Below are 56,745 nucleotides of genomic sequence, written 5' to 3' on the forward strand. Positions count from 1 at the left end.
CGAGAAGCCGGTCTACTAGACCCGCGTACCGCAGAGGGGCCGGCTCCGGAGGAACGGGGCCGGCCCTTCTCGCGTACCAGGGCGTCAGGAGCAGGTGCGGCCGTCGGCCGGGACCTTTCCGTCCAGGAAGTAGGCGTCGGCCAGGGCGGTCACACAGGCGCTCCCGCCGTACGAGCCGTGTCCCTCGCCCTTGTTGGTCACCATGACGCCGACCCCCTCGCCCAGCTCGTCCGCCATCCGCCGCGCGCCCTCGTACGGGGTCGCCGGGTCGCCGGTCGTGCCGATGACGAGGATCGGATCGGCGCCGGGAGCGCTCGCCTCAGGGGTGTCGCGTTCTCCCTCGACCGGCCAGCCCGCACACCAGCCGGCCGTGTCCCACGCCAGGAACGGGCCGAAGACGGGTGACAGCTTCCGGAATTCGGGGAGCAGTGCCCGGGCTTCGGCGGCCGTCGGTCTCGCCTTCGCGTCGGCGCAGGAGATCGCCCGCTGGGAGTGGGCCTGGTCGTCGTAGTGCCCGTCCCCGTCCCGGCCGTTGTACGTGTCGGCCAGCGCCAGCAGCCGGTCGCCCCGGCCCGTCTTCTCCGCCTCGTCGAGCGCGGCCGTCAGGGTGGGCCAGCCGCTCCTGGAGTAGAGGGGTTTCACGATGCCGAGCACGGCCAGCGATTCGTTGAGCTCGCGGCCGGAGGCCGTCGGCAGCGGATCGCCGTCGATCCGCTCCAGCAGCCGCGCCATGCGCCGTGTGCCCGCGCCGGGGTCCTGCCCGCGGTCCCGCAGGTAGTTCTCCAGGGCCCGCTGGAAGCCCTTCGCCTGGTTGCGCGCGTGGCCGACCGAGTCGGCCGTGGGGTCGACCACGGCGTCCAGCACCACCCTCCCGACCTTGTCCGGGAAGAGGTGGGCATACGTACCGCCGAGCTCCGTGCCGTAGGAGACGCCGAAGTACGACAGCTTCCGGTCGCCGAGGGCCACCCGGATCGCTTCCATGTCCCGGGCGGCGTTCGAGGTGCCCACGTGGGGGAGCACCGTGCCGGACAGGCGTGCGCAGCCGGCGCCGAAGGCCGTGCCGTCGGCGACGAACGCGGCCTCCTCCGCCGCCGTGTCCGGGGTCATGTCCACCTCGCGGTAGGCGGTCTCCTGCTCCTCGTCGCTGCGGCAGTGGACCCCCGCACTGGCCGCGACGCCGCGCGGGTCGAAGCCCACCAGGTCGTAGCGGGTGTTGAGCTGCCTGTACGAACCCGCGGCGCGCGGCAGGATGCCGACGCCGGAGCCGCCGGGGCCGCCGAAGTTGAAGAGCATCGACCCGAGCCGCTCGCCCTTCCTCGTGGCCGGCTTGCGGATCAGCGCGATGCCGATCGTCCTGCCTTCCGGCTCTGCGTGGTCCAGGGGCACGTCGAGGGTGGCGCAGCGCCATGCGGGGCCCGGCGCGCTGCCGCCCTCCGGAGCCGCGCAGCGCTTCCACTCCAGCGGACGGGACGTGCCCGGCGTCTTCGTGTGCCCCGGTGACTCCTGGCGCTCCGGGTCCTGGCGCTCCCGCGACGAGCCGTTCGGTGACTGCGACTGCGGCTGCGCCGGGCCGCCGTCGCATCCCGCGAGGACCGCCGTCAGCAGCAGGGCGGCCGTGGTCGCCGCGGTGACCGAGCGGCCACGTCCGCGTACGCGCATGCGCGCTTCCTCCCCTGAGCCCCCGGGCCGGGCACCCGGAGCGGTCCGGGCGTCACCGATGTCCGGCCGTCCAACGAGCGGTCACCCGCAGACCGTTCCCGACTTCGGCACTTTCCCCTCCAGCAGATAGCCGTCCACGGCCTTCTGCACACAGGTGCTGCCGCTGTTGTACGCGCCGTGCCCCTCGCCCTTGTAGGTGAGCTCGACGCCGACGCCCTTGCCGAGTTCCGCGGCCATGGCCTTCGCCCCGGCGTACGGGGTCGCCGGGTCCCCGGTGTTGCCGATGACCAGGATCGGGGCCGAGCCGGGCGCACTGACGTCCGGGGAGTCCCACGCGCCCTCGACGGGCCAGCCGGTGCAGGCCATCAGCCCCCAGCCGAGGTAGTCACCGAAGACGGGGGAGGCCTCGCGGAACCGGGGAAGCGCCTGCCGTGTCTGCTCCAGGGTGAACCGCTGCTCGGAGTCGGCGCAGTTGACGGCGGTGTTGGCGGCGTTCGAGTTGTCGTAGGAACCGTCCTCGGAGCGGCCGTTCAGCGAGTCGGCGAGCGCGAGCAGCAGCCCGCCGTTGTCTCCGTCCGCCTCGTCGAGCCCCTGTTCGAGCAGCGGCCAGGTCTCCTGGGAGTAGAGGGCCGACGCGATGCCCGTGGTGGCCTGGGTCTGGGTCAGCTCCCGCTCGCCGAGCCCCGGGACGGGCTTCTTCTCCAGGTCGGCGAGGAGACGGGCGATCCAGTCCTGGACCTCCTTCGAGGTGGCTCCGGGGAGCTTGCAGTCGTCCCGCTCCGCACAGTCGGCGGTGAAGTTGTCCAGGGCGAGCTGGAAGCCTTCCGCCTGTCCGATCGAGGACTCCAGGGAGTCCTCCGTCGGATCGACGACGGCGTCCAGGACGGCCCTTCCGACGTTCTTCGGGTAGAGATGGGCGTAGACGCCGCCCAGTTCGGTGCCGTACGAGATCCCGAAGTAGTACAGCTTGTCGTCCCCGAGCACCTGGCGCAGCAGGTTCATGTCCCGGGCCGCGTTCGTCGTGCCGACGTAGGGCAGTTCGTCCCCGGAGTTCTTCTCGCAGTCCGCGATGTATGACTTGAGGTCCTCGACGAACTCCTTCTCCTCCTCGGCGTCGTCCGGGGTGCCGTCCTGCTCGTAGCGCGCGTCGAGTGCCGCGTCGTCCGAGCACTCCACGCCTTCGCTGCGGCCGACCCCGCGCGGGTCGAAGCTCACCAGGTCGTAGCGGGTGCGCAGGGCGTCGTAGTCGGTGCCGAAGGACGGAAGCGTGGCGACGCCGGAGGCGCCGGGGCCGCCGAAGTTGAAGATCAGCGAGCCGATCCGCCGGTCCTTGTCCTTGGCGGCGGCGCGGATGAGGGCGAGTTCGATGGTCCGGCCGTCCGGGTCCCCCCAGTCGAGGGGCGCGTCCATGAAGGAGCACTCCCAGGCGGCCCCGCCCGGCAGCGGGGAGGGAGCCGTGCCGCTGCCCTGGGCCGTGCTGGGCGCCGGGCAGGGCTGCCAGTCGAGCTTCTGGGAGGCGAGCTCCCGGGGCGTCGCCGTGGGGGCCGCGGTCGCGGCCACCGTGGGCCTCGCCTCCGTACCTCCGTCGTCGCCGTCGTCCGAACAGGCCGCCAGCGGCAGGAGCACGGTGGCGGTGGCGGCGAGGGCAGCGGCACGCAGGGCGGGGGAAGTCCTCATGCCCCCATCGTGCGGCGGGGCGTGGGGCGGCGCGCGGGGCGTGGGCCAAGCGAGTGGCCCTGCCTCGCGCGGATGTTCTAGAGCTCGCCCTTCCGGGTCAGCTGGTTGAAGCAGAGCCATCCGGGAAGCACCGGCAGCCACAGGGTCATGACGCGGTACAGCAGCACCGCGGGCGCCGCGACCTCCTTCGGCAGGCCGACCGCGATCAGACCCAGGGTCAGCGCACCCTCGACCGCGCCCATGCCGCCCGGGGTCGGCGCGGCCGAGCCCAGGGCGTTGCCCGCGAGGAAGACGACGGCGATGCTCGCGTAGCTGAGCTGGGGGACGTCGGGACCGCTGAACGCGCGGATCGACGCGTCCAGGCACAGCACGAACAGTCCGGTCAGCAGCAGCATCCCGCCGATGCCCGTGACGAGCTTCTGCGGGCGCTGCACGACGTCGAGCATGCGCGGTACGACGCCGGCGAACAGTGACCGCACCCGGGTGACGACGAACTTCCGGAGGAACGGGATCGCGGTCACGACCAGCACGAGCACGGCGACCGTGAGCAGGCCGGCGATGACCGTCCTCGACGGGGTGAGGGAGTCCGGGGTCTTCTCCGTGCCCGTCAGGTAACCGAAGAGAGCGAGGAGGAGGATGTGGCAGCCGAGACCGAACAACTGGGACGCGCCGACGCTGGCGACGGCGAGCCCCGGGCGTACCCCGGCGCGTTGCAGGAAGCGCGTGTTCAGTGCCACGCCGCCGACCGCGGCCGGTGCCACGATCTTCACGAACGACCCCGCCACCTGTGCCAGCACGGTCTTCCCGAACGGCACCCGCTCGGGCACGAAGCCCAGAAGGCTCATGGCCGCGGCGACGTAGCTCAGAGCCGAGAAGCCCAGGGCCGCCGCCACCCAGCCCCATTCGGCCTGCTCCACGACCGTGCCGAAGTCGGCCTCGGTGACCTGCGAGATCAGGAAGTAGGCGGCGATCGCACCCGCGATGAAGCTGAAGAGAGTACGTGGCTTGATGCGCTCCAGCCGTACCGGCTCGACCGGCGCCTGCGGCCTGATCAGCAGCACCTGCCGGCGGATCTGGGCCAGCATGTCCTCCTCGCGGGCCTCTTCCAGGGCGTCGTCCATCGCCCGCTTCTCGGCCTGCTTCTCCGTACGGAGCGACTTGCGGGCGGCCTTGCGGTCGCCGGCCGCGGAGGCGTCGTGCTCCTCGGCCTTCGCCTGCTTCGCCGCCTGCGAAGCCTCCAGCACCGCCTCACGCTCGCGCTGCGAACGCTCCCGGGCGAGCCTGCGCAGCGTCGCCCGGGTGGAGCGGCTCAGCGCGATCGGCTGCAGCAGCGGCAGACAGTCGGCGACGGCGTCGGGCCCGAGCACGGCCAGGGCCCCGGCGACGGCCCGCTCGGCACCCACGCGCAGACCCGTGGTGGTGAGCAGCTGGGCGACGTCCATGCGCAGGATCAGGTCACCCGCGGCGATCTCGCCACCGCGCAGATCGGTGACGAACACCGTGCCGGAACGATCCACCAGGATCGCGTCACCGGTCAGCCTGCGGTGCGCGATGCGCCGCGACTGGAGTGCCCGCACCTGCCGCCAGGCGCCCCGGACCAGCTCGTCGGTGATCTCCTCGTCCTCCATGGCGTCCAGCGAGCGCCCGCCGATGTGCTCGTACACGAGCATCACCGCGTCCGGGCCCAGCTCGGACGTGGCGATCAGCTTGGGAGCGTTGGCCCCGGCGGCGATCGCCGCGTACGCCAGGAGCGCCTCCTGCTCCAGGGCCTGGCGCAGCGACTGGATGGAGCGGCGCTGGGTGATGGTGCGCAGGGTGAGCCTGCGCCACACCCGGTAGAAGAAGCCCTGGGCCTGCTGTTCACGGTCGACGACCGTCACGTCCAGCGGTGGCCCGTCCTCCAGGGTGACCAGATAGCGGCGGCCCCGGTCGCTCTGCTCGACGCTCTCCGGAGCCTCCTCGGTGCGCATCGCGGCGACCGGCCGGAAGCCGACGTGCCGCAGACCGGCCATCAGGTGCTGGCCGGTCGGGCGTACGTTCGGTGAGCCGACGGTGTACAGGGTGCCGTACGCCACCGTCCAGCCGATCAGCACGGTGAGGACGATCGAGAACGGTGTGGTGTAGCCCCCGACCAGCATCGCGAAGGCGTCCAGGAGCAGCACCACCCACAGCACGACCCGCCACCGGGGTCTGCGGGCCATCCCGACGGCCGTCATGTAGGCGATGACGGGTGCGAGATAGCCGTGCACGGGGTCGGTGAGCGCGTCCCCGGGCTGCGGCTGGGTCAGCGCGTCCCGGATGGTGCCGGAGGCCGATCTGGCGACCCAGAGGTCGGTGGCCAGGGTCACCCCGTGGGCCAGCACCGCGGCGAGCACACCGTCCGCGATCCGCAGACCGTCGCGCTTCACGAGGCGCTCGATCGCGAAGGCGACCGGCACCAGGAGCACGGCGATGCTGGAGACCAGACCCGCGAGCTTGATCAGCAGGTCGGGCGCCTGGTCGGTGCCCTTGGAGATGTCGTCCTCGAGGCCGGTGGTGGTGCCCTGGGCGAAGGCGGCGATGGAGAACAGCAGCGCGATCGCGAGGACGCCGACGAGGAGCCGCAGCAGGTCCGAAGGGCGGTGCACCCGGGCGGGCAGCAGCGGCTCGTCGCCCGAGACACGATCGCTCAGCGCGGCGTCCGCGGACGCGAGGGTCGAGCCCGCGAGGGGCTTGCCGTCCTGCTCGGGGGCCTCCCCCGCCTCCGACGCGTCCGGACGCGGCTCGGCGTCAGAGGCGTCCGCCGCCTTCGGTGGCTGCACGCCCTGCTCCTTCGCCTCTGATGAATCTTCGTGTTCTCGTATCACCGGTCACCGCCCGCATGATGGTGGCACGGCCTGCGGACAGAGGGGGGCATCAGGGTGCACGGCACAGGCGCGATGCGCAACATACGCGGCTTCGCCCCGTCTTGCACGCTGTGTGACCAGGACGACACCGGGCACTCCCGGCTGTCGGTGGCGTACGGCAGGATGTGACGGATGAGCGAAGACCGGACGAGCGGTGACCGGCCCGGCGCCCCGCCCGCCACTCCCGTGACCGACGAGCTGCCCGTCTACGCGGAGCGGGTCCTGGACGTGGCCGACCTGATCCCCCCGGGCCGCGTCATGACGTACGGGGACATCGCGGAGTGGCTCGGCGACGGCGGGCCGAGACAGGTCGGACGGGTGATGGCGCTGTACGGATCCGCCGTGCCCTGGTGGCGTGTGGTGCGGTCGGACGGGGCGCTGCTGCCGGGCCACGAACTGCGGGCGCTGGACCACTACCGCGAGGAGGGCACCCCGCTGCGCGAAGCCGCGAACGGGGCGGACGGGCACCTTCCGCGCCTCGACATGAGGCGGGCCAGGTGGGACGGCGCGACCGGTGCTCCGGACGCGGGCGACAAAGCTCACATCTGACAGCTTCCGCCATCCTGCCCCGACGGGACAGGCGCCGGGCCGGTGAAGGGGAGGGACCCGGCCGCCGGGGCGCACATGTGACGGGGGACGCGGTCCATCACCCGGTTTCCGTCCTGCCGCTGGCGTAGCGTCGTCCACACGCGGCACGCTCCGCTCCCTCATCCGTTTCCGTCACCGTCCGGCTGTCGTCATGAGGCCGTCACGGCAGCCGCACCAGCAGACCGAGTACACCCACCAGGACCGGCGATCCACGTGAGCTCCTCCTCCACCACCCGGCACAGCCCGCACCGTCAGGCACGGCGGCGGGCTCCGGGCGCGTACCGGCTGGTGCGTACGCCACCGGGATCCGCGGACCCCCCTCTCCTGGACGCGGCGCAGCGCGCGGTGGTTGATCACCGCGACGGTCCGCTGCTGGTCCTCGCGGGGCCGGGCACGGGCAAGACCACGACGCTGGTCGAATCGGTCGCACGGCGCGTGGCCGACGGGACCGACCCGGCCCGCATCCTCGTCCTCACCTTCAGCCGCAAGGCGGCCGTCGAACTGCGCGACCGGATGGCGGCCCGGCTCGGCGGCACCCGGGGCCCGCAGGCCACCACCTTCCACTCGTACTGCTACGCCCTGGTCCGCGCCCACCAGGACGCTGACCTGTTCGCCGAGCCGCTGCGCCTGCTCTCCGGCCCCGAACAGGACGTCACCGTGCGCGAGCTCCTCGCCGGCCAGCTCGGCCTGGAACGGGCGGGGCTGGCCCATGTCCGCTGGCCCGACGAGCTGCGGGCCTGCCTGACCACCCGCGGCTTCGCCGACGAGGTGCGCGCGGTGCTGGCCCGGAGCCGCGAGCTCGGCCTGGGACCCGACGCGCTGGCCGCCTTCGCGCGCCGCACCGGCCGCCCCGACTGGAGCGCCGCCGCCGAGTTCCTCGCCGAGTACCTGGACGTCCTCGACGCCCAGGGCGTCCTGGACTACGCGGAACTCGTCCACCGGGCGGTCCTGCTGACCGAGCGGCCCGAGGTGGCCGCCGTGCTGGCCCGGAGCTACGACGCCGTACTCGTGGACGAGTACCAGGACACCGACCCCGCCCAGGTACGGCTGCTGCACGCGCTGGCCGGAAACCCGGGGAGCGGCGCACCGGGGACGGGGGGCGGCCGGACACTCATCGCCTTCGGCGACCCCGACCAGTCGATCTACGCCTTCCGCGGCGCCGACGTGAACGGCATCCTCGACTTCCCCGACACCTTCCGCCGCGCCGACGGGGCGCCCGCCCCGGTCGGTGTCCTCACGACCTCGCGCCGCTCCGGCGCGCGGCTGCTCGCGGCCACCCGGCTGCTCACCCGCCGGATGCCGCTCACCCGGCTGCCCTCGGACAAGGTCCGCGCCCACCGCGAGCTGTCCGCCGTGCGCGACGGCGGCCGGGTCGAGGCGTACACCTACCCGACGGCCTCCACGGAGCTGGAGAACATCGCCGACCTGCTCCGGCGCGCGCACCTGGAGGAGGGTGTGGCGTGGAGGGACATGGCGGTCCTCGTGCGCGCCGGCGGACGTTCGATCCCGGCCGTGCGCCGGGCGCTCACCTCGGCAGGGGTCCCCCTGGAGGTGGACGGCGACGATCTGCCGCTGCGTCACGAGCCCGCGGTCGCCCCGCTGCTCACCGCCCTGCGAACGGTCGCCACCGCGGCCCTGCGCGGTGCCGCGCCCGACCACCGGGACGGGCCGGCCGCCGACGGCGAGGGGGCACAGGGGCGGGTCGCCGCCGAGGGTGAGCGGCCAGAGGGCCGGGAAGCCGCCGACGGCGAGGGGCCAGAGGACCGGGATGCCGCCGCCGAGGGCGGGGGAGTGCAAGGCTGGATCGACACCGAGACCGCCCTCGCTCTCCTCGGCTCGCCCCTCGGTTCCATGGACGCCGCCGACCTGCGCCGGCTCGGCCGGGCGCTGCGCGACGAGGAGCGGGCCGCCGGGCAGCGGGTGCCCCCGCCTTCCGGTGAACTGCTGGCCCAGGCACTCGCCGAGCCCGAACGCCTGGTCACGCACGACCCCGCGTACGCCCGCGGAGCCCAGCGCCTCGGCGCGCTCCTGCGCAAGGCGCGCGAACTCCTGGAGGGCGGCGGCACCGCCGAGGAGGCCCTGTGGACCCTGTGGAGCGGCACCCCCTGGCCCGGCCGGCTGGAGCGGGCCGCGCTGCGCGGCGGCGCGGCCGGCCGCAACGCCGACCGTGACCTCGACGCGGTGTGTGCCCTCTTCGAGACCGCCGCACGGGCCGAGGAACGCACCGGCGGGCGCGGCGCGCTCAACTTCCTGGAGGAGATCGACGCCCAGGACATCGCCGCCGACACCCTGTCCCGGCGTGCCGTACGCCCCGACGCCGTACGCCTGATGACCGCGCACCGCTCCAAGGGCCTGGAATGGCGCCTGGTGGTCGTCGCCGGAGTGCAGGAAGGGCTCTGGCCCGACCTGCGCCGGCGCGGATCGCTCCTGGAGGCGGACCGGATCGGGCGCGACGGTCTCGCCGAGCCGCTCACCCCGGGGGCCATCCTCGCGGAGGAACGCCGCCTCTTCTACGTCGCGGCGACCCGCGCCCGTGAGCGCCTGGTGGTCACCGCCGTGAAGGCTCCGGCGGACGACGGCGACCAGCCGTCCCGCTTCCTCACCGAGCTCGGGGAGGAGCCCCGGGACGTCACCGGCCGGCCCCGCCGGCCGCTCGCGGTCGCCTCACTCGTCGCCGAGCTCCGCGCCACGACCGTCGACCCGGCCGCCTCCGAGGCCCTGCGCGACGCTGCCGCGCACCGCCTCGCCCGGCTCGCCGCGCTCACCGACGACGAGGGCCAGCCGCTGGTCCCCGCCGCCCATCCGCATCGCTGGTGGGGGCTGAACGAGCCGACCCTCTCCGAGGTGCCGCTGCGCGACCGGGACCGCCCCGTCGCGCTTTCCGGGAGCGCGCTCGACCAGCTCGCCAACACCTGCGCCCTCCAGTGGTTCCTGGGCCGGGAGGTGAAGGCCGACGCCCCGGCGACGGCCGCCCAGGGCTTCGGCAACGTGGTCCACGTACTGGCCGACGAGGTGGCGTCCGGGCGAACCGCCGCGGACCTGGACGTCCTGATGGAGCGCCTGGACTCCGTCTGGGACGGCCTGGTCTTCGACGCCCCGTGGAAGTCGCAGCAGGAGAAGGAGACGGCGCGCGCCGCCCTGGAGCGTTTCCTGCGCTGGCACGTCATGGACCGCGCCGGGCGCACCCCCGCCGCCAGCGAGCACGACTTCGACGTCACCCTCGAAGCCGGCGAGTACGCCGTGCGCATCCGTGGCTCCATGGACCGGGTCGAGCAGGACGCCGAGGGCCGGGCGTACGTCGTCGACTTCAAGACCGGCAAGGGGGCGCCGACGAAGGACGAGGTGGCCTCCCACCCCCAGCTCGCCGTCTACCAGCTGGCGGTCAGGGAGGGCGCCGTCGACGAGGTCTTCGACGGCCGCCGCCCGGAAGCCGGGGGAGCCGAGCTCGTCCAGCTGCGCCAGCCCGCCCCGAAGAAGGAGGGCGGCGACGCCCTTCCCAAGGTGCAGGCCCAGGAACCCCTCTCCGGGGAATGGGTCTCCGACCTGCTGGCGACGGCGGCGGGACGTGTCCTGGACGAGCGCTTCACCCCCACCGCCGGCCAGCACTGCACCCACTGCGCCTTCAAGGCGTCGTGCAGCGCACAGCCCGAAGGCGGTCAGATCATCGAATGAGCGCACCGACGGATTCCGGGCGGGAGGGCGTTGTCGGTGCCTCCGGTTAGCCTCTCTGGAGTGTCCTCCCGCATCACCGATCCCGAGCAGCTCAAGGACCTCCTCGGGATCCCCTTCACCCCGGAGCAGACGGCCTGCATCACCGCGCCGCCCGCCCCGCAGGTGATCGTGGCCGGAGCGGGCTCGGGCAAGACCACGGTGATGGCCGCCCGGGTGGTGTGGCTGGTGGGGACCGGACAGGTCGCCCCGGAGCAGGTACTCGGCCTGACCTTCACGAACAAGGCCGCCGGGGAGCTCGCCGAGCGAGTGCGCAAGGCCCTCGTCGCGGCCGGGGTCACCGACCCGGACGTCATCGACCCCGACGACCCGCCGGGCGAGCCGAGCATCTCCACCTACCACGCCTTCGCCGGCCGGCTCCTCACCGACCACGGCCTGCGGATCGGCCTCGAACCCACCAGCCGCCTCCTCGCCGACGCCACGCGCTACCAGCTCGCAGCCCGGGTGCTGCGCGAGGCGCCCGGCCCCTACCCCGCGCTGACCAGGTCCTTCCCCACCCTCGTCAGCGACCTGCTGGCCCTGGACGCCGAACTCGCCGAGCACCTCACAGGCCCCGAGCAGCTCCTCGACTACGACACCGCTCTCCTCCGCGCCCTGGAGACGGCCCGGCTGACCAACGCCGAGCTGCGCAAGATCCCCGAGACGGCCCAGGCCCGCCGCGAACTCCTCGGACTGGCCCGGCGCTACCGCGAGGCCAAGCGCAGCCGTGACCTCCTCGACTTCGGCGACCAGATCGCTCTCTCCGCCGAGCTCGCCCTCACCCGGCCCGAGGTCGGCGCGATCCTCCGCGAGGAGTACCGGGTCGTCCTGCTCGACGAGTACCAGGACACCTCCGTGGCCCAGCGGCTGCTGCTGGCCTCGCTCTTCGGCGGGGGCGGGGACGGCGGCACGGCGGGCCACGCCGTCACCGCGGTCGGCGACCCCTGCCAGGCGATCTACGGCTGGCGCGGAGCCTCCGTGGCCAACCTCGACGACTTCCCGCACCACTTCCCGCACGCCGACGGCACCCCCGCCACCCGCTACTCCCTCAGCGAGAACCGCCGCAGCGGCGGCCGGCTGCTCCACCTCGCCAACGGTCTCGCCGAGCCCCTGCGCGCCATGCACGAAGGGGTCGAGGCACTGCGACCCGCCCCCGGGGCCGAGCGGGACGGCACGGTGCGCTGCGCCCTCCTGCGCACGCATTCCGAGGAGATCCAGTGGCTCGGTGACTCCCTCACCCACCTCGTGCGGACCGGAACACCACCCGGGGAGATCGCCGTCCTGTGCAGGACCGCGGGCGACTTCCCCCGGATCCAGGCGGCGCTCGTCGAGCGGGACGTCCCCGTGGAGGTCGTCGGCCTCTCAGGGCTGCTGCACCTGCCCGAGGTGGCCGACCTCGTCGCCGTCTGCGAGGTGCTCCAGGACCCCGGCGCCAACGCCTCGCTGGTCCGGCTCCTCACCGGCCCGCGCTGGCGCATCGGGCCGCGCGACCTCGCCCTCCTGGGGCGCCGCGCTCGTCTCCTCGTCCACCGTTCCTCGCCCGGGGACGACGGCACGGACCCGGACCGCCGCCTGGCCGAGGCCGTCGAGGGCGTCGATCCCGCCGAGGTGATCTCGCTCGCCGACGCCCTCGACACGTTCCTGGAGGCCGGCGGCGCCGAGGACGACCAGCTGCCGTTCTCCGCCGAGGCGCGCGTCCGCTTCGCCCGTCTCGCCACCGAACTGCGCGATCTGCGCCGCTCACTGGCCGACCCCCTCATGGACGTACTGCACCGGGTCCTCGCGACCACCGGCCTGGAGGTGGAGCTCTCCGCGTCGCCGCACGCCCTGGCCGCCCGCCGCCGGGAGACCCTGAACAACTTCCTGGACGTCGCGGCCGGCTTCGCCGCGGTGGACGGGAGCGCGACCCTCCTCGCCTTCCTGGGTTTCCTGCGGACCGCCGCGCAGTACGAGAAGGGCCTGGACAACGCCCTGCCCGGCGGCGAGAACACGGTGAAGGTCCTCACCGCCCACAAGTCCAAGGGCCTGGAGTGGGACGTCGTCGCCGTACCGGGACTGGTCACCGGTCAGTTCCCCAGCACGCGTGCCCGGGAGGCGTGGACCTCGCAGCCGCAGGTCCTGCCGCACGCCCTGCGCGGGGACGCGCCCACGCTTCCGGCCCTCGACACGTTCGACGCCAGGGGCCTGAAGGCGTTCAAGGAGGAGATGAAGGAGCACCAGCACACCGAGGAACTCCGCCTCGGGTACGTCACCTTCACCCGCCCCCGCAGCCTGCTCCTTGGCTCCGGCCACTGGTGGGGCCCTTCCCAGAAGAAGCCCCGGGGGCCGTCCGCCTTCCTGGACGCGCTGTACGAGCACTGCGCGGCAGGACACGGTGAGATCGAGGTCTGGGCGGACGAGCCCGATGAGGACGAGGAGAACCCGGAGCTCCGGCGGAAGGACGCCGACCAGCCGTGGCCGCTCCCGCTGGACGGCACCGCGATGGCCCGCCGCCGAGCCGCCCGGGACACGGTCCTGGCCCACCTGGAGGCGCTGGCGGCCACTCCCGTTCCCGACACGTACGAAGAGCCGGTCCACGCACCCGGTCCGCCCTCGTACGACGAGCCTCCGCACGAGGACGAGCCGCCGTACGGCGAGGAGCCCCCCTACGAGGAGGAGCCGCCGTACGGCGAGGAGCCTCCGCACGAGGACGAGCGGCCGTACGGCGAGGAGCCGCCGAACGAGGACGCCGGAGCTCCGTACCCGTCCCCGGGCGGCCGTCGGCGGTTCCCGGGACCCGGGGCGGTTCCGCCCGTCGAGGCACCGTCCGTGGGGCCGGCACCCGCCGAGCCGCACGCGCCCCTCTCCGCCCGAGCACCGCACGTGCCCGGCGCGCGCGCCCCCCTGGACGCGGGTCTCACCCCGGAGGAGTCCCGCACCCTCGCCTCCTGGGACCGCGATCTCGACGCCCTCGCCGGTGAGCTGCGCCGTGCCCGCGCCACCGTGCGGGACGTCGTCGTACCGGCCACGCTCTCCGCCACCCAGCTGCTGCACCTCGCCGACGACCCGGAGGGCTTCGCGCGGGAGCTCGCCCGGCCCATGCCCAGGCCCCCACAGCCCGCCGCGCGCCGGGGCACCCGCTTCCACGCCTGGGTGGAGTCCCGGTTCGAGGAACTGCCGCTGCCGATGCTCGGCCCCGACGAACTCCCCGGGGGCGACGAGAGCGACGCGGAGATCGCCGACGAACGCGACCTCGCCGAGCTCAAGGAAGCCTTCGAGCGCACCGCGTACGCCCGGCGCACTCCGTACCGCGTCGAGACCCCGTTCCAGATCGCTCTCGGGGGCCGGGTGATCCGGGGCCGGATCGACGCGGTGTACCGCACGGGTGACACGTACGAGATCGTCGACTGGAAGACCTCCCGGCACCGCACGGCCGATCCGCTGCAGCTCGCCGTCTACCGCCTGGCCTGGGCCGAGCTGCACGGCCTGCCGCTGGACGCGGTGACCGCGACCTTCCTGTACGTACGCACAGGGGAGACCGTCCACCCCGCCGGGCTGCCGGGGCGGGAGGAGCTGGAGAGGCTCCTGCTGGACGAGCCACCTCCGTGAGGCCGATAGGCTCATGAGCATGAGCGACACCCCGGACAGCGCCGTCCGCACGTACACGGAGCAGCACCGCACGACCTTCCTCGACGACCTCGCCGAGTGGCTGCGCATCCCGTCCGTGTCCGCTCAGCCCGAGCACGAGAAGGACGTACGGCGCAGTGCCGAATGGCTGTCCGCCAAGCTGTCCGAGACCGGGTTCCCCGTCACCGAGATCTGGGAGACACCCGGCGCCCCGGCGGTCTTCGCCGAGTGGCCGTCGGACGACGCCGACGCACCCGTCGTGCTCGTCTACGGTCACCACGACGTGCAGCCGGCGGCCCGTGAGGACGGCTGGAGCACCGACCCGTTCGAACCGGTGATCCGCGACGGCCGGATGTACGGGCGGGGTGCCGCCGACGACAAGGGCCAGGTGTTCTTCCACACACTCGGTGTCCGCGCCCACCTCGCCGCGACGGGCCGCACCACCCCCGCCGTGCACCTCAAGCTCCTCGTCGAGGGCGAGGAGGAGTCCGGCTCACCCCACTTCCGGGCGCTGGCCGAGGAGCACGCGGACCGCCTCGCCGCGGACGTCGTGATCGTCTCCGACACCGGCATGTGGGACGAGAACACCCCCACCGTCTGCACCGGCATGCGCGGCCTCGCCGAATGCGAGATCGAGCTGCACGGGCCGTCCCAGGACATCCACTCCGGGTCCTTCGGCGGTGCCGTCCCGAACCCGGCGACCGCACTCGCCCGCCTGGTCGCCGCTCTCCACGACGAGGACGGCAGGGTCGCCGTCCCCGGCTTCTACGACGGGGTCGCCGAGCTCACCGAGACGGAGCGGGCTCTCTTCGCGCAACTGCCCTTCGACGAGGCCACCTGGCTGCGCACGGCCGCCTCGCAGGCCACCGCGGGCGAGGCCGGCTACTCCACCCTCGAACGCGTCTGGGCCCGCCCCACCGCGGAGGTCAACGGCATCGGCGGTGGCTACCAGGGCGCCGGCAGCAAGACCGTCATCCCCTCGTCCGCGTCGGTGAAGCTGAGCTTCCGGCTGGTCGCGGGCCAGGACCCGGAACGTGTGCAGGAAGCGGTCCGCGCCTGGGCCGAGGCACGGATCCCGGCCGGTGTCCGCCACCGGATCACCTTCGCCCCGGCCACCCGCCCCTGCCTGACACCGCTGGACCACCCCGCCCTGCAGGCGGTGGCCCGTGCCATGGGCCGCGCCTTCGGGACCAGGATCCTCTTCACCCGTGAGGGAGGTTCGGGCCCGGCCGCCGACCTTCAGGACGTGCTCGGGGCGCCCGTCCTCTTCCTGGGCATCTCCGTGCCGTCCGACGGCTGGCACGGACCCGACGAGAAGGTCGAACTGGACCTCCTCCTCAATGGCGTGGAGACCGCCGCCCATCTGTGGGGCGAGCTGGCCACCGCGCTCCGCTGAATCTCTGAACGCCCGATCCACCCCCGGGGGAGTAGGAAGCACCTGTGAGCACCTTCGACAACGCCACCGCAGACCGTCCGATCGGTCTCACCGCGCCCAGCGGTATCGACCGCGCAGCGCACCACCGGCTCGACGAGGCCTGGCTCGCCGCTGCCTGGAGCCACCCGACGACCAGGGTTTTCGTCGTCTCCGGAGGCCAGGCACTCATCGACGACACCCCCGACGGCGGCACCGAGCTCGTCATGACGCCCTCCTTCGAGGCGCCGCTGACCGAGACCCACCGCTACTTCCTGGGCACGGACGCGGACGGCGTCCGCTATTTCGCGCTGCAGAAGGACTCCCTGCCGGGCCGCATGGACCAGTCCGCGCGCGCCGCCGGGCTGCGCGAGGCGGGCATGCTTCTCGGCCCGCGAGACGCCGGACTGATGGTGCACGCCGTCGCCCTGGAGAACTGGCAGCGGCTGCACCGCTTCTGCTCGCGCTGCGGCGAGCGCACCGTGATCGCCGCGGCAGGCCACATCCGCCGCTGCCAGGCCTGCGGGGCGGAGCACTACCCCCGGACCGACCCCGCGGTGATCATGCTCGTCACCGACGACCAGGACCGTGCGCTGCTGGGCCGCCAGGTCCACTGGCCCGAGGGCCGCTTCTCGACGCTCGCCGGTTTCGTGGAGCCGGGGGAGTCGATCGAGCAGTCCGTGGCGCGTGAGGTGTTCGAGGAGGCGGGGGTGACCGTGGGCGAGGTCGAGTACGTCGCCAGCCAGCCCTGGCCGTTCCCCTCCAGCCTGATGCTGGGCTTCATGGCCCGGGCCACGTCCTCGGAGATCAACGTGGACGGCGAGGAGATCGAGGAGGCCCGCTGGTTCTCCCGCGAGGAGCTGACGAAGGCCTTCGAGTCGGGCGAGGTGCTCCCCCCGTTCGGCGTCTCCATCGCCGCCCGGCTGATCGAGCTCTGGTACGGCAAGCCGCTCCCCAGGCCGGGCAGCACCGCCTGAGAACCACGCCGGACACGCGAGTACCCGGCTACGGCGACGAGGAGGGGCATCGGCTCCTCGCCGCCGCCGGACGCCCGTGCCGTCACCTCCGCACGCGGGTGCCGCCGCCGGACGAGGGTGCCGACGTGCGGCCCTCAGCGCAGGTGACGTGCGGTTCTCAGCTCAGGTCGAGCAGCATCACGTCATGGAGTTCCCCGCTCCCGCCCCACGGCCGTGCCTCGCCGATCCTGCGGTATCCCCAGGCGCGGTAGGCGGCCGACGCCGCCGCGCTGCCCGGGTGGACGTTCAGCAGCACCCGCTCGGCCGTGAGGCCGTCGAGCAGAGTCTCGTGCAGACGCCGTGCGACACCCTGCCCGCGCCACACTCGGCGAACCGCGAGCTCCAGGAACCCGAAGGTGCGCTGCCCGTCCTCGCGCCGTACGTCGTCGGGCACGGGCACGGTCAGTTCGTCCCACCAGCCCGTGTCGGCGCCGAGGGTGTGGCCGTACGCCATGCCGACCGGCTCGCCGTCCCCGGTACGGGCGGAGGCCGCGCGGAAGGTGGGTCTGCGGACCTGGACGGGGAAGCGGCGGAAGGCCGCGGCGACATCGTCCTCGGTCTCGTCGTAGGGATGCTCGGCGAACGCCTCGGCGTAGATCAGCCTGAACGCGTCCTCGGCCCGCGCTGCGGCCGGCCCGTCCATGAGTTCCGTCGCGACGGTCCCGTGCCACGTCATCCGTGCCCCCTGCGAACAGTCGCGCGCCACGCTCGCCGCTCCCGCGGGTCGCCGAACCTCCCGGATCCTATCCACCGTGCGGCGGGACCCGGGGCACGCGCGTACCCGGTCGTGCGAGCGGCAGCGGGCACGCGCGTATCGAGTGCCGAGTGCCGAGTGCCGAGTGCCGGGTGCCGGGTGCCGGGTGCCAGGTGCCGGGCACGCGTGCGTACCCCCGGAGACGCAGAACCCCTGGCCGGCTCCAGGCCGGTCAGGGGTCGTGTGCCGCGAGGACGCGGCGGGATGGCGCGTGGCAGGGATTCAGACGCCGAGCGCCTGCTTCACCTGGGCGAGGCTGGGGTTGGTCATCACGACCTCGGCGCCACCGCCGGAGGGGACCACCTGGACAGTGGGAACCGTCTGGTTTCCGCCATTCGCCTTCTCGACGAACGCCGCAGAAGCCGGGTCCTGCTCGATGTTGACCTCGGTGTACGCGATGCCTTCGCGGTCCATCTGGCCCTTGAGCCGGCGGCAGTAGCCGCACCATGTGGTGCTGTACATCGTCACAGTGCCCGGCATGTCGTCGGTGCTCCCTTGTCTCGTACGTCTCACTGGGAAGTCGGGACAGTACGCGCACGTACCTTCCCGCACTGGGCCAACGCACGCGGGCCGAGAGCCATTCCCGCCCGCTGCCACCGGTACGACAAACGCCGGGCCCTGTGGACAACCGCCGCACCGGCCCCGCGCGACCTGGCAGCATGGCGGGGTGACAGCAGCAACGCATTCCACCCTCTTCCCACAGGTCCCCGACTCCGCGGACGCCGTGCTCGACGGGCTCGACCCGGAGCAGCGCGAGGTCGCGCTGGCCCTCGGAGGACCCGTGTGCGTGCTGGCCGGAGCCGGGACGGGCAAGACGCGGGCGATCACGCACCGCATCGCCTACGGGGTGCGTGCCGGGATCCTCCAGCCGACGACCGTGCTCGCCGTCACCTTCACCAACCGTGCCGCCGGCGAGATGCGGGGGCGGCTCCGCCAGCTCGGCGCGACGGGTGTGCAGGCCCGCACGTTCCACTCCGCCGCGCTGCGTCAGCTCCAGTACTTCTGGCCGAAAGCAGTCGGTGGCGAGCTCCCGCGGCTGGTGGAGCGCAAGGTCCAGCTGGTCGCCGAGGCCGCGGCCCGCTGCGGGATCCGGCTGGACCGCAACGAACTGCGGGACGCCACGAGCGAGATCGAGTGGGCCAAGGTCACGCAGACCGTCCCGGCCGACTATCCGGCCGCCGTCGCGAAGACGCAGCGCGACGCCCCACGCGACCCGGCCGAGCTCTCGCAGATCTACGCGATGTACGAGCAGCTGAAGCGGGACAGGGCGGTGATCGACTTCGAGGACGTGCTGCTGCTCACCGTCGGCATCCTCCAGGACCGTCACGACATCGCCGACCACGTGCGCCGTCAGTACCAGCACTTCGTCGTCGACGAGTACCAGGACGTCAGCCCGCTCCAGCAGCGGCTCCTCGATCTCTGGCTCGGGGACCGGGACGACCTCTGTGTCGTCGGCGACGCCGGCCAGACGATCTACTCCTTCACCGGCGCCACCCCCGACCACCTGCTGAACTTCCGCACGCGTCATCCGAACGCGACGGTGGTCAAGCTGGTGCGGGACTACCGCTCGACGCCTCAGGTCGTCCATCTGGCCAACGGCCTGCTGAGCCAGGCCAGGGGCAAGGCGGCCGAGCACCGGCTGGAGCTGGTCTCCCAGCGGGACAAGGGCCCCGAGCCCGTCTACACGGAGTACCCGGACGAGCCCGCGGAGGCCGAGGGCACCGCGCGCCGCATCCGCGATCTGATCGCCGCCGGCGTCCCGGCCGGAGAGATCGCCGTGCTCTACCGGGTCAACTCCCAGTCCGAGGTCTACGAGCAGGCGCTCGCGGACGCCGGTGTGCCCTACCAGCTGCGCGGGGCCGAGCGCTTCTTCGACCGTCCCGAGGTGCGGGAGGCGGGGGTCGCCCTGCGCGGCGCTGCCCGCGCGGGCGGCAACGACTCACTGCTCGACGGTGCCGACGACCTGCCCTCCGAGGTGCGGGCCGTGCTCTCCACCAAGGGGTGGAGCTCCAAGCCGCCGGCGGGTTCCGGGGCGGTGCGGGACCGCTGGGAGTCGCTCGCCGCACTCGTCCGGCTGGCCGAGGACTTCGAACAGGCCCGGCCGGGCGCCACCCTCTCGGATCTCGTGGCGGAGCTCGACGAGCGGGCCGCAGCCCAGCACGCACCCACCGTCCAGGGCGTCACCCTGGCGTCGCTGCACTCGGCCAAGGGCCTGGAATGGGACGCGACGTTCGTCGTCGGTCTCACCGAGGGCATGATGCCGATCGCCTACGCCAAGACCGACGAGCAGGTCGAGGAGGAGCGCCGCCTGCTGTACGTCGGGGTCACCCGCGCCCGCTTCCACCTCTCCCTGTCCTGGGCGCTGTCCCGGTCGCCGGGCGGGCGCGGGGGCCGTCGCCCGACCCGGTTCCTGAACGGCCTGCGGCCCGGCTCCGCGGCGCCGGGCGCACGGGCCGGCGCCGGAGGGGGCGGCGGCATCGACCGTGGTTCCCGTACAGGGGCCGGGCAGGGAGCCCCGGGTGCGGAGGCGCCGGCCCGGCAGGGGCGGCGAGGGCCCGTGCGGTGCCGCGTCTGCGGCAGGACGCTCACCGACGCCGGTGAGATGAAGCTGATGCGCTGCGAGGACTGCCCGTCGGACATGGACGAGGCGCTCTACGAGAGGCTGCGCGAGTGGCGTGCCGACACGGCGAAGCGGATCAGCCAGCCCGCCTACTGCGTCTTCACGGACAAGACCTTGATGGCCATCGCGGAGGCGGCGCCGGACAGTGAGGGCGAGCTCGTCGTCATCGCCGGTGTCGGCAACCGGAAGCTGACCAGGTTCGGCACCGATGTGCTGGCCATTTGCGCAGGCCGGGCCCCTGGTGCGGAGCCCCGGGAGGACGACGGCGGGGTGTGAGAAAAACTCGTCCAGAAAATAGTTTGCGCGCGCAGCAGTCATCACCATAGGTTCTTAACCACGGGAACAGCGACTTCTCTGAAGCCCTGACTCCGTGCTGTACTTATCCGAATACCGCAGGATCGGCCCCGGCCGGTCCCCTGAGACGCCGAGAGGAGGCGATTGTCGTGATCAGCATCATCAACACCATCAAAATGACCGATCCGTCGGTCGTCTCCACCTGCTCGCTCGGCCTCACCCGTTCTTCCGCGCTCTCGCTCCGTGGCATCAGTGCGTCCGGCGTCTCCGCCGCCCGCCCGCTGTCCCTGGCGATCCTGCCCGTGCGGGAGCGCAATGAGCGACCGACCGAGGCACCGGAAGCAGCAGTAGCGAAGGGACAGGCCTCGGCCTATGCCTTTGCGGCGGCCGGTGCCGGAGCCAAGAAGCAGACGACGCAGCACCACACGATGTGGGCCTTCCGTGGGCCTGAACCCTGGAGTGATCCAGCCTGATGTGAATCAGGCCGGCGCCTTCAGGGCCGCGGAACCCCACTCGGGATCCGCGGCCCTTTTGTTTTGTCCGAACGGATGAGACGAGACGAAGGAGCCTCGGGACAGCAGGACCTGGTACCAGCCGCCAACCGGCCAACAGGCCGGCACGACCAGACGAGGACAACGCCACCGTGCAACTCGAGACGCACGCCCCGTCCGTACCGCCTTCCGACACGATCTCCCCGCCCGGCCTCACGGAGGACTCCACCTTGATCCCCCTCACCGCGCTCACCGCGCTCGACGACGCCATCGAGAACCTCGGCGTACCCGTCCCCTGCCGCTCCTACGACCCGGAGGTCTTCTTCGCCGAGTCGCCGGCGGACGTCGAGTACGCCAAGTCCCTCTGCCGGACCTGTCCGCTCGTCGAGGCCTGCCTCGCCGGAGCCAAAGAGCGTCGCGAGCCGTGGGGCGTCTGGGGTGGCGAACTGTTCGTCCAGGGCGTCGTCGTCGCCCGCAAGCGTCCTCGTGGCCGTCCGCGCAAGAACCCGGTCGCGGCGTGACCGCCGGCCTGGGGGTCATGTCCCCCACACGAACGAAGCGCATCGGAACCATCGACCGTCCCCACACCCATGACCCCCGAAATCAGGCACCAATGACCACCCCCACGAGGGAGCCCGTCGGCTCCGCCACCCCTGACGTCACCATCATCGGCGCGAACGACTCGCGTCAGAACAGGACCCGCGAGATGCAACTCATCCCAGAAGCCCTGGCACGTGCGCATATGCACGAGCGCCTGAGGGAAGCCGAGCAGGGACGCCAGGCCGTGCGCCTGGTTGCCGCCCGGCGGATGCAGCGCCGTGCGGAGCGCGCCTCGATGCGCGCCCGCCGGGCGCTCGCCATGGCTGTCATGCACTGACAGCCGCACCGTAGTACGACGTGACACGGCTGCCGGGCGACCGCTCCGCCCCTACAGGCAGCCACCTCCCCTTCCGCGGGGCCGGCCCGAACAGGCCGGCCCCGCGGTGCGTTTCACCACGCCCCACCCGGACCACGGCGTTATCGTCGCGTGGTGGACGAGGAGATCCGTCAGCCCGCCGGGCCTGCCGCCGACCGTGTGCGCTGCGCTCGCTGCGGCACCACCGCGGACAGCGACGGTCCGCCGCCGACCTGGCTCTGCTCCGTGGAGAACGGCACGCGCCAGTACTTCTGCGAGGCGTGCTCGCGCGCCCACATCAGGGCGATCGAGAGCCGGCTCGACTCCGACTGGTGGTGACACGCGGGCCCGGCCGTGGTGACGTGCGGGCCCGGGACCCGTCGGTACCCGGTTCTGCACCGGGAGCGGCGGAGCCTGGCTCCGCGCTCGGGCTGCCGCGCCTGCTCACGCCTCCACGGCCGTACTCTCCTCGGCGCCGTCCTCGGAGTCGTCCTCCCCGTCGGGTGCGTACGCCAGGAACCCCGGCAGCCAGGACTCCAGTTCGTCCCGGAGCCGGACGGTCGCGCCCAGTTGGCACAGGACGCCGATCGTGCTGAGCGTGACGCGATGTATCAGCAGATACGACGGAGGAAGGTTCAGCTGCTTGCCCAACTGGTGCGCGGGGGAGCGCGGATCGGCTATCCGGGCGGCCTGGCTGCGCAACCAGGAGCGGGTGAAGGTGAACTCCTCGACCTGGGCCGGCTCGATGATCGGGAGGAGGTATCCGAGCACGGCGTCCGCTTCGAGCTCGATCGACTCCTTGACGAAGCCGTCCTCGCGGAGCATCGCGTAGACGCCGTCCGCGTCGCCCTCCAGCGCCATCCGCAGAGCATCGCCGATGGTCTGCGGCAGCCCACCGGGGAGCCGGTCGACCGTGCCGAAGTCCAGCACCCCCAGGCGCCATTGCTCAGCATCCTCGCCGAGCTCGCCGGCTGCCGCACGGTCCTCGCCCGCACTGTTCTCGTCCGTACCGCCCAGGTCCGTGCCGCAGGCGTCGGCCTCACCGATGGCCGCGTCCGCCGGAGGCAGAAGCCGGAAGTTCCCCGGGTGCGGGTCCGCGTGCAGCAGGCCGGTGCGGGCGGGGCCCGAGAACAGGAAGCGCGCCAGCAACTGTCCCGCCCGGTCACGTTGTTCCGGCGTGCCCTCGGCGATGACCACCGACAGAGGTATGCCCTCGATCCACTCCGTCACCAGCACCTGTTCGCTCTGGTGCACCACTCCGGGGATCACCACATCCGGATCGTTCTCGAACTCCGCCGCGTGTTCCCGCTGGGCCCGCGCCTCCAGTTCGTAGTCCAGCTCCTCGGAGACCCTGTTCCGCAGCTCGGTGATGAGCGGCTTGATGTCCATCCCCGGCACCAGCGGGCCGAACAGCCGCGCGAAGCGGCTGAGCTGGGTGAGATCGGAGAGAAGTGCTTCACCCGCTCCCGGATACTGCACCTTCACCGCCACATCCCGTCCGTCGTGCCACACGGCCCGATGAACCTGCCCGATCGAGGCCGCCGCCGAAGGGCGGTCCTCGAACTCGGTGAACAGCTCTCGCCAGTCCTCGCCCAGCCGCTCGGCGAGCACTCCGTGCACCGTCTGCGTCGGCATCGGCGGCGCTGCTTCCTGCAGCTTGGTCAACGCCGCCCGGTAGGGGCCTGCCACGTCCTCGGGGAGCGCGGACTCGAAGACGGACAGCGCCTGCCCCAGCTTCATCGCGCCCCCCTTCAACTCTCCCAGGACCTTGAAGAGCTGATCGGCCGTCCGCTGCTGTACCTCCCGGGCCACGATCTCCGCGGACTTCCCGCCGATCCGCTTGCCCAGGCCCCACGTCGCACGGCCGGCGAAGCCGAGCGGCAGAGCTGCCAGCTTCGCGGTACGGGTGACCGCCTTCCGGGGAAGATCAGACATGTGCCCCTCCAGTTCCCAGACTGCCGTGCCGCGTGAGTACCGGGTCCCCGCCGTCGGCGACGGTCACCCCGCCATTGTGTCCTGCGCAGCGCCGGCCGCGGAGGTGAGCTCCCCCTCAGTGTGCCCGGCGGCACCGCAGGCGCAGTCGGGGTGTGGCTCCAGCCGATCCGACCGCCAGTCGAGCAGCGGCATGGCGGCCTCCCACCGCGCCCCGGTGCTGGCCGGCAGCTCACCGTCGAGAAAGGACAGCGCGTGAGCGGCCGCGAGACCGGCGACCGCGGTCGCCAGCGCCAGGTCACAGGCCTGCACGCCATGACGCCGCCCTGACTTCCACTGCGCCATCATGCGCGGCCACTGCGGGTCCGATTCCGCTCGGTGCAATGCCAGGCAGCCCGCACAGCCGGTGCCTCCGGGCAGCACCAACGGTCCGACCACTCCTGTGGCTTCGATCACCCCGGCATAGAGATGCGGCGTCCCCGACGTGATCCACGGCGCCGCCGTACCGGGATCGGGGGCGTACACCGACAGGCCGTCCCTGGGCGCCACGACGACGAGGGACAGCGCGGGCTCGCCACCCGCCCGCACGGCGTCCGGTCCTCCCGCCCGCGCGGGGCCGCCGACCGCGGACCGGCGGACCAGCTGACGGGCGGCCGTGTCCCTGCGTTCCCCGACCGATGAGGCCGGGAGCCCGCCCGGCGCGACGTCACCCGGCTCGGTGCGGCCCCCGTCGAGCACCTCGACATGCCCCACCCCCGAGCCGGACAGCAGGGCGGCGATCGCCGCACCCACCCTGCCCGCGCCCCGCACCTGGACCCGCATCGCGCGCCGCGCCGCCAGGGTGCGCAGCCCGCCGCCGGGCGCCGGGTGGACGACGGACAGGGCAGCCGCGTCCGGGCGCTGACGATCGAGGGTCTCGGCCCGACGGCGTAAGGCGTCGGCCTCCGGCCCGCCCGCGTCCGGATCATCCAGCAGACCCGCCTCCGTGAGCCGCGACACGAGAATGTCCACATGACGGTCCGACAGATCGAGAGCCCTGGCCTCTTCGCGGAGCAGAGGCAGTCCACGTGTTCCGTCGAGCAGTTCCAGAAAGCTTCCCGTGGCGATATCCATCGGGCCGAGCGTTACCGCGTGGGCGGGCGTCACACCGAATTGCACGGTGTTCCGTCCACGCCAGGCCCGGCGCAGTGCCGGCTTCAGCATCGGATGCATGACTTCTCCAGGGTTCGGTGTCGGGATCCGTTGCCAGAATGCAACGTGGCGGCGAAACGGAGCCGAAAGTTATCCACAGGCTGGGGCATTAGTCGTTCAAATGGCGCGACCCGAGAAGTGGATCAACATTGAACAGCGGCGGAGGCGGGACTTCCCCCGTCGGCAACGGGTAACGTCGTTCCGTGCCCGCCGACCTCTCTCCCGGTCTCGCCGGGGAGACCCCCGCGCGCAGCGCCGACCGCCAGCCGCGCCGCGCAGCCGCCCAGCAGCCCCGCGCATCGCTGTCGAGCGCGGTCGAGGTCCGCAGGAGTTCCCGGCGCAGGAGAACGGTCTCCGCGTACCGGGAGGGCGACCGCACCATCGTGCTCATCCCGGCCCGGATGTCGGAAGCCGAGGAGCAGCGCTGGGTCGGCGTGATGCTCGACAAGCTCGCCGCTCAGGAGAGCAAGCGCGTCATCGGCGACAGTGAGCTCGCCGAACGTGCCGAGCGGCTCTCCGGCCAGTATCTGGAGGGCCGGGCGCGCCCCGCCTCGGTGCGCTGGGTCACCAATCAGAACACCCGCTGGGGCTCATGCACCCCGGCCGAGGGCAGCATCCGCCTCTCGCACCGGCTGCAGGGCATGCCGGAGTACGTCGTCGACTACGTACTCCTCCACGAGCTGGCCCACCTGCTGGTTCCCGGGCACGGTCCGCGCTTCTGGCGACTGCTGGAGTCGTACGCGCGTACCGAGCGTGCCCGCGGCTATCTCGAAGGAGTCGTGGCGGCCGGCCGGCTCCCGCATCTGCCCGCCGCACGCGAGGAGTGACCTCGCCGATTCTGTACCGGGTCTGTACCGGCTTGGCTCGAAGTCGCGGTTTGCGGTTAGCCTGACGCGACGCATTCACCTTCGGGATGGGGGACGGTCGTTACGCATGGCCAGGGAATTTCAGCGCGGCCACAAGGCCAAGATCAGTGATCTCACGTCAGGGACGGATCTGTACGTAGGTGTGCAGATCGCGGGCCCAGGCCTGACGTTCGACATCAGCTGCTTCGGTCTCGATGTCAATGAGCAGCTCTCGGACGACCGGTATTTCATCTTCTTCAACCAGCCCAAATCGCCCGAGGAGTCCATTCAGCTTCTCGGCGCCCAGGCCGGTGACACCGAGTCCTTCCGCGTCACCCTCGACCGTATTCCCGCGAACATCCACAAGCTGTCCTTCACCGCCACGCTCGACGGTGCCGGACAGATGTCGCAGGCGGGCCCCGGATATATCCGGATCGTCGCCGGCGGAGAAGAAGTGGTGAGGTACGCCTTCACCGGTTCGGAGTTCACGACCGAGCGCGCCGTCATGCTCGGAGACTTCTACCTGAAGGACGTCTGGCGGTTCGCCGCCGTCGGCCAGGGCTTCGACGGCGGACTCGACGCGCTGCTCCGGAACTTCGGCGGGGAGGTCGCCGAGGAGGCTCCGGCCCCCGAGCCGCAGGGCGCCGCCCCCGGGTTCGCCCCGCCCGCCCAGGCCACCGCACCTCCCACGTTCGGAGCGCCTGCCGCCCCCCAGGCACCACAGCCCGCCCCGGCATTCGGAGCCCCCGCGGCCCCGGCTCCCGCTCCGCAGCCGATCCATGCCGCCCCCACCATCGCGGCCCCTGTCACGCCGCCGGCGCCCGCTCCGTACGGACAGCCGCCCCAGCAGCCCCAGTTCGGGCAGGTCCCGGGCCAGGTCGCGCCACCGCAGGCCGCGCCGTACGGGCAGCAGCCACCGCAGGCCCCGCCGTTCGGTCAGCAGTCACCGTCCGCACCTCCGTTCGGTCAGCAGCCCCCCGCGCCGTTCGGGCAGCAGCCCCCCGGCACGCAGCAGGGAGTGCCCCAGGGCGTTCCGCCGGGTGGCCCAGGGCTGCAGGCGGCCCTGCAGCCCTACAAGGAGGCACCGACCGGGCAGCGCTGGACCTCGCAGAACCAGCAGCTCATGCGCGTCGACCTGACGATGGGCGGCACGCCGGTCCTGGCCCGCCAGGGCAGCATGGTGATGTACCAGGGCAAGGTCGACTTCGGGTACAAGGGTGCCGGTTTCTCGGGCCGCATGGTCGGCAACGCGACGGGCCAGGAGATGCAGCTGATGCGCTGCACCGGCCGCGGGCAGGTCTTCCTGGCCGAGGAAGGCTCGCATCTGCACCCCATCGAGCTGCAGGGCGACGGGATCTGCGTCTCCGCGGAGAGCGTCCTCGCCTTCGACGAGTCCCTGCAGTACGAGGTCCGCAGGATCGAGGGGCACGGCATCCCCGGCGGCGCCCTGTTCACCATGCAGTTCCAGGGCACCGGCACCGTCGTCATCAAGACCCACGGCGTCCCGGTGGTTCTGCCGGTCACCCCGACCACCTTCGCGGACTGCAACGCCGTCGTGGCCTGGTCGTCCGCGTCCCAGGTGATCCTCTCCAGCCAGGTCCGGCTGCGCCGCAACGCGTACCCGGGTCACAGCGGGGAGACCGTCAATCTCCAGTTCCGGGGAGCGCCCGGGAACTTCATCGTCGTCCAGCCGTACGAGGTCTGAGGGAGCCCGTCATGAATCAGCAACTCGCGGGCTTCGCCCCGACCCCCGTCACGGCCCGCATGGAGAACCACGGCCGCACGATGCTCAAGGTCGCCATGGCCAGTGGCCAGGACCTCTACGCGCGGACCGGCTCGATGGTCGCCTACGAGGGCTTCATCCAGTACGAACCCAACCCGCCCGCCGTCCGCCAGATCGCCTCCCAGTGGATCTCCGGCGAGGGCGCTCCTCTGATGAAGTGCGCGGGGGACGGGCTGCTCTACCTCGCCGACTACGGCGCCGACGTGGTCGTCATCAACCTCGACAACGACGCCCTCTCGGTCAACGGCACCAACCTTCTGGCCTTCGACGGTCACCTCTCCTGGGGTGTGGAGCGGGTCAAGGGGCTGGCCAAGTTCGCCGGCCAGGGCCTGTGGAACGTCGGCATCCAGGGCACGGGATGGGTCGCCATCACCTCGCGCGGCACGCCGATCGTCGTCGACTGCGGCCGGGGCGAGGACGAGACGTACGTCGACCCCGACGCCCTCGTCGCCTGGTCCCCGAACCTCAAGGTGAAGGGCAAGCGCAGTTTCAAGGCGAGCTCGCTCATCGGGCGGGGCAGCGGGGAGGCCTTCCAGATGGCCTTCTCCGGCCAGGGCATCGTCGTCGTCCAGCCGAGCGAGGACAGTACGGACCGCCTGCGGATCCGGCACTGAGCGGGGGAGAACACATCATGCAGAGTCCGCTTTTCAGCTACACCGAACAGCAGTCGCAGGACCGCTACACCGTCCAGAACCCGCAGCTCCTGCGGGTCTCGCTGGCCGGTCACGACGACGTCCTCGCCCGCAAGGGCGCCATGGTCGCCTACCAGGGACTCATGGAGTTCGACGGGGAGTACCAGTCGCAGGGCCAGCGCCGTGCGCGCAGGAACACGGGTGAGGGCCTCGACCTCATGCGCTGCTCGGGCCAGGGCACGGTCTATCTGGCCAACCTCGCCCAGTACATCCACCTGGTCGATGTCGACCACGAGGGCATGACGGTGGACAGCGCCTACGTCCTCGCCCTGGACTCCTCGCTGCACACCGAGGTCATCGCGGTGGACAGCCAGTACGGGATCTCCGGCACCGGCAAGTACCAGCTCAACATCACCGGGAACGGCAAGGTCGCGCTCATGACCTCCGGCCAGCCGCTGATGATGCAGGTCACTCCGGACAAGTACGTCAACGCCGACGCCGACGCGATCGTGGCCTGGTCGAGCGGGCTCAGGGTGCAGATGCAGGCCCAGACCCACTCGTCGGGAGTCGTGCGCCGCCGCGGGAACACCGGGGAAGGCTGGGAGCTGAGCTTCCTGGGCCAGGGATTCGCCCTCGTCCAGCCGAGCGAGGTGCTGCCTCCGCAGAACGCCCAGATCGGCCAGGGCGCCGCCGCCCAGTTCGGTGTGGGCCAGCAAGGCGCCCGCAGCCAGAACCAGAACAACGCCTGGAACTGAGCCGTCCGCACGCGGCAGAGGCGAACACACGTGACGAGGGGCGGGCCCCGCGGGTACACACCCGTGGAACCCGCCCCTGTGCTGTTCTAGGTGATCTGCTCCAGTCGCGCGAGGGTGCTCTCCAGCAACCGCGACACCGAGGCGTCCGCGGTGTCCGCCACCTCGTCGTAGGGGAACCAGCGCAGATCCAGGGACTCGTCGCTGATCCGCTCCGTCGCCCCGGCCGATGCCACGGCCGCGTACTGCACGTCGAGGTGCCAGTGGCAGGGCGCCGGGATGGGATGCCGGTCCAGCCGGACCGGGCCACCGGGCAGCAGGGTGAGCCCGGTGATCCCGGACTCCTCCGTGGCCTCGCGCAGGGCCGCCCCGGCCAGGGTGGTGTCCTCGGGCTCGCAGTGCCCGCCCATCTGCAGCCACATCCGGAGCTTCCGGTGCAGGGTCAGCAGGACCCGCCCGCGCTCCGGATCCACCACCAGGGCGCTGGCCGTCAGATGACCGGCTCCGCACGCCTTCCACATGCCGTCGGGATGAGCCGCCAGATGGTCCAGATAGGCCAGCCGCAGCTCAGACTGCTGTGCGTCGGCGGCGGTGAGGCCGTGGGCCTTGAGTACGGAGACCGCGTCGTCGTGGAGGCTCACCGGCCGGAGTCGTCCTTGCCGTCGTCGTTCGTCCCGTCCCCGGGCTCGTCCTCGCTCCGCTCCTCGGCGGCAGGCTTCTGCGTGCCCTTCGCCGCCTCGCCCAGCATCTTGTCCAGCTCCGAGAAGTCGAGCTGCTCGTGATGGACGAAGCCGTCCGGGTCGTCCAGGTCCCGGGCGGTCGGCAGCATGTCCGGGTGCTCCCAGAGATCGTCACGGCCGTCGACGCCTCGGGCGTCCGTGAGCGAGGCCCACAGCCGGGACGCGTCCCGCAGGCGGCGCGGACGCAGCTGGAGCCCGATCAGGGTGGCGAAGGTCTGCTCCGCGGGGCCGCCGGTCGCCCGGCGCCGGCGCATCGTCTCGCGCAGTGCGTCCGCCGAGGTCAGCCGGGACTTCGCAGCCTCGTGCACCACCGCGTCGACCCAGCCCTCGACGAGGGCGAGAGCGGTCTCCAGACGGGCCAGCGAGGCCTTCTGCTCCGGAGTGTCCTCCGGCTGGAACATGCCCTGCTGGAGTGCGTCCTGCAACTGCTCGGGCTGCGACGGGTCGAACTGACCCACCACGTCCTCGAGCTTGCTGGTGTCGACCTTGATGCCGCGCGCATAGGCCTCGACAGCGCCGAAGAGATGCGAGCGCAGCCACGGGACGTGGGCGAAGAGCCGCTGGTGGGCGGCCTCGCGCAGCGCGAGGTACAGCCTCACCTCGTCCTGCGGCACGCTCAGGTCCTTCCCGAACCGCTCGACGTTCAGCGGAAGCAGCGCGGCCTTGCCGGCCGGGCCCAGCGGGAGGCCGATGTCGGTCGAGCCGACGACCTCGCCGGCGAGGACGCCCACGGCCTGCCCGATCTGCTGGCCGAACATGGCACCGCCCATCGAGCGCATCATGCCGATCAGCGGGCCCGCCATGGCCTGCATCTCCTCCGGCAGGACGTCGCCCATCGCCAGGCCGACGCGCTCGGCCACCGGGTCCACCAGCTGCTGCCAGGCGGGCAGCGAGGCCTCGACCCATTCGGCGCGGCTCCACGCGACCGTCGAGACGGAACCGGAGGGCAGCGACGTCACCCCGTCCAGCCACAGGTCGGCGAGACGCAGCGCCTCGTCGACGGACGACCGCTCCGCGGGACCGACGCTCGCGTCCTTGCTGCCGTCCGTGGTGCCCTGCGACACCGTCTGGCGGGCGATCTGCTTCGCCATGTCCCAGTTGACCGGGCCGCCCTCGTAACTCAGCATCTGGCCGAGCTGCTGGAAGGCCGCGCCCAGGTCGTTCGGATTCATGGAGCCGAACATCGCGGCGAACGGGTTGTCCCCGCCCATGCCGGGCCCGAAGCCGAACGGGTTCGCCGGCCCGCCCGAGCCCTGCCCACCACCGGTGGGGTCCTTCTTCTTGCCTTCGTCGCCGTCTTCCGGCTCCTCCGGCGGAAGGCCGAATCCGAATGGGGTGTCACTCACGGGTTTCCTCGGCTCGTAGGGCCGCCGGCTCGAACCGACGGCGACTGCCCGACATCACCATCCAGCGTAGACACCCGAGCCCGCTCGGGGCCTCAGTGCTCCGCCGGCTCCCGGCCTGCGGCAGGATGGACGCCACCTGGTACGCACGCGTCATTCGGGTACGTACTGAAGACAACCGCTGGAGACGCCCGGTGAGTTCCCCAGATCCGCAGGTTCGCGCAGCGCGAAACCTGGCCGACCCCTCGCCCGAAAGCAAGCCCACGAAAAATCTTTCCCGAAGTCGCGGCCCCGTCGTCGCGGTCACCGGCGCCGCCACCGGCGTCGGTGAACTGCTCACCGCCCATCTCGCCGCTTCCGAAGAGATCAAGCAGGTCATCGCGATCGACGAGCGCCGGGGAGATGTCTCCGAGGCGACCTGGCACATCCTTGACGTACGGGACCCCGCCATCGCCGAGAAGCTCCGTGGCGCGGACGTCGTCGTGCACATGGCACTCGATCTCGACCTGGAGACCGACCCCGCCGCCCGTACCGCGTACAACGTGCGCGGTACCCAGACCGTGCTGACGGCCGCCGCGGCCGTGGGCGTCCACCGGGTCGTGCTCTGCACCTCGGCCATGGTCTACGGCGCGCTGCCCGACAACGACATCCCGCTGGCCGAGGACGCCGAGCTCCGGGCCACCGCCGAGGCCACCGGCGTCGGTGACCTGCTGGAGATCGAGAGACTCGGCCGCCGTGCGCCCCGCGCGCACCCCGGCCTCAACGTCACGGTGGTACGCCCCACGGTCCTGGTCGGCGGCACGGACACGGCCCTCACCCGGTACTTCGAGTCCCCGAGGCTCCTGGTCGTCGCCGGATCACGCCCGGCCTGGCAGTTCTGTCACGTCGACGACCTGGTGACCGCCCTGGAGTACGCGGCGCTCGAGAAGATCGACGGCGAGTTCGCGGTCGGCTGCGACGGCTGGCTGGAACAGGAGGAGGTGGAGGAGCTCTCCGGCGTGCGCCGCATGGAGCTGCCGTCCGCCGTCGCCCTCGGCGCCGCGGCCCGGCTGCACCGGATCGGCCTCACGCCGTCCCCGGCGGGCGACCTCGCCTACACGATGCACCCCTGGGTGGTCAGCGTGAGCCGGCTGCACGACGCCGGATGGCGTCCTCGCTGGACCAACGAGGAGGTCCTCGCCGCACTGCTCGAAGAGGTGGAGGGCCGGCACACCGTCGCCGGCCGTCGACTCGGACGCAAGGACGCCACCGCGGCGGGCGCCGCAGGAGCGACGGTCGCACTGCTCGGCACGGCGGCACTGGTCAGACGGGCCCGCAAGGCACGCCGCCGCTTCTAGCCGGACCGTTCCCGTCCGCCGTCCCCCTGGTAGGAGGCTCCAAGCCGACCGGCGCGCCACCGGTCGAAACCGCTATTCCGCGATGCGGGTGCCGTGCGGCACGATGGCACCATGGCACGCACCCACGATCACCCCGGCGAGCAGGCAGCCCAGGACCCCATCCGGCTCCTGGACATCCGTGACACGCCGCTCTCCGTCGACGAGGTCTTCCGCGCGGTCGGGGACGACGCCGCGGGAGGCACGGCGCTCTTCGTCGGCACGGTCCGCGACCACGACGGCGGACAGGACGTCGGCGCGCTCGGATACTCCTGCCACCCGACGGCGGGGGACGAGCTCCGCAGGGTGGCCGAGAAGGTCGTGGCCGAGTTCCCGGTGCGTGCGCTGGCCGCCGTCCACCGGGTGGGTGAACTGGGTGTGGGCGATCTGGCGGTGGTCGTCGCCGTCTCCTGCGCCCATCGGGGTGAGGCCTTCGAGGCGTGCCGCAAGCTGATCGACGACCTCAAGCACGAGGTCCCGATCTGGAAGCACCAGCGCTTCTCCGACGGCACGGAGGAGTGGGTCGGCGCCTGCTGAGCGCAAACCGCCCCAGGGGGCATCAGCCCCGATTTGCGTAACCGCACCCCTGCCATGAGCGTTGGTCCTGCAGGTGGTTAATCTTCTGATCGTCAGTTGCGGTCGCTCATGGGGTAGGGAGGTCGTGATGGCAGCACTCGCCTGGCTCTTGATTCCGCTCATAGCTGCTCTTGGCGCGGCGATATGGGGCGGGTGGGCAGCCCGCAACCGAACGACCGGTGACGTCACCGAACTCGCCGGCTACGCCAGGTTCCGTGAGGCGATGGAGAAATCGCATTCCGGTTCCGAGGCCGTCTGACACTCCGGCAGTCGTACGCATCTGCCGATCCGGCACCGCGTCCGCTCTCCGTACGCGCGAGTACACCGCGAGGCGAGCGACCCGGCGGCGCCCTTCAGATCCCCCCGGGACACCCCAGATCCTCCCCCTCGTACGGACCGGCCCCGACGGTGCACTGACAGGCCCTTCCCGTACTGTCGTTCCATGCCACGCCGCACCGCGACGATGCTCGCCTCGACCCTCATCCTGATCGCGCTGCTCTGCGCAGGCGTGCTGATCCCCGTGCCGTATTCGGAGATGTCTCCGGGCCCGACCGTGAACACCCTCGGTGACGCGCGAGGCGAGCCCGTCCTCCACATCAGTGGCCACAAGACGTACCCGACGTCCGGGAACCTCAACATGACGACGGTCCGCGTCACCGGCGCCGACTACGACATGAACATCGTCGAGGCGGTCTACGGCTGGCTCGCCCACGACAGCGTGGTCGTGCCGCACGACACCCTCTACCCGGACGGCAAGACCGAGGAGGAGTCCACCCAGGAGAACGCCGAGGAGTTCAGCCAGTCCCAGGAGAGCGCCAAGGTCGCGGCCCTGGAAGAGCTGAAGATCCCGGTCACCTCCCGTGTGGTCGTCTCCACGGTCGTCAAGGACAGCGCCGCCGAGGGTGTGCTGCACGCAGGCGATGTGATCAAGGCGGTCGACGGAACGGCTGTCGAGCAGCCCGAGGACGTCGCGAAGCTCGTCACGAAGCACGAGCCCGGCGAGGACGTCGTCTTCACGGTCGTTCCGGCCAAGGCCGCGGCTGCCGCGGAGAAGGCGGGCAAGGAGCCCCAGGGCTCGCGCGACGTCACCCTCACCACCCGGAAGGCGCCGGCTGACCCGTCCAGCCCCTCCGAGGACCGGGCGATCGTCGGTATCCAGGCGGGAACGGACCACACGTTCCCCTTCGAGATCGACATCAAGCTCGCCGACGTCGGGGGCCCGAGCGCGGGACTGATGTTCTCGCTCGGCATCATCGACAAGCTGACTCCCGGCAAGCTGACGGGCGGGAAGTTCATCGCCGGGACAGGGACCATCGACGACGAGGGCACCGTCGGGCCCATCGGCGGGATCAACATGAAACTCGTCGGCGCGCGGGACGCCGGTGCCCGGTACTTCCTGACGCCGGACGACAACTGCGCCGCCGCGGCGTCCGACACCCCGAGCGGTCTCACACTCGTCAGAGTGAAGACGCTCGACGACGCCAAGAAGTCCCTGGACAAGATCCGTGCGGGGGACACGGCCGCCCTGCCGAAGTGCTCGGTGGGCTGAGGCCGGCCCCCGCCGCAGGGGTCAGGACTCGAAGGTGGCCGCGAGAGCGTCGGCGAGCCCCGGGACCAGCCCCGCACCTGTCAGGACCTCCGTCGGGGAGTCCTTCTCCCGCAGCCTCACGGCGGAGTCCCGCGCGCCGTCCCGCAGCACGGCCACGGTCATCCGCACCTCCTGACGGTCGGGATGCTCGGCGACCCACTTGGTGAGCTGGGCGTCGCTGAGGCCTTCCGGTACGGATGCCTCCGCCGACGGCGGAAGCATCATCCGCTCCACGGTCATCGCGCAGCCGACCACGGCGTCGGGCCAGGCGATCGTGGCGAGGAACTCGTCCAGCGCGGTGCCGGCGGGGAGCTCCTCCTGTTCGACGGGGGTGAGGGCCGCTCCCGTGGAAGAGGAGTCGTCGAGGCCGAGCTGCGCGGCGAGGCCCGGCTCGTGGGCACGCAGCCGCGCGGTGTCGACCAGGGCGAAGAGCCGGGCCGGCTGGTCCCAGCCGAGGCCGGCTGCGTAGGTGTCGATCTCGAGGACGGCGACGGTCAGTGGACTGGCGGCCATCGGGGGGCCTGAGGGGGAAACGTTGGGCATGGTCAATATCCTGCCTCCTTCCGCCCCGGGAACGGGAACTAGGTAAAGCCTCAGTAAGTTGCATAGGTGGGCTCTACGATCGCTGGGCCTGCTTCACACGACCGCGAACTTCGAGGTGCGCACGTTGGCTTTCCAGATGCCGGACCGCGGCGGAGGCCCGACCGGGCCACGGATCAGAGTCGGCCGCCCGTCCCGGCGCGTCCGTACCCTGCTCATGACACTGGGTGTCCTGGCGGTCCTCGCCATGGCCTTCGTCATGTTCGCCGGGTTCTGGACGGACTGGCTCTGGTACAGGTCGGTCGCGTATTCATCCGTCTTCACCACCACCCTGTGGACCAAGATCGGGCTGTTCCTCGTCTTCGGACTGCTGATGGCCGTCACCATCGGCGTGAACATCTGGCTCGCGCACCGGCTGAGGCCGCCGCTGAGCGCGATGTCGCTGGAACAGCAGAGCCTTGACCGCTACCGGATGAGCGTCGCCCCCTACAAGAAGTGGGTGCTGCTCGCGATCACCGCGCTCGTCGGACTGATCGCCGGCGCCTCCGCGTCGGGCCAGTGGCGTACGTGGCTCATGTACGTCAACGGCGTGCCGTTCGGGCAGAAGGACCCCCAGTTCAAGCTGGACGTCGCCTTCTACGCGTTCGACCTTCCGTGGTACCGCTTCCTGCTCGGCTTCGGCTTCGCGGCCGTCGTGCTGTCGCTGATCGCCGCGGCCGTCACCCACTACCTGTACGGCGGGCTGAGGGTCACGAGCCCCGGTGCGCGGGCCACGGGAGCGGCCACCGGCCACCTCTCCGTGCTGCTCGGCATCTTCGTCTCGCTGAAGGCCGTGGCCTACTGGCTCGACCGGTACGGCCTGGCCGTGAAGTCCAGCGACTTCAAGGCCACGGACAACTGGACGGGCCTGCGCTACGTCGACGCCAACGCCTACCTGCCGGCGAAGACGATCCTGTTCTGCATCGCCGTGATCTGCGCGGTGCTGTTCTTCGCGACGCTCTGGCGGCGCACCTGGCAGCTGCCGGTGATCGGCTTCGGGCTGATGGTGCTCTCGGCGATCCTGATCGGCGGGCTCTACCCGGCGATCGTGCAGAAGTTCCAGGTCCAGCCCAACGAGCAGGCCAAGGAAGCGGCGTTCATCCAGAAGAACATCGACGCGACACGTGATGCCTACGACATCGACGACGCGCAGGTGGACGACTACTCCGGCAAGAGCACGACGACGGACGCGGCCAAGCTGCGCACCTCCGCGAACGAGGCCGCGAGCTACCGGGTGATGGACCCGAACGTCGTCTCCCCGGCCTTCCAGCAGCTCCAGCAGAGGAGGAACTACTACCAGTTCCCCAAGACGCTGGACGTCGACCGCTACAAGGGCGAGGACGGCAAGGAGCAGGACACCGTCATCGGCCTGCGGGAGCTCAACCTCGACGGCCTCCCCAAGCGGAACTGGATCAACGACCACTTCACGTACACCCACGGCTACGGCGCCATCGCGGCCCGGGGCACCACGACGGGCACCAACCCGGCGGGGTCCCCGGACTTCACGGAGTCGGGTCTGCCGACCACCGGCGAGCTCGGGGAGTACGAGCAGCGGATCTACTACGGCGAGAAGACCGAGCAGTACTCCATCGTCGGCGGGCCCCAGAAGGAGCTCGACTACGAGGAGGACGGCGAGAAGACCACCAGCTACAAGGGTGACAGCGGCGTCAGTCTCTCCAACGCCTTCAACCGTGCCGCATACGCGGTGTCCATGAGCGAGCCGCAGATCCTGTACTCAGGAGCCATCGGCGAGGGATCGCGCATCCTGTACAACCGGACACCCAAGGAGCGCGTCGAGGCGGTCGCCCCCTGGCTGACCATCGACGGCGACGCCTATCCGGCGGTCGTCGGCAAGCGCATCCAGTGGGTCGTCGACGCGTACACCACGACCAACGGCTACCCGTACGCCTCGCGTACGACGCTCGGTGACACCACGGCCGACTCGCTGACCACCAACCAGCGGGCGGTCGTCGCCCAGCAGAACCAGGTCAACTACATCCGCAACTCGGTGAAGGCCACCGTCGACGCCTACACCGGCAAGGTCACGCTCTACGAGTGGGACACCGAGGACCCGGTGCTCAAGACGTGGCGCAAGGCCTTCCCCGGGACCGTGAAGTCCCGGGGCGACATCCCGCAGGACCTGATGGACCACCTGCGGTACCCGCAGGACCTGTTCAAGGTCCAGCGAGAGCTCCTCACGCGCTACCACGTCGAGGACCCCGCTCAGTTCTACAGCGGCAGTGACGCCTGGCAGGTGCCGGACGACCCCACCAACAAGGAGCCCGGGGCCGTCCCGCCGTACTACCTGAGCATGAAGATGCCGGGTCAGGACACGCAGAAGTTCTCACTGACCACGACGTTCACACCGAGAGGACGGCCCAACCTCGGGGCGTTCATGGCGGTGGACGCGGACGCGGCCAGCAAGGACTACGGCACGATAAGGCTGCTGAGAGTCACCACCACGGTGAAGGGCCCGGGCCAGGTACAGAGTGAGCTCAACGGCAACGACGACGTCGCCGAGTTCGTGAGAAACCTCAAGGGCACCGACTCCGACATCGAGTACGGCAACCTGCTGACGGTGCCGCTCGACGGGGGCTTCCTCTACATCGAGCCGGTCTACACGCGCGGTGGCACGCAGAACTACCCACTGCTGCGCAAGGTGGCCGCCTCGTACGGGTCGAAGATCGTCTTCGAGAACAGTCTCGGGGAGGCGCTCAACGCGGTCTTCGGGGTCGAGGGATCCGACCCGACCACGCCACCCACGGAGCCGGACGAGCCCCCGGGTGACACCACGGAGCCGCCGGCCACCGGGGACGCCGCTCTCAAGAAGGCCATCGCGGACGCCCAGAAGGCGTACACGGCGGGCGAGACGGCTCTGAAGGAACAGGACTGGGAGGCCTACGGCAAGGCCCAGGCCGATCTGCAGAAGGCCCTCGAGCGTGCCGCGGCCGCTCAGCCCAAGGCCGGCAGCGCGTCGGACTCCGAGGGCGCCACGAAGCCGGAGGGCGACGACCAGGGAAGTTGAGAAAGCGCCACCCCGCGTCGTGGTACGGTTTGAACACAACGACGCGGGGTGGAGCAGCTCGGTAGCTCGCTGGGCTCATAACCCAGAGGTCGCAGGTTCAAATCCTGTCCCCGCTACTGAATGACGAAGGCCCGGATCTTCTGAGATCCGGGCCTTCGTCATGCCGTGAGCCTTTTTCTCAAGTTGTCGGAGTGAAGTGCGGTTCGCGGGGCACGAGTTGGACCCAACCGTGTTTCACTTGTCTCTCTGTGGGCATGTCGACAAAACGCTGAAGTGACCTCACTGGCCGCGGTATACGAGGTGTACGCGGGTTACAGGTGGTGCGACGATGGTATTTATGGGGGACAGGGCAACTCTGTTGGAGACAGGGCGGTTTGTGCAGCGACGCGTTCGAACGACGGAAAAAGTGGAAGATGCGGTATTCGCCGCTGCCGTCGCCGACGCCGACGCCGCTGACACCGCCGAGCACGCCCACGAGGCCGCTGCCGTCGTCGTGGAGCCCGCTGACACGACGACGGACGACGCGGAAGCCACCGGCTCTCCCGGGAGCACGGACACCACGGACACCACGGATCACGCCGACGAGACCGAGGCGCGGCACAGGCGCGCCGCGGAGGCCGGGGACACCGCCTCGATGAGCGTCCTCGGCGCGCTGCTGCTGCGCAGGGGAGACCTGGACGGCGCCGAGGCCTACCTGCGTGCGGCCACCGCCGACGGCGACCGTGCCGCCGCCAACAACCTCGGTGTGCTCCTGCACCAGCGGGGATACGCGGACGAGGCGGCGGGCTGGTGGCGCATCGCCGCCGTCGCCGGCTCCGCCGCCGCAGCGCACGCCCTCGGCCGTCACCTCCGGGAACGGGGCGACGAGCCCGGAGCCGAGTACTGGCTGCGCCAGTCCGCCGAGCAGGGGCACGCGCTGGGCGCGTACGCCCTGGCCGACCTGCTGGAACACCGGGGCGACGTCGGCGCGGAGCGCTGGCTGCGCGCTGCCGCGGAACAGGGCCACCGGGAGGCGGCGTACCGCCTGGCACGGGCGATCGAACGCAACGCCGTCGGCGACGCCCACGACGCCTTCGGTCTGGGGCGTGTCGTGGCCGAGGGCCCCCGTGGGCTGGCCGCCGGCGCGCCCGCGAAGCGCGACAGCCCCGTGGCGGGGCCGAACGCCGGACGCGTGGGGGAGGCGGAGCAGTGGTACCGCCAGGCCGCCGCGCGCGGGCACCGTCGTGCCGCGCTGCACCTCGGCGCCATCCTCGAACAGCGGGGTGAGCTGAAGGAGGCCGGCCGCTGGTACCTCACGGCCGCGAAGGAGGGAGAGCCGCGCGCCGCGTGCGCGCTCGGATTCCTGCTGCGCGACGCCGGTGACGAGGAGAGCGCGGCCGTGTGGTGGCTCCGCGCCGCCCAGGACGGTGACGGCAACGCCGCGAACGCGCTGGGCGCGCTGCACGCGGCCAGGGGCGAGCAGCAGACCGCCGAACGCTGGTACCGCGCGGCCATGGACGCGGGCGACGTCAACGGCGCCTACAACCTCGGGCTGCTCTGCGCCGCCCAGGACCGGATTCCGCAGGCCGAGCAGTGGTACCGCCGGGCCGCGTACGCCGGGCACCGGGAGGCGGCGAACGCGCTGGCCGTGCTGCTGCTCCAGGCAGGGGACGCGACCGGGGCCGAGCCCTGGTTCTCCAAGGCGGCCGAGGCGGGCAGCGTGGACGCCGCCTTCAACCTCGGCATCCTGCACGCCGGAAGGGACGAGGACCGCACGGCGCTCGGCTGGTACCAGCGGGCGGCGGCGGCCGGGCACACCGACGCCGCGCTCCAGGTCGGCATGGCGCTGCTGCGGGACGGCGAGGAGCAGGAGGCCGAGCGCCATCTGCGCTGCGCCGCGGGCGGTGGCAGCGCGGAGGCCGCCTTCCGGCTGGCCGGCGTACTCGACCTGCGCCAGCCGGCGCCGGGGCCTCCCGCCCTGGGGGAGCCGATGCCGGAGAAGACCGAGTGCGAGGAGTGGTACGAGCGGGCGGCCGAGCAGGGCCACCGCCGCGCCCAGGTCAGGGCCGGGATGCTGGCCGCCGCGCGCGGCGACATGGCGAGCGCGGCCCGCTGGTACCGCGAGGCCGCCGAATCGGGCAGCCGCAACGGGGCCTTCAACCTCGGCCTGCTGCTCGCCCGGGAGGGCAGCGAGCGCGAGGCGGCCCTGTGGTGGAGCCGCGCCGCCAACGACGGGCACGGCCGGGCCGCCCTGCGCCTCGCGCTGCTGGCCGCCCGCCGTGGCGAGCTCGCGGAGGGGCAGCGCTGGTGCGCCCGGGCGGTCGAGCTGGGGCCGGCGGAGGTGGCCGAGCGGGCGGCGCGGCTGCTGGAGGCGCTGCACCAGGAGCTCACCGCCTGACCTCGCGGCGCGGCACGTGGGGCGTGGATGCCCCGGGGTGCCTTCGCGCGGCCTGGGGTGCGGGTGCCGCAGGGGCTCGTGCGGCATCGGGGGGCGTAGTCGGCTCAGGGCTCGTGCGGCCTCCGGGGCTTAGGCGGCTCAGGGGTTCGCGCGGGTGTCCGGGGAATGAATTTGCTCCGGTCGGTGGGGGTGCCGTAGGGTTGCACTCACAACGACGCGGGGTGGAGCAGCTCGGTAGCTCGCTGGGCTCATAACCCAGAGGTCGCAGGTTCAAATCCTGTCCCCGCTACTGAAGACAGAGGCCCGGATCCTTCCAAGGATCCGGGCCTCTGTCGTATGCCCACGCAAAGGGCACGGGCGGACCGGGGTGACGCGCGGGAACGCGGGTACGGCGCTGCGGCTGCGCGCCGAGGTCCCGTTGCCGCGTAGCCGGTGGCGGGCGGGGCGGACACGGCGGCGCGGCGCCGCCTGCGCCCCGTACCGGCGGCCCGGGCGCAGACGCGGTCGCGGACCCCGCGGTCTCAGGCCGTGGCGGCGCAGTTGGGGCAGACGCCCCGATAGGTCACTTCGACCTCCGAGACCGTGAAGCCGAAGCGCTCCTCGGCCGGCAGGTCGGCGAGCGGGTTGCCGGACGGGTGCACGTCCCGGATCGCTCCGCAGCGGCCGCACACCAGGTGGTGGTGGGGCCGATGGGCGTTCGGGTCGTAGCGCTTGGCCCGGCGGTCGGTGGTCACCTCGATGACCTCCCCGAGGGACACCATCTCGCCCAGCGTGTTGTACACCGTGGCGCGGGAGATCTCCGGGAGCCGGTCCACGGCTCTCGCGTGGACCTCGTCCGCCGTCAGATGCACATGGTCCCCTTCGAGAACCTCGGCCACGACGCGCCGCTGTGCCGTCATGCGCCAGCCGCGTCCACGAAGTCGTTCCAGGAGGTCACTCATGAGCACCAGCCTAACAGTGGGGCGGTCAAGTCCCGAGTGCGTGTGACTTTAGATGTCAGCTTGACTTGGACAAAGTCCATTGTAGGATCGGTAACGGGTTTGGCCAAGGACAGGCTGGGGCCGAGAACAGCTGTGCAGGGACCGACGCTGTGCAGGACATGACGCAGGAGGCGCGCGTGACTCAGGGACCGCTCACCACGGAGGCCGGCGCTCCGGTTGCCGACAATCAGAACAGCGAGACAGCTGGCCCGGGTGGACCGGTTCTCGTTCAGGACCAGGCGCTTCTGGAGAAGCTCGCCCACTTCAACCGCGAGCGCATCCCGGAGCGCGTCGTGCACGCCCGCGGCGCGGGTGCCTACGGCACCTTCACGCTGACCCGGGACGTCTCGCAGTGGACCCGGGCGAAGTTCCTCTCGGAGGTCGGCAAGCAGACCGAGACCTTCCTGCGCTTCTCCACCGTCGCGGGCAACCTCGGTTCCGCCGACGCGGCGCGTGACCCCCGTGGGTGGGCGCTGAAGTTCTACACCGAAGAGGGCAACTACGACCTCGTCGGCAACAACACCCCGGTGTTCTTCATCAGGGACGCCATCAAGTTCCCCGACTTCATCCACACCCAGAAGCGCGACCCGTACACCGGCTCGCAGGAGGCGGACAACGTCTGGGACTTCTGGGGCCTGTCTCCCGAGTCCACGCACCAGGTGACCTGGCTCTTCGGTGACCGTGGCATTCCGGCCTCGTACCGTCACATGGACGGCTTCGGATCGCACACGTTCCAGTGGAACAACGAGGCCGGCGAGGTCTTCTGGGTCAAGTACCACTTCAAGACCGACCAGGGCATCAAGAACCTCACCACCGAGGAGGCCGTCCGTCTCTCCGGTGTCGACCCCGACAGCCACCAGCGCGACCTGCGTGAGTCCATCGAGCGCGGCGACTTCCCGTCCTGGACGGTGCAGGTGCAGATCATGCCGGCGGCGGAGGCGGCCACCTACCGCTTCAACCCGTTCGATCTGACCAAGGTCTGGCCGCACGCGGACTACCCGCCGATCGAGATCGGCAAGCTGGAGCTCAACCGCAACCCGGAGAACGTCTTCGCCGAGGTCGAGCAGTCGATCTTCAGCCCGGCGCACTTCGTCCCCGGCATCGGCCCGTCCCCGGACAAGATGCTCCAGGGCCGTCTCTTCGCGTACGGCGACGCCCACCGCTACCGCGTCGGCATCAACGCCGACCACCTGCCGGTGAACCGTCCGCACGCCACCGAGGCGCGCACCAACAGCCGTGACGGTTACCTCTACGACGGCCGCCACAAGGGCACGAAGAACTACGAGCCGAACAGCTTCGGCGGCCCGGCCCAGACGGACCGGCCGCTCTGGGAGCCCATCCCGGTCACGGGCGGCACGGGTAACCACGAGACGCCGCGGCACGCCGAGGACGACGACTTCGTGCAGGCGGGCAACCTCTACCGGCTGCTCTCCGAGGACGAGAAGGACCGGCTGATCGACAACCTCGCCGGATTCATCTCCAAGGTCTCGCGTGACGACATCGCCGAGCGCGCGATCAACAACTTCCGTCAGGCCGACGGGGACTTCGGCAAGCGGCTGGAAGCCGCGGTCCAGGCCCTGCGCGGCTGATACGGACGCTTGTCGTCGGCTGCGGGCCGGACCCCCTCGACTCGAGGGGGCCCGGCCCGCGGTCGTGTCCGGACCCGTGCGGGCCCGGGCTCGGAGGGGGCGCCGCCCGGACGCCGCTCAGACGGCCATCCCGGCCGGCCGCCGCCCGGCGGGTACCCAGCACCGGATGATGTCCCGCACCGAGACGATACCGACGGGCCCGTCGCCGTCCAGCACGATCAGATGCCGGAAACCACCGTGGGTCATGGCCTCCGCGGCCTCGTCCAGGGTCCAGGAGGGCGAGGCGAAGACGACGTCGGTGGTGGTGTGGGTGGCGGCGGTCTCGGCATCGGGGTCCAGCCCCGCCCCGACCGCGTCGAGGATGTCGCGCTCGGTGATGATCCCGAGTCCGCAGGTGTCCGGGTCGTGGACCACGGCTGCTCCGACCCGCCGGGCCGACATCAGCCTGGCCGCCTGGCGGAGCGTATGCGCCGGGCCGATGGTGAGGACCAGCGTGCTCATGGCGTCGTGGACGAGCATGAAGAGAGCCACCTCCTTCGAGGAGTGACCTGTGAAGCGGCCCTCGTGAGCGGATTCACAAGTTCACAAGTGGGGGGACTCTCAGAGTGGCACCCCGGAGGGAACTCGACAAGGACCCCGGGAACCCGGCAAGGCACCCCGGCGCTCCCGGGGTGCCTTGCCGAACGCCGCCCCTAGTAACGCTGGTTGAGATAGCCCAGCAACTCGTCGTGCAGCAGGCCGTTCGAGGCCGCCGCGTTGCCGCCCCCCGGGCCGGGGACCCCGTCCAGGCCGGTGAACTGCCCGCCCGCCTCCTGGACGATGATCGCGTTCGCCGCCATGTCCCACAGGGACAGCTCCGGTTCCGCGCAGATGTCCACCGAACCCTCGGCGACCATCATGTACGGCCAGAAGTCGCCGTATCCCCGGGTGCGCCAGCAGGCCCTCGTCAGGTCCATGAAGCCGTCGAGCCGGCCCTGCTCCTCCCACCCGGTCAGCGAGGAGTACGCGAACGAGGAGTCCGCGATCCGCTCGACCTTCGACACGTGCAGCCGTGTCGCGGAGGTCAGGCTGCGGCCGGTGTAGGCGCCCGCGCCCTTCGCGGCCCACCAGCGGCGGTTCAGCGCCGGGGCCGACACGACGCCGACCACCGGCTGGAAGCCGTTCTCGCCCGCTTCCATCAGGGAGATCAGCGTGGCCCAGACCGGCACGCCCCGTACGTAGTTCTTCGTCCCGTCGATCGGGTCGACGACCCAGCGCCGCGGCCCCGTGCCCTCGACGCCGTACTCCTCGCCCAGGATGGCGTCACGCGGACGCGCCCGGTGCAGATGCCCACGGATCAGTTCCTCGGCGTGTTTGTCGGCCTCACTCACCGGGGTCATGTCCGGCTTGGTCTCGACCTTGAGGTCCAGAGCCTTGAACCGGTCCATCGTCGCCGCGTCGGCGGCGTCCGCCAGTACATGGGCCAGGCGCAGATCATCGTGGTAATCGGGCATGCCGTCACAGTATCCACAGCCACCCGGCCGGGCTACACGGCCCCGTGGCCGCAGACGGCCGTGTCACGTCCCCGGAAGCGCGGGGACCCTTGACAGCCCTCCGGAGCGCGTCAACTCTGAAGCGCGGACCCCGGGCGTGGGAGGCGACGATGCCTACGGCGCGTGAAGCACTGCTGGACGCCGCGGAATCGGCGCTCGCCACCCTGCCGTGGACCGCCGTGCGCATGGTCGACGTGGCGGCGAGGGCGGGAGTCTCGCGGCAGACCCTCTACAACGAGTTCGGGAGCAAGGACGGCCTGGCGCGCGCCCTGATCCGGCGCGCGGCGGACGGTTACCTCGCCGGTGTGGAAAAGGCGCTGCGCGCGGCCCGGGCGCGAGGGGACGAACCGGCGGAGCTGGCCCGCTGGACGGTCCGGGCGGCCCGGGCGAACGTGCTGGTCAAGGCGCTGCTCACCGGCGTCTGGGGGGAGCGCTTACCGAGACCGGGCGCTTCCCGTGCCGACCGCCGGACGGGTCCGCCCGCCCCGGCCCTGCCCACGCCCGCCGACCTGCTCACGCTCGTACGGGACCGTGCCGTGGCCGTCATGGGGAGTGGGCCCGCGCCGCAGGACCGCGCGCAGCGGGAAGTGGCCTGCGAGACGGCGTTCCGGCTCGCTCTCTCGTACACCCTGGTGCCGGCGGTCCGCCGTGGTGCCGGGGCCGGTCAGTGCGAGGAGCCGGAGAGCTGGAGGCCGATCACGCCGACGATCACCAGCGAGATCGACACCAGCTTCAGCGTGGAGACCACGTCGTCGAGGAAGACCATCCCGTAGATCGCCGTGCCCGCGGCTCCGATGCCCGTCCACACCGCGTAGGCGGGGCCGACGTCGAGCTTCTTGAGGGACAGCGTGAGCAGTCCGAAGCTTCCCAGTGCGAACACGCAGAAGGCGACGGTCGGCCACAGGCGGGTGAACCCGTGGGAGAGCTTCAGGCACACGGCGAAGCCGGTCTCCAGCAGTCCGGCGACCACGACCAGCAACCACGCCATCGTCAGGTGCCTCCCACGTAGGTGACGGTTCGTCCGCTCGACGCGATTATGCCCTTACCGGCCCGGGGAACTCGCAAACGTGCGCGAGTCGGGCAGTCGGGCTTCGGCGGGCTGCTGCTCCGGGTCCGCCGGGCGTCCCGGCCCGGGGCCTCAGTCCCCCTCGCGGCGCTCCCGGGTCGACAGGAGCCTGCGCAGCGAGTCGAGCCGCGCCGGATCCGCGTGTCCCTCCGCGACCCAGGCGTCCAGGGCGCACTCCGGCTCCTGACCGTCATGGGTGCAGCCGCGTGGGCAGTTCTCGGTACCCGGCTGGAGATCGGGGAAGGCGTTGATCACCCGGGAGGGATCGACGTGGTGCAGCCCGAACGAGCGCACACCCGGCGTGTCGACCACCCAGCCGCGGCCGTCCGGGAGCGGGAGCGCCAGGGCCGAGGTCGTGGTGTGCCTGCCGCGCCCCGTGACGGCGTTGACCACCCCGGTCGTCCGCCGGCGGTCCGCGGGAACGAGGGCGTTGACCAGCGTCGTCTTGCCGACCCCGGAATGCCCGACGAACGCCGTCACCCGGTCGTTCAGCAGCTCGCGCACCCGGTCGGCGGCGTCGCCGTTCTCCAGCTCCTCGCGGCTGGTCACGATGTACGGGACCCCGAGGGGGGTGTACGCCTCCAGGAGCTTGTCCGCCGAGGCCAGATCCGACTTGGTCAGCACCAGGAGCGGGGTGAGCCCGCCGTCGTAGGCCGCCACCAGGCAGCGGTCGATCATGCGCGGGCGGGGCTCCGGATCGGCGAGCGCGGTGACGATCGCCAGCTGGTCGGCGTTGGCGACGACCACCCGCTCGAACGGATCGTCGTCGTCCGCGGTGCGGCGCAGCACCGAGGTGCGGGCGCCGATCCGCACGATGCGCGCCAGGGTGTCCTTGGCGCCGGACAGATCGCCCACGAGGGAGACCCGGTCGCCGACCACCGCGGCCTTGCGGCCCAGCTCGCGCGCCTTCATGGCCGTCACCGTGCGGTCCTCGACCAGACAGGTCAGCCTGCCCCTGTCCACGGTGAGGACCATGCCGTCCTGGGCGTCCTCGTGCTTGGGGCGGGTGTGCGTACGCGGCCGGTTGCCCTTGGGGTTGGGGCGTACGCGGATGTCGTCCTCGTCGGGGTTCTTCCCGTAACGGCGCATGTGCTCAGACCTCGCGCCGGTCCGCGGACACGCCGAGCGCTCCTGGTGACACCCCGACGGCGCCGGAGGGTTCCCCGAGCATGCCGGTCCACATGTCCGGGAAGTCCGGCAGGGTCTTGGCCGTCGTACCCACGTTCTCGATCTCCACCCCCGCCACGGCGAGGCCGATGATCGCGCCCGCCGTCGCCATCCGGTGGTCGTCGTACGTGTGGAAGGTGCCGCCGTGCAGCGGGCGGGGCACGATCCGCAGGCCGTCGGCGGTCTCCGTGACATCGCCGCCGAGACCGTTGATCTCCTTGGTCAGCGCCGCGAGGCGGTCCGTCTCGTGCAGCCGCAGATGAGCGACGCCGCTGAGCGTGGAGGGGGAGTCCGCGAGAGCGGCGAGGGCCGCGATGCCCGGCGTCAGCTCACCGGCCTCGCTCAGGTCGACGTCGATGCCGTGGATCCGGCCGGAGCCCGTGAAGGTGAGGCCCCGCTCGGTCAGCTCGTACGTGCCACCCATTTCGGTGAAGATCTCCCGCAGCATGTCACCCGGCTGGGTGGTCCGCAGCGGCCAGTCCGGGACGGTGACCCGGCCACCGGTCACCAGCGCGGCGGCCAGGAACGGCTGGGCGTTCGAGAGGTCCGGCTCGACGGTCAGGTCGCGGCCGAGCAGCGCGGAGGGGGAGACCCGCCAGACATCGGGCTCGCCGCCCGACTCCGGCTCGTCGACCTGCGCGCCGACCGAGCGCAGCATGTCGACGGTCATGCGGATGTGCGGCATGGAGGGCAGCGCCGAGCCGGTGTGGCGCACCTCCACGCCCTGGTTGAAGCGGGGGGCGGACAGCAGCAGCGCGGAGACGAACTGGGAGGACGAGGAGGCGTCGATGGCCACCGGCCCGCCGTCCAGCGCGCCCGCGCCGTGCACGGTCAGGGGCAGCGCGCCCCGGCCGTCGTCGTCGATCCGGGCGCCCAGGGCCTTCAGCGCGTCGATCACGCCGTGCAGGGGCCGCTCGTAGGACCGGGGATCCCCGTCGAAGTGGACGGGCCCGTCCGCGAGGCAGGCCACGGGCGGCAGGAAGCGCATGACCGTGCCCGCGTTGCCGACGTCCACCTTGGCCGGGCCGTGCAGGCCGGCCGGGATCACCCGCCAGGCCTCACCCGAGCCGTCCGGGCCTACGCCCTCCTCGATGCCGACGCCCATCGCGCGCAGGGACTGGGCCATCAGCAGGGTGTCGCGGGAGCGCAGCGGGCGGCGCAGCCAGCCCGGCTCGGAGGAGAGTGAGGCGAGGACGAGCGCGCGGTTGGTGACCGACTTCGAACCGGGCACCGTGACGGTCGCGTCGACGGCCCCGGTCGCACGGGGGGCGGGCCAGAGGGCGGGGTGCACGGAACTCTCGGTCATGCCCCTCACTTTAGTGGCTCGCCGCAATCCCAGATCCTGATCAAACGGGAGGAAACCGGGGCGTAATGCAAGGGTGGTACAGGGCCTGCGCCCAGCTGCTCCCACTCCCGGCCCCTCAGAGCCCGAGCAGCCAGCGTCCGCCGCCGATGAGCGAGGAGAGCGACACCGCGTGGAAGAGGAACAGCCACATCGCGGCCGGAGCGTGGGTCAGCCGGGAGAGCTGGTCGGCGTCGGAGTCGGGGGCGCCGCCGTACCTGCGCTTGGACTGGAGCTCGAACGCCGGTCGCACACCGCCGAGCAGCAGGAACCAGACCACCGTGTACGCGAACGCGGACTGTACGTCGGCCGAGGTCAGCCACGACACCAGGAGGAAGGTCGTACCCGTGAGGATGACCGTCAGCGCTCCGTACAGGTTGCGGATCATCACGAGCATCACCGCCAGGAGCGCGGTCGCCAGCCACAGGAGCAGGGTGATCCGGCCGTTGGTCAGCAGCCAGGCGCCGCCCAGGCCGAGCAGCGGGGGCGCCGTGTAGCCCGCCGCGGCGGTGAGGATCATCCCGATACCGGTGGGCTTGCCACGGCTGACGGTGAGGCCGCTGGTGTCCGAGTGCAGCCTGATACCGGAGAGCTGCCGCCCGGTGAGCAGGGCGACGAGGCCGTGGCCGCCCTCGTGCGCGATGGTGATCGCGTTGCGCGAGAGGCGCCATATGAGGTTCGGGACGACGGCGATCAGCGCCGCCGTGGCGGTGACGACCACCAGCCACTGCTCGGGAGCGGGCTGGGTGCCGAAGACGCGATCCCACAGATCGCCCAGTTCGGTGCTGTCCATGTGCGGGCGGCTCCTCGATGTGGTTGAGGGATCGGCGTCCACTCGGCCGGCGGGTCGTGGCAGTCTGGCACTTATGTGCGGACGGTATGCGGCGAGTCGGCGGCCAGAGGATCTGACCGGGCTCTTCGGCGTGGAGAAGTGGGAACCCACCGAGACCCTGGAGCCCGACTGGAACGTGGCGCCGACCAAGGAGGTCTACGCGGTTCTGGACCGTCCTGTGAAGGACGCAGACGACCCGCGTCCGGTTCGCCAGCTGCGCGCCCTGAAGTGGGGACTCGTCCCGTCCTGGTCGAAGTCGCCGGAAGGCGGCGCCCGCATGATCAACGCCCGCGCGGAGACGGTCCACGAGAAGCCGTCCTTCCGCCGCCCCTTCGTCTCCCGGCGCTGCATCCTGCCCGCCGACGGCTACTACGAGTGGGTCACCGGGGCCGACGAGCGGCAGCTGGAGGAGAAGGGGAGGAAGAAGCGCCCCCGCAAGCAGCCCTACTTCGTGACCCCCGCCGACGGCTCCGTCTTCGCCATGGCGGGGCTGTACGAGTTCTGGCGGGACCGGACGCTCCCCGACGACCACCCGCAGGCCTGGTGGGTCACCTGCTCCGTGATCACCACCGAGGCGGAGACGACGCCGCTCGCCGTGGCCCCGGCCGAGGGGCCGTCCTCGCTCTCCGAGATCCACCCCCGGATGCCGCTGATGCTCACGCCGGACCGCTGGGACGCCTGGCTCGACCCCTCGCGCACGGACATCGACGAACTGAAGGGCCTGCTGGAGCCCCCGCCCGGCGGGCTGATGCGCGCCTATCCGGTCGCCACCGCCGTCAGCAACGTCCGCAACAACGGCCCCGAGCTGCTGGAGGAGCTGGCCGCGCCTGAGGTGGGCACGCTCTTCTGACCGGCAGGATGGGGCTGTGAGCCGTACAACAGGGACAGCGCAGCGGACCGAGACCGTCGGCACGGACGCCGGGGAGGCCAGGATCACCTGGCACCCCGCGAAGAGGGCCCGCCTGGTGCTGGCCCTCGGCCATGGGGCGGGAGGCGGCATCGAGGCCCGCGACCTCCGCGCACTGGCCGCCGCCCTGCCGGAGCGCGGGGTGAGCGTCGCGCTGGTCGAACAGCCGTGGCGGGTCGCCGGCAAGAAGGTCGCGCCCGCACCCCGGACCCTGGACACCGGCTGGCGCGGCGTCTGGCCGGCGCTGAAGGCCCCGGGCCTCCCCGTCGTCGCCGGAGGGCGCAGCGCGGGGGCCCGGGTGGCGTGCCGTACGGGTGCGGAGCTCGGCGCCCGCGCGGTGCTCGCCCTGAGCTTCCCGTTGCACCCACCGGGCAGGCCGGAGAAGTCCAGGGCGGACGAACTGCTCGGGGCCGCCCTGCCCGCCCTCGTGGTCCAGGGAGGCCGCGACCCGTTCGGGCGGCCGGAGGAGTTCCCTCCGGGGCAGCACGGGCTCGTCGAGGTGCCGTACGCCGATCACGGTTTCGCCGTACCGAAGAAGGCCCCGTCGACCGAGGAACAGGCGATGGAACTGCTCACCGGAGCGGTGGCGTCATGGCTGGACGGACTCTCCTGAGCGAGAAGCCGGCTGTGGCCGCACAGCCGGCCAGGCCCTTCCGGGACGGCTCCGCGGACGGCCGGAACCCTCCTGGGACGGCCGTCCGGGCCGGGCCCGCAACGTAGTTCTCCTCACATCCGCGACGGCCTCCGTACCCCGGGAATGCGGCACGGGGGGCGGCTGTTGTCGGTGGTGTCGGTACAACAACGCCGTATGTCAAGAGGGAGTCCGTCGCATGGGTTCGACCATCTGCCCGAGCCGATCGAACGCCGCCGAGCTGGAGTGGACGGTGCTTCGCGCGGACAGGACCACCCCGGCGCGGGCCGCGGGCGGGGCCGGTCGTCAGCCCGCGCGGAAGCAAGGTCGACTATTCTCCGATGCGAGCGGGTCCGGTCTCGGTTCCGCCACATCGTTGGAGGAGGTGGGTCCGGTCACTGGGACCGACACAGGGACCGACGACGGGCGTGCGCAGGAGACGACTGCCGAGCGCAACGCGCGTTTCGAGCGGGACGCTCTCGGATATCTCGACCAGATGTACTCGGCCGCGCTGCGCATGACGCGCAACCCCGCCGACGCGGAGGACCTCGTCCAGGAGACGTACGCGAAGGCCTACGGCTCCTTCCACCAGTTCCGTGAGGGCACGAACCTCAAGGCGTGGATGTACCGCATCCTCACCAACACCTTCATCAACTCGTACCGCAAGAAGCAGCGCGAGCCTCAGCGGAGTGCCGCCGAGGAGATCGAGGACTGGCAGCTGGCACGGGCGGAGTCGCACATGTCGACCGGTCTGCGCTCGGCGGAGTCCCAGGCACTCGACCACCTGCCGGACTCCGACGTGAAGTCCGCACTGCAGTCGATCCCCGAAGAGTTCCGCATCGCCGTGTATCTCGCCGACGTAGAGGGCTTTGCCTACAAGGAGATCGCGGACATCATGGGGACACCCATCGGTACGGTGATGTCCCGGCTGCACCGGGGACGCCGTCAGCTGCGCGGCATGCTGGAGGACTACGCGCGAGAGCGCGGACTCGTCCCGGCCGGAGCCGGTGAGTCGGACGACACGAAAGGCTCGGCCTCATGAGCTGCGGAGAGCCGCACGAGACGGATTGCTCAGAGGTTCTCGATCATCTCTACGAGTTTCTCGACCATGAGATGCCCGAGGGCGACTGCACCAAGTTCGAGGTGCACTTCGAGGAGTGCTCTCCGTGCCTGGAGAAGTACGGCCTCGAGCAGGCCGTGAAGAAGCTGGTCAAGCGCTGCTGCGGGCAGGACGACGTCCCCGCCGATCTGCGCTCGAAGGTGATGGGACGGATCGACCTGATCCGTTCCGGCCAGGCGGTGCCCGGACAGGACGTGTCCCTGGGCGGGGCCGACCGGCCGGCCGCCCCCGCCGAGTGACGACGCACGCGAGGGGCTGACCGACGACGGGCCCGCCGGACCGAGGTCCGGCGGCGCGCCGGTGCCCGGCCGTGGCACGTCGGAAGTCCCCGAGACGCGTGTCGTGTCACCCGAATGTGCTAATCCGATCCGTTCGGAACCTCGCTGTCCACCGACTCGCTAACCTGGCGCCTCCATTGATGAGGCCGGGGGGCGGGCGGTACGGGTGAGGGGCACACCGGGAGCGGCGCGCGTCTACATCCTCTGTGTGGCGGTGTGCGCCGCACTCTGCGCTCTTCCCGCGGTGTCCCCGGGGGCCGCGACCCCCTGGGGCACGCTCGGCCTGCTGGCCGCTCTCCATCTGGCCTGCGAACTCCTGGGCCGCTGCCGCCTCCTCGGCGGCTCCGTACCGATCGGTGCCGGATCGTTCTTCCCCCTGCTGCTCGCAGCCGCCTTCCTGCTCCCGCCGTCCGCAGCCGCTCTCGTCGCCGTGCCCGGCGCGCTTGCGGGCCGGGTGGAGCGGCCGCCCGCCGCGGCGCGCCGGATCTGGCGGGCCGCGCAGCTCGCCCTGACCGTGGGGGCGGCGTCCTGGGCCTACGGGCTCCTGGGCGGGCCCGCCACGCTCGGCGGCGCGGGCGGTGCCGTGCCCGACCTTCCGTACGCCCTCGTACCGGCCTGTGCGGCGGCGCTCGTCTTCAGCCTCGTGCCGGCCGCCCTGGACGGCGGCATCCTCGCCACGGCCGAGCGGGTGGCCGTCCGGCATGCCTGGCGCGGGGCGGCCGGTTCCCTCGGGCCGCACCTGGTGCACGCGCTCGCGGGGCTCACGATGGCCGTCCTCTGGCGCAGCTCGTACGGCCCGGTGTCGGCGCTGGTCGTCCTGCTGCCGATGTACATCAACTGCTGGGTGTTCGCCCAGTACCACCGCCGGCAGGCCGCTCACCGCGCCACCATCAGGGCGCTCGTCCAGGCCGTCGACATCAAGGACGGGTACACCCGGGGACACAGCGAGCGGGTGGGACGCGCCTCCGAGCTGATCGCCCGTGAGCTGGGCATGGAGGAAAGCCGGATGGAGGCCCTCCGCTTCGCCGGCATCCTGCACGACGTCGGCAAGCTCGGCGTGCCGACACGCGTCCTGCGCAAGGACGGACCGCTGACCCCCGAGGAACGGCGGGTGATCGAACTGCACCCGGAGTACGGGCACGAGATCGTCCGGGGCATCGGCTTCCTCGACGAGGCGCGCGCCGCGATCCTGCACCACCACGAGCGGCTGGACGGCAGCGGTTACCCCTACGGCCTCGCGGGGACGCAGATCCCCGAGTTCGCCCGGGTCGTCGCCGTCGCGGATGCCTTCGACGCCATGACCTCGACCCGCTCCTACCGGCGGGGACGGCCGGTGCCGGTCGCCGTGGAAGAGCTCGAACGCTGCGCCGGAAGCCAGTTCGACCCCAGGATGGTGCGGGCCCTGGCGCGCGCCCTGGACCGGCACGGCTGGTCCGCCGCGGCCAACACCGTCACCTCGGAGGAGGAGCTGACCGGCCTGCCGCACCAGAAGCAGGCGGGGGAGCGCACGGGAACCGCCGGCAGGCACGGGCGGCCCCGGTGAAGCCCCGGAGCCCGGCGCCGGCCGCCCTCGTGGTCCGCGGCGCCGCACTGCTCCTCGCCGTCGCCGCGCTCGGGCACACCCTGTGGCACGGCGTCGCCGAGCCGGGCCACGCGCTCGCCTTCGGCCTCCTGATCACCGTCGGCGAGCTGGCCCGCTGGGGAGCCCTGCCCGGTGAACGCGAGCCCGCGCCCCTGGGTGCGGCGGGCGCCCTCGCGTACGCGCTGCTCGGGCGCAGCGCCGGGGAGGCCACCACGCACGGCGTCCTCCAGGTGGTCACCGTCGTCGTCGCGGCGCAGCTGCTCGCCTCCGTGCCCCATGTCGCGCGGGGCAGCGGTCCGGGGCCGGACCAGCTGGCACGCCGCGTCCTGACCGTCGGCTTCGCGGCCGTGTGCTTCCAGCCCCTCCAGCAGTCCGGCCTCTCGGAGCGCTGGCTCGGGCAGGGGCCGCACGTCGCCCTCTTCCTGCTCCTGCTACTCCTCCTCACCGCCCTGTGCGACGCCGTCCTCGCCGCCCTCACGGCGGGTACGGGCCGCCGGTACGGGCCGCAGCTCCGCGACGAGCTCCACGCGCTCAGCGGCATCGGGTCCGCCGTCTGCGCGACCGGCGTGGTGATGGCGCTCGGGGTGGCCGTGGCGGGGCTGTGGGCGCTGCCCGTGCTGTGCGTACCGCTGCTGCTCACCCAGGTGTCGTTCCGCCGGTACGCCGCCGTGCGTACGACCTACCGGCAGACCATCGCCTCGCTGGCCCGGTCCACGGAGATCGCGGGCTACACCCCGCACGGGCACGCCCGCAGGGTGGCCGACCTCTCCACCGCCGTGGGCAGGGAGCTGGGGCTGGCCGGACCCGAGCTGACCGTCCTGGAGTACGCGGCGCTGATGCACGACATCGGCCAGCTCTCCCTCCTCGACCCGGTGGCCGACGGGGCGACCACACTCCTCCCGGCCGCCGAGCAGCGCCGGATCGCGCTGCTCGGCGGGGCGGTGGTCCGCCAGACCGGAGTGGACCCCGCGGTCGCCGCAGTGGTGGAACAGCAGGCGGATCCTTACCGGGAACAGCAGACCGCCGCCAGGATCGTCCGTACGGTCAACGCGTACGACGACCTGTGCGGGGAAGGCGTCAAGGGGCCCCTGGGGGCTCTGGAGCAGCTCAGGCTCGGCACCGGCCGCGACTACCAGCCGCAGGTCGTCGAAGCCTTGGCCAGAGTCCTGGCGCGTGGTGGTCTGGCCCCGGTGCGGGCTGGGTAACCCATGGGTAATGAGCGAGCGTCCGGCCCGGCATGGTTGGATGCGAAGGAGAGCGGAAGACGAGGGTGTCCAGTCGGGACAGGCGGGAATCGTGAGGATCTTCGGGAAGGTACGGCATCGGCCATCCGCCTCTTGGCGGCAGGCCACGGACCGCGCGTTCACGCTGATCGGCGACGGCCGGTACGAGGACGCGGGGGCGCTGCTGACACGCGCGGCGGACCTGGAGCCCTGGCTCTCCGAGTCCTGGTTCAATCTCGCGCTGCTGCACAAGTTCAGGCACGACTGGGAGCAGGCGCGGGCCGCCGGTCTGCGGGCTGTCGCGCTGCTCGACCGGGAGTCCGGTGCTCCGGACTGGTGGAACGTCGGGATCGCCGCCACGGCGCTCCAGGACTGGCCACTGGCCCGCAGGGCCTGGCAGGCCTACGGGCTGAAGGTGCCGGGCAGCGGCCAGCACAACGCCGCGTCCAACAGCGAGCCCACGGGCATGGAGCTGGGGAGCGCGGCCGTGCGGCTCTCGCCGGAGGGCGAGGCCGAGGTCGTCTGGGGCCGCAGGCTCGACCCGGCGCGCATGGAGGTGCTGTCGATCCCGCTGCCCTCCTCGGGGCGTCGCTGGGGTGAGGTCGTCCTGCACGACGGCGTGCCCAACGGCGAGCGGATCACGGCGGCCGGGCCGTCCTACCCGGTCTTCGACGAGATCGAGCTCTGGGCCCCCTCTCCCGTGCCGACCTGGGTGGTGCTCCTGGAGGCGGCCACCGAGGACGACCGGGACGCGTTGGAGCAGCTCGCCTCCGACGCCGGATTCGCGGCGGAGGACTGGTCGTCCTCCGTGCGGCTGCTGTGCCGTGCCTGTTCGGAGAGCCGGATGGAGAGCGACGAGGGCGACGGCGAGCACCTGGACCCGCACGACCACAGCGAGCCGGGCCACCCCGGCCCCCTGGGGCACCGCACCGCGGGCGACCTGTGGGTGCCGGAGCGCGAGTGCGGGATAGCGGCCCCCGCCGCACTGGTGCGTGGGCTGCTGGACGGCTGGGTTGCGGACAGCCCGGACAGCCGCGAGTGGCGGGATCTGGAAGAAGTCTGCTGAGCGGTGCCCGTAGGCTGTACGGGCACCGATTCCGGTGCGGGTACTCACGGGTTCAGGTTTGCAGGAAGGCGTACGGCGGACATGTCGCAGCAGGAGACGGACCAGCAGGCCGGTGTGGACGACGAGGGATTCCTCGTGGACACCGAGGACTGCGAGGCGCGTGAGGCGGCGCACCGCGAGCGCGGGACCTCGCGCCCGATCACGGTGGTCGGCAACCCGGTGCTGCACAAGGAGTGCAGCGACGTCACGGAGTTCGACGACGAGCTCGCCCAGCTGATCGACGACATGTTCGCCAGCCAGCGCACGGCCGAGGGCGTCGGCCTGGCCGCGAACCAGATCGGTGTGGACCGCAAGGTCTTCGTCTACGACTGCCCGGACGACGACGGCGTGCGGCACGTGGGCGCGATCTGCAACCCGGTCCTGGAGGACCTGGCTCCGGAGCAGCGCAACCTCGACGACTCCAACGAGGGATGCCTCTCCGTGCCGACGGCCTACGCCTCGCTCGCCCGCCCCGACTACGCGGTGGTGCGCGGCCAGGACGCCCAGGGCAACCCGGTCAAGGTGCGGGGCAGCGGTTACTTCGCGCGCTGCCTCCAGCACGAGACGGACCACCTGTACGGCTACCTCTACATCGACCGGCTCTCGAAGCGGGACCGCAAGGACGCGCTGAAGCAGATGGCCGAGGGCACGCCGCGCTACGAGGTCGTCCCCAACGACTGACCCTTCGCGACGACTCCCGCGGGTGAGGGGCTCCGCCGGCCGGCGGAGCCCCTCACCCGTGTCCGGTCCTTGTCGGGCGGCGCGGCGAAACCTCTCTGCGGAGGATCGGCCAACCAACGTTCTCCGGGGCGTAGTTGACGCGCGTCGACCCGTCCGCCAGGCTCACCCCTACACCGCAGAGCAAGTCCTCATCGTGCAGGGAGACCCCCCATGATCAGACGTACCGCACATCTGCTGCTCGGCCTTGTCATGACCATGGCTTTCGCCGTCGGCGGGGCCCTCGTCACCGCCGGCACCGCGCAGGCCGACGGCTGTTACACCTGGACCCGCACGCTCTCGCCGGGCGCCACGGGCAACGACGTCACCCAGC

At 71.7% G+C, this 56,745-nt stretch carries 49 protein-coding genes and 2 tRNA genes (2 of these 51 only partly in view); 34 read left to right on the forward strand and 17 right to left on the reverse strand.

Going from position 1 to position 56,745, the window contains the following annotated elements:
- Window positions 1-19, forward strand: partial view of an adenylyltransferase/sulfurtransferase MoeZ gene (gene moeZ / locus ACFYQ6_RS12015; RefSeq protein WP_145803412.1) — the 3' end only. 1,160 nt of this gene lie to the left of the window's left edge; only the last 19 of its 1,179 coding nucleotides appear in the window; its start codon lies beyond the left edge, outside the window; the stop codon is at window positions 17-19.
- A gap of 65 nt (window positions 20-84) precedes the next feature.
- Here moeZ and ACFYQ6_RS12020 read toward each other — a convergent pair whose 3' ends face one another.
- From ACFYQ6_RS12020 to ACFYQ6_RS12030, 3 genes are all read right to left on the reverse strand, one after another.
- Complete coding sequence (locus ACFYQ6_RS12020; RefSeq protein WP_388762742.1) at window positions 85-1,659, reverse strand: alpha/beta hydrolase; 1,575 nt, start codon at window positions 1,657-1,659, stop codon at window positions 85-87.
- A gap of 81 nt (window positions 1,660-1,740) precedes the next feature.
- The gene (locus ACFYQ6_RS12025) at window positions 1,741-3,336 is read right to left on the reverse strand and encodes an alpha/beta hydrolase (protein ID WP_361573467.1); all 1,596 of its coding nucleotides are present in this window, start codon (window positions 3,334-3,336) and stop codon (window positions 1,741-1,743) included.
- A gap of 77 nt (window positions 3,337-3,413) precedes the next feature.
- The gene (locus tag ACFYQ6_RS12030) at window positions 3,414-6,137 is read right to left on the reverse strand and encodes a lysylphosphatidylglycerol synthase transmembrane domain-containing protein (protein WP_361573469.1); all 2,724 of its coding nucleotides are present in this window, start codon (window positions 6,135-6,137) and stop codon (window positions 3,414-3,416) included.
- Window positions 6,138-6,353: 216 nt separating this feature from the next.
- On the opposite strand from ACFYQ6_RS12030, the gene ACFYQ6_RS12035 reads away from it, so the two are divergent.
- The 5 genes from ACFYQ6_RS12035 (at window position 6,354) to nudC (ending at window position 16,511) form a co-directional block, all read left to right on the forward strand.
- The gene (locus tag ACFYQ6_RS12035; protein ID WP_361573471.1) at window positions 6,354-6,770 is read left to right on the forward strand and encodes an MGMT family protein; all 417 of its coding nucleotides are present in this window, start codon (window positions 6,354-6,356) and stop codon (window positions 6,768-6,770) included.
- 252 nt (window positions 6,771-7,022) lie between these two features.
- A complete protein-coding gene (locus ACFYQ6_RS12040; RefSeq protein ID WP_388762744.1) occupies window positions 7,023-10,481 on the forward strand; it encodes an ATP-dependent helicase in 3,459 nt (1,152 codons plus the stop codon).
- 60 nt (window positions 10,482-10,541) lie between these two features.
- Window positions 10,542-14,105 carry a UvrD-helicase domain-containing protein gene (locus tag ACFYQ6_RS12045; RefSeq protein ID WP_388762746.1) on the forward strand — a complete coding sequence of 1,188 codons (3,564 nt, stop codon included), beginning with the start codon at window positions 10,542-10,544 and terminating at the stop codon, window positions 14,103-14,105.
- 19 nt (window positions 14,106-14,124) lie between these two features.
- Window positions 14,125-15,519: a dipeptidase gene (locus ACFYQ6_RS12050; RefSeq protein WP_361573477.1), complete on the forward strand. Its 1,395-nt coding sequence runs from the start codon at window positions 14,125-14,127 to the stop codon at window positions 15,517-15,519.
- A 44-nt stretch (window positions 15,520-15,563) separates the two neighbouring features.
- The gene (gene nudC / locus ACFYQ6_RS12055; RefSeq protein WP_361573479.1) at window positions 15,564-16,511 is read left to right on the forward strand and encodes an NAD(+) diphosphatase; all 948 of its coding nucleotides are present in this window, start codon (window positions 15,564-15,566) and stop codon (window positions 16,509-16,511) included.
- A gap of 157 nt (window positions 16,512-16,668) precedes the next feature.
- On the opposite strand, the gene ACFYQ6_RS12060 is transcribed toward nudC, so the two are convergent.
- Both ACFYQ6_RS12060 and ACFYQ6_RS12065 read right to left on the reverse strand, forming a co-directional pair.
- The gene (locus tag ACFYQ6_RS12060; protein WP_388762748.1) at window positions 16,669-17,226 is read right to left on the reverse strand and encodes a GNAT family N-acetyltransferase; all 558 of its coding nucleotides are present in this window, start codon (window positions 17,224-17,226) and stop codon (window positions 16,669-16,671) included.
- 300 nt (window positions 17,227-17,526) lie between these two features.
- The gene (locus tag ACFYQ6_RS12065; protein ID WP_356738059.1) at window positions 17,527-17,784 is read right to left on the reverse strand and encodes a mycoredoxin; all 258 of its coding nucleotides are present in this window, start codon (window positions 17,782-17,784) and stop codon (window positions 17,527-17,529) included.
- A 187-nt stretch (window positions 17,785-17,971) separates the two neighbouring features.
- Here ACFYQ6_RS12065 and ACFYQ6_RS12070 point away from each other — a divergent pair, with 187 nt between their 5' ends.
- The 5 genes from ACFYQ6_RS12070 (at window position 17,972) to ACFYQ6_RS12090 (ending at window position 21,943) form a co-directional block, all read left to right on the forward strand.
- Complete coding sequence (locus ACFYQ6_RS12070; protein WP_388762750.1) at window positions 17,972-20,200, forward strand: ATP-dependent DNA helicase UvrD2; 2,229 nt, start codon at window positions 17,972-17,974, stop codon at window positions 20,198-20,200.
- 167 nt (window positions 20,201-20,367) lie between these two features.
- On the forward strand, window positions 20,368-20,691 hold the full coding sequence (locus ACFYQ6_RS12075; RefSeq protein ID WP_361573486.1) for a hypothetical protein: 324 nt from the start codon (window positions 20,368-20,370) through the stop codon (window positions 20,689-20,691).
- Window positions 20,692-20,861: 170 nt separating this feature from the next.
- A complete protein-coding gene (locus tag ACFYQ6_RS12080; protein ID WP_033298139.1) occupies window positions 20,862-21,230 on the forward strand; it encodes a WhiB family transcriptional regulator in 369 nt (122 codons plus the stop codon).
- Window positions 21,227-21,586 carry a hypothetical protein gene (locus tag ACFYQ6_RS12085; RefSeq protein ID WP_145803387.1) on the forward strand — a complete coding sequence of 120 codons (360 nt, stop codon included), beginning with the start codon at window positions 21,227-21,229 and terminating at the stop codon, window positions 21,584-21,586. The genes ACFYQ6_RS12080 and ACFYQ6_RS12085 overlap by 4 nt, the downstream gene beginning before the upstream one ends.
- Window positions 21,587-21,739: 153 nt before the next feature.
- Window positions 21,740-21,943, forward strand: a complete 204-nt coding sequence (locus tag ACFYQ6_RS12090; protein WP_361573489.1) for a hypothetical protein — start codon at window positions 21,740-21,742, stop codon at window positions 21,941-21,943.
- Between the two features lie 105 nt (window positions 21,944-22,048).
- Here the strand turns inward: ACFYQ6_RS12090 and ACFYQ6_RS12095 are convergent, their stop codons facing one another.
- Both ACFYQ6_RS12095 and ACFYQ6_RS12100 read right to left on the reverse strand, forming a co-directional pair.
- Entirely contained in the window at window positions 22,049-23,539 is a 1,491-nt protein-coding gene (locus ACFYQ6_RS12095; protein WP_388762753.1) for an ABC1 kinase family protein, read from the reverse strand.
- Window positions 23,540-23,602: 63 nt separating this feature from the next.
- Window positions 23,603-24,748 (reverse strand): TOMM precursor leader peptide-binding protein, encoded by a 1,146-nt coding sequence (locus ACFYQ6_RS12100; RefSeq protein ID WP_361573493.1) that lies wholly within the window; start codon window positions 24,746-24,748, stop codon window positions 23,603-23,605.
- 182 nt (window positions 24,749-24,930) lie between these two features.
- Between ACFYQ6_RS12100 and ACFYQ6_RS12105 the strand changes: the two genes are divergently transcribed.
- The 4 genes from ACFYQ6_RS12105 to ACFYQ6_RS12120 all read left to right on the forward strand — a co-directional run bounded on the left by ACFYQ6_RS12105 (window position 24,931) and on the right by ACFYQ6_RS12120 (window position 28,742).
- Window positions 24,931-25,554 carry a M48 family metallopeptidase gene (locus ACFYQ6_RS12105; RefSeq protein ID WP_361573495.1) on the forward strand — a complete coding sequence of 208 codons (624 nt, stop codon included), beginning with the start codon at window positions 24,931-24,933 and terminating at the stop codon, window positions 25,552-25,554.
- A gap of 106 nt (window positions 25,555-25,660) precedes the next feature.
- Window positions 25,661-27,277 (forward strand): TerD family protein, encoded by a 1,617-nt coding sequence (locus tag ACFYQ6_RS12110; RefSeq protein WP_388762755.1) that lies wholly within the window; start codon window positions 25,661-25,663, stop codon window positions 27,275-27,277.
- Between the two features lie 11 nt (window positions 27,278-27,288).
- Complete coding sequence (locus ACFYQ6_RS12115; protein WP_388762757.1) at window positions 27,289-27,969, forward strand: AIM24 family protein; 681 nt, start codon at window positions 27,289-27,291, stop codon at window positions 27,967-27,969.
- A gap of 17 nt (window positions 27,970-27,986) precedes the next feature.
- Window positions 27,987-28,742, forward strand: coding sequence for an AIM24 family protein (locus ACFYQ6_RS12120; RefSeq protein ID WP_388762759.1), 756 nt, complete (start codon window positions 27,987-27,989; stop codon window positions 28,740-28,742).
- A gap of 86 nt (window positions 28,743-28,828) precedes the next feature.
- Here ACFYQ6_RS12120 and ACFYQ6_RS12125 read toward each other — a convergent pair whose 3' ends face one another.
- Together ACFYQ6_RS12125 and ACFYQ6_RS12130 are read right to left on the reverse strand one after the other, a co-directional pair.
- Window positions 28,829-29,380, reverse strand: coding sequence for an NUDIX hydrolase (locus tag ACFYQ6_RS12125; RefSeq protein ID WP_388762761.1), 552 nt, complete (start codon window positions 29,378-29,380; stop codon window positions 28,829-28,831).
- Entirely contained in the window at window positions 29,377-30,825 is a 1,449-nt protein-coding gene (locus tag ACFYQ6_RS12130; RefSeq protein WP_361573505.1) for a zinc-dependent metalloprotease, read from the reverse strand. Before ACFYQ6_RS12130 ends, ACFYQ6_RS12125 begins: the two co-directional genes overlap by 4 nt.
- Window positions 30,826-31,016: 191 nt before the next feature.
- Between ACFYQ6_RS12130 and ACFYQ6_RS12135 the strand changes: the two genes are divergently transcribed.
- From ACFYQ6_RS12135 to ACFYQ6_RS12150, 4 genes are all read left to right on the forward strand, one after another.
- Entirely contained in the window at window positions 31,017-32,159 is a 1,143-nt protein-coding gene (locus tag ACFYQ6_RS12135) for an SDR family oxidoreductase (RefSeq protein ID WP_361573507.1), read from the forward strand.
- A 111-nt stretch (window positions 32,160-32,270) separates the two neighbouring features.
- Window positions 32,271-32,732, forward strand: coding sequence for a molybdenum cofactor biosynthesis protein MoaE (locus ACFYQ6_RS12140; RefSeq protein WP_361573509.1), 462 nt, complete (start codon window positions 32,271-32,273; stop codon window positions 32,730-32,732).
- A gap of 127 nt (window positions 32,733-32,859) precedes the next feature.
- Window positions 32,860-33,030 carry a hypothetical protein gene (locus tag ACFYQ6_RS12145; protein ID WP_014048224.1) on the forward strand — a complete coding sequence of 57 codons (171 nt, stop codon included), beginning with the start codon at window positions 32,860-32,862 and terminating at the stop codon, window positions 33,028-33,030.
- 183 nt (window positions 33,031-33,213) lie between these two features.
- Complete coding sequence (locus tag ACFYQ6_RS12150) at window positions 33,214-34,320, forward strand: PDZ domain-containing protein (RefSeq protein WP_361573511.1); 1,107 nt, start codon at window positions 33,214-33,216, stop codon at window positions 34,318-34,320.
- A gap of 21 nt (window positions 34,321-34,341) precedes the next feature.
- Here ACFYQ6_RS12150 and ACFYQ6_RS12155 read toward each other — a convergent pair whose 3' ends face one another.
- Complete coding sequence (locus ACFYQ6_RS12155; protein ID WP_361573513.1) at window positions 34,342-34,902, reverse strand: PPA1309 family protein; 561 nt, start codon at window positions 34,900-34,902, stop codon at window positions 34,342-34,344.
- A 136-nt stretch (window positions 34,903-35,038) separates the two neighbouring features.
- On the opposite strand from ACFYQ6_RS12155, the gene ACFYQ6_RS12160 reads away from it, so the two are divergent.
- From ACFYQ6_RS12160 to ACFYQ6_RS12175, 4 genes are all read left to right on the forward strand, one after another.
- Complete coding sequence (locus tag ACFYQ6_RS12160; protein WP_361574112.1) at window positions 35,039-37,963, forward strand: UPF0182 family protein; 2,925 nt, start codon at window positions 35,039-35,041, stop codon at window positions 37,961-37,963.
- A 42-nt stretch (window positions 37,964-38,005) separates the two neighbouring features.
- A tRNA-Met gene (locus ACFYQ6_RS12165) sits at window positions 38,006-38,079 on the forward strand.
- A gap of 212 nt (window positions 38,080-38,291) precedes the next feature.
- On the forward strand, window positions 38,292-40,340 hold the full coding sequence (locus ACFYQ6_RS12170; RefSeq protein WP_388762763.1) for a tetratricopeptide repeat protein: 2,049 nt from the start codon (window positions 38,292-38,294) through the stop codon (window positions 40,338-40,340).
- 215 nt (window positions 40,341-40,555) lie between these two features.
- A tRNA-Met gene (locus ACFYQ6_RS12175) sits at window positions 40,556-40,629 on the forward strand.
- 232 nt (window positions 40,630-40,861) lie between these two features.
- Here ACFYQ6_RS12175 and ACFYQ6_RS12180 read toward each other — a convergent pair.
- Window positions 40,862-41,281 carry a Fur family transcriptional regulator gene (locus ACFYQ6_RS12180; RefSeq protein WP_361573517.1) on the reverse strand — a complete coding sequence of 140 codons (420 nt, stop codon included), beginning with the start codon at window positions 41,279-41,281 and terminating at the stop codon, window positions 40,862-40,864.
- Window positions 41,282-41,457: 176 nt separating this feature from the next.
- Here ACFYQ6_RS12180 and ACFYQ6_RS12185 point away from each other — a divergent pair, with 176 nt between their 5' ends.
- Complete coding sequence (locus ACFYQ6_RS12185; protein WP_388762765.1) at window positions 41,458-42,909, forward strand: catalase; 1,452 nt, start codon at window positions 41,458-41,460, stop codon at window positions 42,907-42,909.
- A gap of 117 nt (window positions 42,910-43,026) precedes the next feature.
- Here the strand turns inward: ACFYQ6_RS12185 and ACFYQ6_RS12190 are convergent, their stop codons facing one another.
- Both ACFYQ6_RS12190 and hisN read right to left on the reverse strand, forming a co-directional pair.
- The gene (locus tag ACFYQ6_RS12190) at window positions 43,027-43,428 is read right to left on the reverse strand and encodes a CBS domain-containing protein (RefSeq protein WP_361574114.1); all 402 of its coding nucleotides are present in this window, start codon (window positions 43,426-43,428) and stop codon (window positions 43,027-43,029) included.
- 173 nt (window positions 43,429-43,601) lie between these two features.
- On the reverse strand, window positions 43,602-44,402 hold the full coding sequence (hisN, locus tag ACFYQ6_RS12195) for a histidinol-phosphatase (RefSeq protein ID WP_361573521.1): 801 nt from the start codon (window positions 44,400-44,402) through the stop codon (window positions 43,602-43,604).
- Between the two features lie 149 nt (window positions 44,403-44,551).
- On the opposite strand from hisN, the gene ACFYQ6_RS12200 reads away from it, so the two are divergent.
- Window positions 44,552-45,214 (forward strand): TetR/AcrR family transcriptional regulator, encoded by a 663-nt coding sequence (locus ACFYQ6_RS12200; RefSeq protein ID WP_388762767.1) that lies wholly within the window; start codon window positions 44,552-44,554, stop codon window positions 45,212-45,214.
- On the opposite strand, the gene ACFYQ6_RS12205 is transcribed toward ACFYQ6_RS12200, so the two are convergent.
- The 4 genes from ACFYQ6_RS12205 to ACFYQ6_RS12220 all read right to left on the reverse strand — a co-directional run bounded on the left by ACFYQ6_RS12205 (window position 45,106) and on the right by ACFYQ6_RS12220 (window position 48,809).
- The gene (locus tag ACFYQ6_RS12205) at window positions 45,106-45,429 is read right to left on the reverse strand and encodes a multidrug efflux SMR transporter (protein WP_114246542.1); all 324 of its coding nucleotides are present in this window, start codon (window positions 45,427-45,429) and stop codon (window positions 45,106-45,108) included. The two genes, ACFYQ6_RS12200 and ACFYQ6_RS12205, sit on opposite strands and share 109 nt — an antisense overlap.
- A gap of 150 nt (window positions 45,430-45,579) precedes the next feature.
- The gene (gene rsgA / locus ACFYQ6_RS12210) at window positions 45,580-46,596 is read right to left on the reverse strand and encodes a ribosome small subunit-dependent GTPase A (RefSeq protein WP_361573526.1); all 1,017 of its coding nucleotides are present in this window, start codon (window positions 46,594-46,596) and stop codon (window positions 45,580-45,582) included.
- A gap of 4 nt (window positions 46,597-46,600) precedes the next feature.
- Window positions 46,601-47,980 carry a 3-phosphoshikimate 1-carboxyvinyltransferase gene (gene aroA / locus ACFYQ6_RS12215; protein ID WP_388762770.1) on the reverse strand — a complete coding sequence of 460 codons (1,380 nt, stop codon included), beginning with the start codon at window positions 47,978-47,980 and terminating at the stop codon, window positions 46,601-46,603.
- Between the two features lie 115 nt (window positions 47,981-48,095).
- Entirely contained in the window at window positions 48,096-48,809 is a 714-nt protein-coding gene (locus ACFYQ6_RS12220) for a M50 family metallopeptidase (protein WP_388762771.1), read from the reverse strand.
- Window positions 48,810-48,882: 73 nt separating this feature from the next.
- On the opposite strand from ACFYQ6_RS12220, the gene ACFYQ6_RS12225 reads away from it, so the two are divergent.
- The 9 genes from ACFYQ6_RS12225 to ACFYQ6_RS12265 all read left to right on the forward strand — a co-directional run.
- Window positions 48,883-49,698, forward strand: coding sequence for an SOS response-associated peptidase (locus ACFYQ6_RS12225; RefSeq protein WP_356738111.1), 816 nt, complete (start codon window positions 48,883-48,885; stop codon window positions 49,696-49,698).
- Between the two features lie 16 nt (window positions 49,699-49,714).
- Entirely contained in the window at window positions 49,715-50,368 is a 654-nt protein-coding gene (locus ACFYQ6_RS12230) for an alpha/beta family hydrolase (protein WP_388762773.1), read from the forward strand.
- A gap of 403 nt (window positions 50,369-50,771) precedes the next feature.
- Window positions 50,772-51,428: a sigma-70 family RNA polymerase sigma factor gene (locus ACFYQ6_RS12235; protein WP_187281824.1), complete on the forward strand. Its 657-nt coding sequence runs from the start codon at window positions 50,772-50,774 to the stop codon at window positions 51,426-51,428.
- On the forward strand, window positions 51,425-51,745 hold the full coding sequence (gene rsrA / locus ACFYQ6_RS12240; protein WP_361573537.1) for a mycothiol system anti-sigma-R factor: 321 nt from the start codon (window positions 51,425-51,427) through the stop codon (window positions 51,743-51,745). The genes ACFYQ6_RS12235 and rsrA overlap by 4 nt, the downstream gene beginning before the upstream one ends.
- Window positions 51,746-51,950: 205 nt before the next feature.
- On the forward strand, window positions 51,951-53,327 hold the full coding sequence (locus tag ACFYQ6_RS12245; protein ID WP_388762775.1) for an HD-GYP domain-containing protein: 1,377 nt from the start codon (window positions 51,951-51,953) through the stop codon (window positions 53,325-53,327).
- Complete coding sequence (locus ACFYQ6_RS12250) at window positions 53,324-54,571, forward strand: HD-GYP domain-containing protein (protein WP_388762777.1); 1,248 nt, start codon at window positions 53,324-53,326, stop codon at window positions 54,569-54,571. Before ACFYQ6_RS12245 ends, ACFYQ6_RS12250 begins: the two co-directional genes overlap by 4 nt.
- 91 nt (window positions 54,572-54,662) lie before the next feature.
- Window positions 54,663-55,655: a hypothetical protein gene (locus ACFYQ6_RS12255; RefSeq protein ID WP_361573543.1), complete on the forward strand. Its 993-nt coding sequence runs from the start codon at window positions 54,663-54,665 to the stop codon at window positions 55,653-55,655.
- An 81-nt stretch (window positions 55,656-55,736) separates the two neighbouring features.
- Window positions 55,737-56,375, forward strand: coding sequence for a peptide deformylase (def, locus tag ACFYQ6_RS12260; protein WP_388762779.1), 639 nt, complete (start codon window positions 55,737-55,739; stop codon window positions 56,373-56,375).
- A 210-nt stretch (window positions 56,376-56,585) separates the two neighbouring features.
- Window positions 56,586-56,745 carry the start of a D-Ala-D-Ala carboxypeptidase family metallohydrolase gene (locus ACFYQ6_RS12265; RefSeq protein ID WP_356738122.1) on the forward strand. It continues 578 nt past the right edge of the window, so only the first 160 of its 738 coding nucleotides appear in the window; its start codon is at window positions 56,586-56,588; its stop codon lies beyond the right edge, outside the window.

Source organism: Streptomyces sp. NPDC005494, from assembly GCF_042872025.1.
Taxonomy (GTDB): domain Bacteria; phylum Actinomycetota; class Actinomycetes; order Streptomycetales; family Streptomycetaceae; genus Streptomyces.

What these genes read in the sequence shown, in the direction of transcription:
- ACFYQ6_RS12150 (WP_361573511.1), top strand. Translation starts at nt 33,214, where the DNA reads ATGCCACGCCGCACCGCGACGATGCTCGCCTCGACCCTCATCCTGATC.
- ACFYQ6_RS12095 (WP_388762753.1), bottom strand. Translation starts at nt 23,539, where the DNA reads ATGTCTGATCTTCCCCGGAAGGCGGTCACCCGTACCGCGAAGCTGGCA.
- rsrA (WP_361573537.1), top strand. Translation starts at nt 51,425, where the DNA reads ATGAGCTGCGGAGAGCCGCACGAGACGGATTGCTCAGAGGTTCTCGAT.
- ACFYQ6_RS12205 (WP_114246542.1), bottom strand. Translation starts at nt 45,429, where the DNA reads ATGGCGTGGTTGCTGGTCGTGGTCGCCGGACTGCTGGAGACCGGCTTC.
- ACFYQ6_RS12020 (WP_388762742.1), bottom strand. Translation starts at nt 1,659, where the DNA reads ATGCGCGTACGCGGACGTGGCCGCTCGGTCACCGCGGCGACCACGGCC.
- ACFYQ6_RS12060 (WP_388762748.1), bottom strand. Translation starts at nt 17,226, where the DNA reads ATGACGTGGCACGGGACCGTCGCGACGGAACTCATGGACGGGCCGGCC.
- ACFYQ6_RS12115 (WP_388762757.1), top strand. Translation starts at nt 27,289, where the DNA reads ATGAATCAGCAACTCGCGGGCTTCGCCCCGACCCCCGTCACGGCCCGC.
- ACFYQ6_RS12035 (WP_361573471.1), top strand. Translation starts at nt 6,354, where the DNA reads ATGAGCGAAGACCGGACGAGCGGTGACCGGCCCGGCGCCCCGCCCGCC.
- ACFYQ6_RS12065 (WP_356738059.1), bottom strand. Translation starts at nt 17,784, where the DNA reads ATGCCGGGCACTGTGACGATGTACAGCACCACATGGTGCGGCTACTGC.
- ACFYQ6_RS12100 (WP_361573493.1), bottom strand. Translation starts at nt 24,748, where the DNA reads ATGCATCCGATGCTGAAGCCGGCACTGCGCCGGGCCTGGCGTGGACGG.
- ACFYQ6_RS12225 (WP_356738111.1), top strand. Translation starts at nt 48,883, where the DNA reads ATGTGCGGACGGTATGCGGCGAGTCGGCGGCCAGAGGATCTGACCGGG.
- rsgA (WP_361573526.1), bottom strand. Translation starts at nt 46,596, where the DNA reads ATGCGCCGTTACGGGAAGAACCCCGACGAGGACGACATCCGCGTACGC.
- ACFYQ6_RS12190 (WP_361574114.1), bottom strand. Translation starts at nt 43,428, where the DNA reads ATGCTCGTCCACGACGCCATGAGCACGCTGGTCCTCACCATCGGCCCG.
- hisN (WP_361573521.1), bottom strand. Translation starts at nt 44,402, where the DNA reads ATGCCCGATTACCACGATGATCTGCGCCTGGCCCATGTACTGGCGGAC.
- ACFYQ6_RS12110 (WP_388762755.1), top strand. Translation starts at nt 25,661, where the DNA reads ATGGCCAGGGAATTTCAGCGCGGCCACAAGGCCAAGATCAGTGATCTC.
- ACFYQ6_RS12155 (WP_361573513.1), bottom strand. Translation starts at nt 34,902, where the DNA reads ATGCCCAACGTTTCCCCCTCAGGCCCCCCGATGGCCGCCAGTCCACTG.
- def (WP_388762779.1), top strand. Translation starts at nt 55,737, where the DNA reads ATGTCGCAGCAGGAGACGGACCAGCAGGCCGGTGTGGACGACGAGGGA.
- ACFYQ6_RS12120 (WP_388762759.1), top strand. Translation starts at nt 27,987, where the DNA reads ATGCAGAGTCCGCTTTTCAGCTACACCGAACAGCAGTCGCAGGACCGC.
- ACFYQ6_RS12140 (WP_361573509.1), top strand. Translation starts at nt 32,271, where the DNA reads ATGGCACGCACCCACGATCACCCCGGCGAGCAGGCAGCCCAGGACCCC.
- ACFYQ6_RS12025 (WP_361573467.1), bottom strand. Translation starts at nt 3,336, where the DNA reads ATGAGGACTTCCCCCGCCCTGCGTGCCGCTGCCCTCGCCGCCACCGCC.
- ACFYQ6_RS12160 (WP_361574112.1), top strand. Translation starts at nt 35,039, where the DNA reads ATGCCGGACCGCGGCGGAGGCCCGACCGGGCCACGGATCAGAGTCGGC.
- aroA (WP_388762770.1), bottom strand. Translation starts at nt 47,980, where the DNA reads ATGACCGAGAGTTCCGTGCACCCCGCCCTCTGGCCCGCCCCCCGTGCG.
- ACFYQ6_RS12200 (WP_388762767.1), top strand. Translation starts at nt 44,552, where the DNA reads ATGCCTACGGCGCGTGAAGCACTGCTGGACGCCGCGGAATCGGCGCTC.
- ACFYQ6_RS12180 (WP_361573517.1), bottom strand. Translation starts at nt 41,281, where the DNA reads ATGAGTGACCTCCTGGAACGACTTCGTGGACGCGGCTGGCGCATGACG.
- ACFYQ6_RS12170 (WP_388762763.1), top strand. Translation starts at nt 38,292, where the DNA reads ATGGTATTTATGGGGGACAGGGCAACTCTGTTGGAGACAGGGCGGTTT.
- ACFYQ6_RS12050 (WP_361573477.1), top strand. Translation starts at nt 14,125, where the DNA reads ATGAGCGACACCCCGGACAGCGCCGTCCGCACGTACACGGAGCAGCAC.
- ACFYQ6_RS12145 (WP_014048224.1), top strand. Translation starts at nt 32,860, where the DNA reads ATGGCAGCACTCGCCTGGCTCTTGATTCCGCTCATAGCTGCTCTTGGC.
- ACFYQ6_RS12220 (WP_388762771.1), bottom strand. Translation starts at nt 48,809, where the DNA reads ATGGACAGCACCGAACTGGGCGATCTGTGGGATCGCGTCTTCGGCACC.